The 57,671-nt window shown below is 69.3% G+C and carries 50 protein-coding genes and 1 riboswitch (2 of these 51 running past the window's edge); of the genes, 17 read left to right on the forward strand and 33 right to left on the reverse strand.

The annotated features are described in order from the left end of the window. The 3 genes in view from BR07_RS0107600 to BR07_RS0107610 are tightly spaced (at most 30 nt apart) and all read right to left on the reverse strand, a layout consistent with a single transcriptional unit that may run on beyond the window. Window positions 1-84 carry the beginning of a hypothetical protein gene (locus tag BR07_RS0107600; protein WP_027504915.1) on the reverse strand. It extends 162 nt beyond the left edge of the window, so the window shows 84 of its 246 coding nt (coding positions 1-84); its start codon is at window positions 82-84; the stop codon falls past the left edge of the window. Window positions 85-114: 30 nt separating this feature from the next. After that, window positions 115-1,131, reverse strand: coding sequence for an agmatine deiminase family protein (locus BR07_RS0107605; RefSeq protein ID WP_027504916.1), 1,017 nt, complete (start codon window positions 1,129-1,131; stop codon window positions 115-117). Next, window positions 1,128-2,069 (reverse strand): nitrilase-related carbon-nitrogen hydrolase, encoded by a 942-nt coding sequence (locus BR07_RS0107610; protein ID WP_027504917.1) that lies wholly within the window; start codon window positions 2,067-2,069, stop codon window positions 1,128-1,130. The genes BR07_RS0107605 and BR07_RS0107610 overlap by 4 nt, the downstream gene beginning before the upstream one ends. Window positions 2,070-2,151: 82 nt before the next feature. Here BR07_RS0107610 and BR07_RS0107615 point away from each other — a divergent pair, with 82 nt between their 5' ends. Further along, complete coding sequence (locus tag BR07_RS0107615; protein ID WP_027504918.1) at window positions 2,152-2,754, forward strand: TetR/AcrR family transcriptional regulator C-terminal domain-containing protein; 603 nt, start codon at window positions 2,152-2,154, stop codon at window positions 2,752-2,754. Between the two features lie 40 nt (window positions 2,755-2,794). On the opposite strand, the gene BR07_RS0107620 is transcribed toward BR07_RS0107615, so the two are convergent. The 5 genes from BR07_RS0107620 to BR07_RS0107640 are packed head-to-tail and all read right to left on the reverse strand — an operon-like array spanning window position 2,795 to window position 9,510. Further along, window positions 2,795-4,318 carry an APC family permease gene (locus BR07_RS0107620; RefSeq protein WP_027504919.1) on the reverse strand — a complete coding sequence of 508 codons (1,524 nt, stop codon included), beginning with the start codon at window positions 4,316-4,318 and terminating at the stop codon, window positions 2,795-2,797. Next, complete coding sequence (locus BR07_RS0107625) at window positions 4,315-5,220, reverse strand: universal stress protein (RefSeq protein ID WP_027504920.1); 906 nt, start codon at window positions 5,218-5,220, stop codon at window positions 4,315-4,317. The genes BR07_RS0107620 and BR07_RS0107625 overlap by 4 nt, the downstream gene beginning before the upstream one ends. A gap of 36 nt (window positions 5,221-5,256) precedes the next feature. After that, window positions 5,257-6,711 (reverse strand): NAD-dependent succinate-semialdehyde dehydrogenase, encoded by a 1,455-nt coding sequence (locus BR07_RS0107630; protein WP_027504921.1) that lies wholly within the window; start codon window positions 6,709-6,711, stop codon window positions 5,257-5,259. Next, window positions 6,708-8,051 carry a 4-aminobutyrate--2-oxoglutarate transaminase gene (gene gabT, locus BR07_RS0107635; RefSeq protein WP_027504922.1) on the reverse strand — a complete coding sequence of 448 codons (1,344 nt, stop codon included), beginning with the start codon at window positions 8,049-8,051 and terminating at the stop codon, window positions 6,708-6,710. The genes BR07_RS0107630 and gabT overlap by 4 nt, the downstream gene beginning before the upstream one ends. Window positions 8,052-8,079: 28 nt before the next feature. Continuing rightward, window positions 8,080-9,510 carry a gamma-aminobutyraldehyde dehydrogenase gene (locus tag BR07_RS0107640; RefSeq protein WP_027504923.1) on the reverse strand — a complete coding sequence of 477 codons (1,431 nt, stop codon included), beginning with the start codon at window positions 9,508-9,510 and terminating at the stop codon, window positions 8,080-8,082. Window positions 9,511-9,683: 173 nt separating this feature from the next. On the opposite strand from BR07_RS0107640, the gene BR07_RS0107645 reads away from it, so the two are divergent. Then, window positions 9,684-11,204, forward strand: coding sequence for a PucR family transcriptional regulator (locus BR07_RS0107645; protein ID WP_037184909.1), 1,521 nt, complete (start codon window positions 9,684-9,686; stop codon window positions 11,202-11,204). A gap of 3 nt (window positions 11,205-11,207) precedes the next feature. Here BR07_RS0107645 and BR07_RS0107650 read toward each other — a convergent pair whose 3' ends face one another. Next, window positions 11,208-12,569 carry a flavin monoamine oxidase family protein gene (locus BR07_RS0107650; protein ID WP_027504925.1) on the reverse strand — a complete coding sequence of 454 codons (1,362 nt, stop codon included), beginning with the start codon at window positions 12,567-12,569 and terminating at the stop codon, window positions 11,208-11,210. Window positions 12,570-12,764: 195 nt separating this feature from the next. Between BR07_RS0107650 and BR07_RS0107655 the strand changes: the two genes are divergently transcribed. Together BR07_RS0107655 and BR07_RS0107660 are read left to right on the forward strand one after the other, a co-directional pair. Then, window positions 12,765-13,238 (forward strand): OsmC family protein, encoded by a 474-nt coding sequence (locus BR07_RS0107655; protein WP_027504926.1) that lies wholly within the window; start codon window positions 12,765-12,767, stop codon window positions 13,236-13,238. A 136-nt stretch (window positions 13,239-13,374) separates the two neighbouring features. After that, entirely contained in the window at window positions 13,375-13,785 is a 411-nt protein-coding gene (locus BR07_RS0107660) for an SRPBCC family protein (protein ID WP_027504927.1), read from the forward strand. On the opposite strand, the gene BR07_RS23785 is transcribed toward BR07_RS0107660, so the two are convergent. Then, window positions 13,778-14,488: an alpha/beta fold hydrolase gene (locus tag BR07_RS23785; protein WP_037184915.1), complete on the reverse strand. Its 711-nt coding sequence runs from the start codon at window positions 14,486-14,488 to the stop codon at window positions 13,778-13,780. The two genes, BR07_RS0107660 and BR07_RS23785, sit on opposite strands and share 8 nt — an antisense overlap. 161 nt (window positions 14,489-14,649) lie before the next feature. Here BR07_RS23785 and BR07_RS0107670 point away from each other — a divergent pair, with 161 nt between their 5' ends. Then, entirely contained in the window at window positions 14,650-14,856 is a 207-nt protein-coding gene (locus BR07_RS0107670; RefSeq protein WP_027504928.1) for a hypothetical protein, read from the forward strand. A 17-nt stretch (window positions 14,857-14,873) separates the two neighbouring features. On the opposite strand, the gene BR07_RS0107675 is transcribed toward BR07_RS0107670, so the two are convergent. Genes BR07_RS0107675 through BR07_RS23790 form a run of 3 tightly spaced genes read right to left on the reverse strand, consistent with a single transcriptional unit; the run spans window position 14,874 to window position 18,888 of the window. After that, the gene (locus BR07_RS0107675) at window positions 14,874-15,524 is read right to left on the reverse strand and encodes a DedA family protein (RefSeq protein WP_027504929.1); all 651 of its coding nucleotides are present in this window, start codon (window positions 15,522-15,524) and stop codon (window positions 14,874-14,876) included. A 20-nt stretch (window positions 15,525-15,544) separates the two neighbouring features. Next, window positions 15,545-17,818 carry an ATP-binding cassette domain-containing protein gene (locus tag BR07_RS0107680; RefSeq protein ID WP_027504930.1) on the reverse strand — a complete coding sequence of 758 codons (2,274 nt, stop codon included), beginning with the start codon at window positions 17,816-17,818 and terminating at the stop codon, window positions 15,545-15,547. 32 nt (window positions 17,819-17,850) lie between these two features. Further along, window positions 17,851-18,888: a GTP pyrophosphokinase gene (locus tag BR07_RS23790; protein WP_051613150.1), complete on the reverse strand. Its 1,038-nt coding sequence runs from the start codon at window positions 18,886-18,888 to the stop codon at window positions 17,851-17,853. Between the two features lie 87 nt (window positions 18,889-18,975). Between BR07_RS23790 and BR07_RS0107690 the strand changes: the two genes are divergently transcribed. Next, entirely contained in the window at window positions 18,976-19,404 is a 429-nt protein-coding gene (locus tag BR07_RS0107690; protein WP_027504931.1) for a hypothetical protein, read from the forward strand. Here BR07_RS0107690 and BR07_RS0107695 read toward each other — a convergent pair. From BR07_RS0107695 to BR07_RS0107705, 3 genes are all read right to left on the reverse strand, one after another. Then, window positions 19,401-20,762, reverse strand: coding sequence for a dicarboxylate/amino acid:cation symporter (locus BR07_RS0107695; protein ID WP_027504932.1), 1,362 nt, complete (start codon window positions 20,760-20,762; stop codon window positions 19,401-19,403). The two genes, BR07_RS0107690 and BR07_RS0107695, sit on opposite strands and share 4 nt — an antisense overlap. Before the next feature lie 187 nt (window positions 20,763-20,949). Beyond that, window positions 20,950-21,261 (reverse strand): AzlD domain-containing protein, encoded by a 312-nt coding sequence (locus tag BR07_RS0107700; protein ID WP_027504933.1) that lies wholly within the window; start codon window positions 21,259-21,261, stop codon window positions 20,950-20,952. Next, window positions 21,258-21,980, reverse strand: a complete 723-nt coding sequence (locus BR07_RS0107705; RefSeq protein ID WP_231476245.1) for an AzlC family ABC transporter permease — start codon at window positions 21,978-21,980, stop codon at window positions 21,258-21,260. Before BR07_RS0107705 ends, BR07_RS0107700 begins: the two co-directional genes overlap by 4 nt. Window positions 21,981-22,054: 74 nt before the next feature. Between BR07_RS0107705 and BR07_RS0107710 the strand changes: the two genes are divergently transcribed. Next, window positions 22,055-22,609 (forward strand): helix-turn-helix domain-containing protein, encoded by a 555-nt coding sequence (locus BR07_RS0107710; RefSeq protein ID WP_027504935.1) that lies wholly within the window; start codon window positions 22,055-22,057, stop codon window positions 22,607-22,609. On the opposite strand, the gene BR07_RS0107715 is transcribed toward BR07_RS0107710, so the two are convergent. From BR07_RS0107715 to BR07_RS0107725, 3 genes are read right to left on the reverse strand one after another with little or no spacing between them, the layout of a single operon-like run. Further along, window positions 22,593-23,543, reverse strand: a complete 951-nt coding sequence (locus BR07_RS0107715) for an asparaginase (RefSeq protein ID WP_027504936.1) — start codon at window positions 23,541-23,543, stop codon at window positions 22,593-22,595. The genes BR07_RS0107710 and BR07_RS0107715 overlap by 17 nt on opposite strands. After that, window positions 23,540-25,003, reverse strand: coding sequence for an amino acid permease (locus BR07_RS0107720; protein ID WP_027504937.1), 1,464 nt, complete (start codon window positions 25,001-25,003; stop codon window positions 23,540-23,542). The genes BR07_RS0107715 and BR07_RS0107720 overlap by 4 nt, the downstream gene beginning before the upstream one ends. A 7-nt stretch (window positions 25,004-25,010) precedes the next feature. Next, window positions 25,011-26,408 (reverse strand): aspartate ammonia-lyase, encoded by a 1,398-nt coding sequence (locus tag BR07_RS0107725; RefSeq protein ID WP_027504938.1) that lies wholly within the window; start codon window positions 26,406-26,408, stop codon window positions 25,011-25,013. 157 nt (window positions 26,409-26,565) lie between these two features. On the opposite strand from BR07_RS0107725, the gene recC reads away from it, so the two are divergent. The 5 genes from recC to BR07_RS0107750 all read left to right on the forward strand — a co-directional run bounded on the left by recC (window position 26,566) and on the right by BR07_RS0107750 (window position 37,749). Next, complete coding sequence (gene recC / locus BR07_RS0107730; protein WP_027504939.1) at window positions 26,566-29,901, forward strand: exodeoxyribonuclease V subunit gamma; 3,336 nt, start codon at window positions 26,566-26,568, stop codon at window positions 29,899-29,901. Window positions 29,902-29,926: 25 nt separating this feature from the next. Continuing rightward, window positions 29,927-33,241, forward strand: coding sequence for a UvrD-helicase domain-containing protein (locus BR07_RS0107735; protein WP_027504940.1), 3,315 nt, complete (start codon window positions 29,927-29,929; stop codon window positions 33,239-33,241). 5 nt (window positions 33,242-33,246) lie between these two features. Beyond that, complete coding sequence (gene recD / locus BR07_RS0107740; RefSeq protein WP_037185192.1) at window positions 33,247-35,115, forward strand: exodeoxyribonuclease V subunit alpha; 1,869 nt, start codon at window positions 33,247-33,249, stop codon at window positions 35,113-35,115. A 203-nt stretch (window positions 35,116-35,318) separates the two neighbouring features. Continuing rightward, window positions 35,319-36,764: a hypothetical protein gene (locus BR07_RS0107745; RefSeq protein ID WP_027504942.1), complete on the forward strand. Its 1,446-nt coding sequence runs from the start codon at window positions 35,319-35,321 to the stop codon at window positions 36,762-36,764. A gap of 46 nt (window positions 36,765-36,810) precedes the next feature. Beyond that, the gene (locus tag BR07_RS0107750; protein ID WP_155956964.1) at window positions 36,811-37,749 is read left to right on the forward strand and encodes a hypothetical protein; all 939 of its coding nucleotides are present in this window, start codon (window positions 36,811-36,813) and stop codon (window positions 37,747-37,749) included. Window positions 37,750-37,753: 4 nt separating this feature from the next. Here BR07_RS0107750 and BR07_RS23795 read toward each other — a convergent pair whose 3' ends face one another. The 3 genes from BR07_RS23795 to BR07_RS0107765 form a co-directional block, all read right to left on the reverse strand. Beyond that, window positions 37,754-39,211, reverse strand: coding sequence for a DUF2079 domain-containing protein (locus tag BR07_RS23795; protein WP_051613151.1), 1,458 nt, complete (start codon window positions 39,209-39,211; stop codon window positions 37,754-37,756). Between the two features lie 73 nt (window positions 39,212-39,284). After that, window positions 39,285-40,088, reverse strand: a complete 804-nt coding sequence (locus BR07_RS0107760; protein WP_027504944.1) for an ABC transporter permease — start codon at window positions 40,086-40,088, stop codon at window positions 39,285-39,287. Next, a complete protein-coding gene (locus BR07_RS0107765; RefSeq protein ID WP_027504945.1) occupies window positions 40,085-41,092 on the reverse strand; it encodes a daunorubicin resistance protein DrrA family ABC transporter ATP-binding protein in 1,008 nt (335 codons plus the stop codon). Before BR07_RS0107765 ends, BR07_RS0107760 begins: the two co-directional genes overlap by 4 nt. Window positions 41,093-41,281: 189 nt before the next feature. On the opposite strand from BR07_RS0107765, the gene BR07_RS0107770 reads away from it, so the two are divergent. Beyond that, window positions 41,282-42,463, forward strand: coding sequence for an NAD(P)/FAD-dependent oxidoreductase (locus BR07_RS0107770; RefSeq protein ID WP_027504946.1), 1,182 nt, complete (start codon window positions 41,282-41,284; stop codon window positions 42,461-42,463). Between the two features lie 41 nt (window positions 42,464-42,504). On the opposite strand, the gene malQ is transcribed toward BR07_RS0107770, so the two are convergent. After that, entirely contained in the window at window positions 42,505-44,604 is a 2,100-nt protein-coding gene (gene malQ, locus BR07_RS0107775; protein WP_027504947.1) for a 4-alpha-glucanotransferase, read from the reverse strand. A 109-nt stretch (window positions 44,605-44,713) separates the two neighbouring features. Between malQ and BR07_RS23800 the strand changes: the two genes are divergently transcribed. The 4 genes from BR07_RS23800 to BR07_RS0107795 all read left to right on the forward strand — a co-directional run bounded on the left by BR07_RS23800 (window position 44,714) and on the right by BR07_RS0107795 (window position 48,188). Further along, window positions 44,714-45,814, forward strand: a complete 1,101-nt coding sequence (locus BR07_RS23800; protein WP_155956965.1) for a hypothetical protein — start codon at window positions 44,714-44,716, stop codon at window positions 45,812-45,814. 106 nt (window positions 45,815-45,920) lie between these two features. Then, window positions 45,921-47,309, forward strand: a complete 1,389-nt coding sequence (locus tag BR07_RS23805; protein WP_051613185.1) for an OFA family MFS transporter — start codon at window positions 45,921-45,923, stop codon at window positions 47,307-47,309. Next, window positions 47,306-47,431, forward strand: a complete 126-nt coding sequence (locus BR07_RS27775) for an MFS transporter small subunit (protein ID WP_261770158.1) — start codon at window positions 47,306-47,308, stop codon at window positions 47,429-47,431. The genes BR07_RS23805 and BR07_RS27775 overlap by 4 nt, the downstream gene beginning before the upstream one ends. Window positions 47,432-47,483: 52 nt before the next feature. Continuing rightward, window positions 47,484-48,188, forward strand: coding sequence for a YqjF family protein (locus BR07_RS0107795; protein WP_027504948.1), 705 nt, complete (start codon window positions 47,484-47,486; stop codon window positions 48,186-48,188). Here BR07_RS0107795 and BR07_RS0107800 read toward each other — a convergent pair. From BR07_RS0107800 to BR07_RS0107845, 10 genes are all read right to left on the reverse strand, one after another. Then, on the reverse strand, window positions 48,185-49,408 hold the full coding sequence (locus BR07_RS0107800; RefSeq protein WP_051613153.1) for an SfnB family sulfur acquisition oxidoreductase: 1,224 nt from the start codon (window positions 49,406-49,408) through the stop codon (window positions 48,185-48,187). The genes BR07_RS0107795 and BR07_RS0107800 overlap by 4 nt on opposite strands. Beyond that, the gene (locus BR07_RS0107805) at window positions 49,405-50,586 is read right to left on the reverse strand and encodes an LLM class flavin-dependent oxidoreductase (protein ID WP_027504950.1); all 1,182 of its coding nucleotides are present in this window, start codon (window positions 50,584-50,586) and stop codon (window positions 49,405-49,407) included. The genes BR07_RS0107800 and BR07_RS0107805 overlap by 4 nt, the downstream gene beginning before the upstream one ends. Window positions 50,587-50,651: 65 nt before the next feature. After that, the gene (locus tag BR07_RS0107810) at window positions 50,652-51,797 is read right to left on the reverse strand and encodes an alkaline phosphatase family protein (protein ID WP_027504951.1); all 1,146 of its coding nucleotides are present in this window, start codon (window positions 51,795-51,797) and stop codon (window positions 50,652-50,654) included. A gap of 31 nt (window positions 51,798-51,828) precedes the next feature. Beyond that, the gene (locus BR07_RS27580) at window positions 51,829-53,202 is read right to left on the reverse strand and encodes a T3SS (YopN, CesT) and YbjN peptide-binding chaperone 1 (protein WP_027504952.1); all 1,374 of its coding nucleotides are present in this window, start codon (window positions 53,200-53,202) and stop codon (window positions 51,829-51,831) included. Window positions 53,203-53,249: 47 nt separating this feature from the next. Then, window positions 53,250-53,543 (reverse strand): GNAT family N-acetyltransferase, encoded by a 294-nt coding sequence (locus BR07_RS0107820; RefSeq protein WP_027504953.1) that lies wholly within the window; start codon window positions 53,541-53,543, stop codon window positions 53,250-53,252. A gap of 9 nt (window positions 53,544-53,552) precedes the next feature. Next, window positions 53,553-54,299, reverse strand: coding sequence for an ABC transporter ATP-binding protein (locus BR07_RS0107825; RefSeq protein WP_027504954.1), 747 nt, complete (start codon window positions 54,297-54,299; stop codon window positions 53,553-53,555). Beyond that, window positions 54,296-55,090: an ABC transporter permease gene (locus BR07_RS0107830; RefSeq protein ID WP_027504955.1), complete on the reverse strand. Its 795-nt coding sequence runs from the start codon at window positions 55,088-55,090 to the stop codon at window positions 54,296-54,298. Before BR07_RS0107830 ends, BR07_RS0107825 begins: the two co-directional genes overlap by 4 nt. Beyond that, entirely contained in the window at window positions 55,068-56,102 is a 1,035-nt protein-coding gene (locus BR07_RS0107835; RefSeq protein ID WP_027504956.1) for an ABC transporter substrate-binding protein, read from the reverse strand. The genes BR07_RS0107830 and BR07_RS0107835 overlap by 23 nt, the downstream gene beginning before the upstream one ends. Continuing rightward, the gene (locus BR07_RS0107840) at window positions 56,099-56,851 is read right to left on the reverse strand and encodes a TenA family protein (RefSeq protein WP_027504957.1); all 753 of its coding nucleotides are present in this window, start codon (window positions 56,849-56,851) and stop codon (window positions 56,099-56,101) included. Before BR07_RS0107840 ends, BR07_RS0107835 begins: the two co-directional genes overlap by 4 nt. Continuing rightward, window positions 56,845-56,940: riboswitch (TPP riboswitch) on the reverse strand. Its footprint overlaps the gene before it by 7 nt. A gap of 29 nt (window positions 56,941-56,969) precedes the next feature. Further along, on the reverse strand, window positions 56,970-57,671 hold the 3' portion of the coding sequence (locus BR07_RS0107845) for a sugar porter family MFS transporter (RefSeq protein ID WP_027504958.1). The gene runs 696 nt beyond the window's last position; the window shows 702 of its 1,398 coding nt (coding positions 697-1,398); the start codon falls outside the window, past its right edge; it ends in the stop codon at window positions 56,970-56,972.

The following is a 57,671-nucleotide window of genomic DNA, read 5'->3' on the forward strand; positions in this document are numbered from 1 at the left end:
CCCCGGCTCCGCGACGAGTGCGGCGACCTCGCGCACCGTCCTCTGCTCGCTGCGTCTGCGCTGCCCCCGGCGATGTCCGCCCATGTCCGTCCCCCCGTTGTCGGTGGCGTCACGCTAGGGGAGGGGTACGACAGGCGCCGGCTGATGTTGAGTGATGCAGTGGATGCCGCCGCCGCGGGCGAACAGCGGCCGGGCGTCGACGCTCACGACGCGTCGGCCGGGATAGGCCTCGGACAGGATGCGCACCGCCTCGTCGTCGTTCGGATCGTCGAAGCGGCAGGCGATGACCCCGCCATTGACCACGTAGTGGTTGATGTAGCTGTAGTCGACGACGCCCTCGTCGTCCCGCAGCACGGTCGGTGCGGGAACCGGAACGACACGGAGTCCCTCCCGGGTGAGGAGATCCATGACGTCGCGGCTGATCTCGTGGTCCGGATGCGTGGGGTCGCGCTGGTCGTGCACGAGGGCGACGCCCGGCGTCGGCATCGCGGCGACGATGTCCACGTGGCCGCGGGTGCCGTAGGTCTCCGAGTCCCGAGTCAGGCCGCGCGGCAACCAGATCGCGCGATCGACACCGAGAGTGCGGGACAGCTCCGCCTCGACGTCCTGCTTCGACCAGGTGGGGTTGCGTCCGCTGTCGAGCTGCACCGTGTCGGTGAGGAGGACGGTTCCGGCGCCGTCGGCCTGGATGCCGCCGCCCTCGTTGACCATGTCGGACGCGACGACCGGAACGCCGGCCGCCCGCGCCACCAGTGCACCGATCCGGGCGTCGTTCTCCCACGTCGCCCACTCCTGCGCGCCCCACCCGTTGAAGACCCAGTCCACCGCGCCGACGGTTCCGTCGTCCGAGACCACGAAGGTCGGCCCGATGTCGCGCATCCACGCGTCGTCGAGAGGTGCCTCGAGGATCGTGATGCCCGATCCCAGGTACTCCGCGGCGACGCGGGCCTCACGGGGATCCACCAGGACGGTCACCGGCTCGAACTCGGCCACGGCGCGGGCGACGGCGGCCCACGTCGTGCGAGCCTCGTGGCGCTCCTCCTCGGTGTCGCCGAGCGAGTAACCAGGGCTGGGGAACGCCATCCAGGTGCGCTCGTGCGGTTCGCCCTCGGCGGGCATGCGCCACGTCACCGGGTACCCGCCACGGGCTGGGTGAGGGTGCCGTACGTGTCCGGACGTCGGGTGTCGAGGAACGGGAACAGCGTCAGCCAGTCGCCACGCTGGTCGAGGTCGAGATCGGCGACCAGGACGGCCGAGCGGTCGCGGGGAGCCGACACGAGAACGCGGCCGTACGGGTCGGAGATGAACGAGGAACCGTAGAACGTGATGGCGCCCTCGTCACCGTGGCGGTTGGGTACCACCATGAACGTGCCGTTGGCGATGCCGTTGCCGACGATGACCTGCTGCCAGAGAGGTTGGGTGTCGAAGTCGGGATGATCCGGCTCCGAGCCGATGGCCGTCGGATAGACCAGGACCTCCGCGCCGGCCACCGAGTAGGCCCGCGCGACCTCGGGGAACCACTCGTCCCAGCACGTCGGCATTCCCAGTGCGAGGTCCGCCGCACGGTGCACGGGGTACGGGTCGTCGGCAGGTCCGGGGCGGAAGTACGTGTCCTCGTGGTAGCCGGCGGTGACGGGAATGTGCAGTTTCCGAGTCCGGGCCGTCACCTCGCCGTCGGGCGAGACCAGGACGGCGGTGTTGTACCCGAGGCCGTCGCCGACGGTGTCGTCGCGTTCGTACAGCGACGCGTGCACGACGATGCCGTGACGCGCGGCGACCTCGGCGGCGAAGGTGACCGTCGGCCCGGTGGCCAGGTCCTCCGCGCTGCGGGCGGGGTTCTCGCCGCCCGGCACGAACGCCGGATAGCGGCTGAGGGTCAGCTCCGGGAGGAAGACGATGCGAGCGCCTTCACCTGCCGCAGTGGCGATCCCGTCCTCCAGTTCGGCGCGCACCACGCTCGGATCCTCGTGCCACCGATGCTGCACCAGCGCCACTCGTACCGGTGGGCGGCCGGTCTCGCGCGTGCGGGCGGGCGACGGCGGAGGGGTGGTGGCGGTGATGGTCAGCATCGGGTGTCCTCGTCCGTAAAACGAATGTGATTCGTTAAGTATGGTGTGACGACGGCCCGAACGCAAGAGGAAGGAGCCGGCGATGCCGCGTCCGTCGACACGGTTGCTGTCCACCGACCTGATCACCGATGCCGCACTCGCGCTGGTCGATCGGCACGGCGACTTCACGATGCCGGGACTCGCCGAGCGGCTGGCGGTGCGGCCGTCGTCGTTGTACAACCACGTGGCGGGGCGGGCCGAGATCGTGGAATTGATGCGTACGCGCATGATGGCGGGCATCGAGATCCCGGCCGACTCCCGCGACTGGAGTGAGGCGGTCTCCCGCATCGCGCAGGAGTACCGCCGCCACTACGCCCGACATCCGCGCGCCATCCCGCTGTTCACGGCGCACACGGTGCGCTCCGCCGTGGCGTTCGACATGTACAACGCGTTGGCGACGGCCCTGTCCGACGGCGGCTTCGCGCCCGCCGAGGTGCTGCACGCGATCACCGCCGTCGACAGTTTCGTCCTGGGGTCAGCGCTCGATCTCGCAGCGCCCGAACAGGTCTGGGCCTCGGCCGACGAAGCGAACGACGCCATGCGCGCGGCGCTGGAGACCTCGGGCGCCGGCCGCGCGGACGCGGCGTTCGAGTTCGGGCTCGCAGCGCTCATCGCGGGGCTGCAGGCACGCTCGCCCCGCAGCTGACGAGCCCCGCAGCTGACGAGCCTCTCAGCTGAAGAGCCTCTCAGCCCACCAGGTCGGCTTCGTCCTTCAAAGCCTCGGTGTCGACGGTGAGCGTCTCGCCGCGGAAGAACGCCGGCGTCACGAAGCGCATGACCATCATGAGAACTGCACCCACGATGAGGATGCCGAAGCCCAGGAAGAACACCAGTCCGATGCCGCCGATCTCGGCGCCGCTGCCGTTCTCCGGGTCCATGCTCTCCTCGACCGAGACGACGAACACCGCCAACAGGACCAGGCCACCGAGCAACGGGAAGATCAACCGGAACACCGTGTTCCGAACGCTGGCGAACAGGGTTCGGCGGAAGTGCCACACACAGGCGAATGCGGTGATGCCGTAGTACCAGCAGATCATGATGCCCAGTGCCGCGATGGTGTCGATCAAGGTGTTCTCCGACAGGAAGGTCACCGCTGTGTAGAAGACCGCGGTGATCACACCGGCCGCGACGGTGGCGGCGGAGGGGACGAGGAACCGCGGGCTCACCTCGGCGAGCTTCTTGGGGAAGGCGCCGTAAGCCGCCATCGCGAGCGACGTCCGCGCCGCCGGCAGGAACGTGGTCTGCAGGCTGGCGATCGAGGAGACGAAGACCGCGAGGTAGAGCAGCATGCCGCCCCAGCTGCCGAGTACCGGATCGGCCAGGGCACCGAAGACGTTCTCCGCGTTGTCGGGATTGCCGAGCCCCAGGCCCTCCTCGCCGACACCGGCGTACATCATCGCCGCGACCGCGACGAGCAGGTAGGTCAGCAGGATGGTCGCGACGCACAGCAGCCCCGCGCGCCCCGGTGTCTTCGTGGGGTTCTTGGACTCCTCGCCCAGCGTCAGGCACGTGTCCCATCCCCAGAACGCGAAGATCGAGCCGGTGACGCCGATGACGAAGGCGCCCATGGTGAGTCCGCTGAACGGATCGAACCAGCCGACGTCGAACGACAACCCGGCCGGTGCGTCCCCCGCGCCGACGTGGACCAGCGCGACGACGGCGAACGCGATCAACAGCACCATCTGGAAGCCGACGAGCGCGAACTGGAGCTTCTCGCTCGTCGTGATCCCCCGGCTGGCCACCCACGTGGCGAGAGCGATGAACACGACCGTCGTACCGACGTTGACCAGTTTGTTGCCCGGCAGGTCGGCGATGGAGGGAGTGTCGAACAGCTTCGCGATGAACAAATAGAAGAACTGCACGGCGATGGCCGCGAGGTTGGAGAGCACGATGATGGTCGCGATGACCATGCCCCAGCCGCACATCCAGCCCACGTAGGGCCCGAAGGCCTTGGTGGACCAGGTGAACGAGGCGCCGCAGTCGGGTGAGTCGGAGTTCAACTCCCGGTACGCGTAGGCGGTGAGGAACATGGGGATGAACCCGGCGATGAAGATGGCCGGCATCTTCAGGCCCACCGCGGCGACGATCAACCCGATGCTGGCGGTGAGCGTGTATCCGGGTGCGACGGACGAGATGCCGAGAACGGCGCCGGACAACGTGCCGATCCGTCCGACGGCCAGTCCCTTGGACGACGTGAGTTCACTGCTCATCGGGAAGCCTCCGTCGGATCGGTGCTGCTGGGCATGTCGGAACGGAACTCGGTGCTGGGCACCACCACCATGGGAACGGGCAGTGCCCGCAACATCTTCGACGCGGTCGAGCCGAGGAACAGGCGGCGCGGTTGTGCCAGTCGGCTGGACCCGACGACGACCACGTCGCCGTCCTCCCACGTCAGACCGGACACCGCGGCCTCGACCGTCGAGCCGTCGGCAACCGAGGACGTCACCGTCAGACTCTCGGGCAGACCGGACCGGGCGGCGTCGAGCATCTGCTGTGCGTGGTCGATGGCGCGCGCCTCTCGGTCCGGGTCGCGCAGGGACTCGACGTCGGAGGTGTCGTCGAGCGGAACGAGCGAGAGCAGTCGCAGCGACGTGTGCATCCGCTCGCACGACCGGACCGCGGTGCGTAGCACGAGGTCGGCGCCCGTGCGGGTGCCCATGGCACACGTCACGTCGCGGATCCGGTCGGCTGTCGACGTGCGATACCCGAACGGCGCCAGGGCCAACGGGATCGGGGCGGAGTGCAGCAGCTCGGTCGACACGGTGCCCAGAGTGTGGCGTCCGAGCAGGCCGTCCTTGGCGCCACCGACGACGATGGCGTCCGACCCGAGCCGCGCCGCCTCGTCCATGAGGCCGGACGAGAACGACTCCGAGAAGCTCAGATGCACCGCGGTCTCGATGTCGTCGGGCACCGACGCGGCTGCCTGGTCGAGCCACGCCCGGCCGCGCTGGGCGAGCAGTTCGGCGAACCTGGCCTCGGCCGGGACGGCGCGGTCGGGCGGCACCACCATGCAGATGTCCAACGCCGCACCCAGACTGCGGGCCAGCTGCACACCCAGGACGAGCCCGTCCTCTCCTGTGGGAGTGGCGAGATAACCGACGATCAACCGCATGGTGCGTCCCTTCGGGAAGCTTCGGTGGAACCGGACCTACTGGAAAGCCACGTACTTCGTGTCGAGGTACTCGTCGATGCCCTCGGTGCCACCCTCACTGCCGAGACCGGACTGCTTGACTCCGCCGAACGGGGCTGCGACATCGGACACGACGCCCCGGTTCACACCGACCATGCCGCTCGCGATCCTGTCCGAGACACGCAGTGCCCGATCGAGATCGCGGGTGTAGATGTATGCGGCGAGTCCGAACTCGGTGTCGTTGGCGGCATCGACGGCGTCCTGCTCGTCCACGAAACTCGTGATGGCCGCGACGGGTCCGAAGATCTCCTCGCGCACGATGCGTGCGGACGGCGGAACCTCGTCGAGCACGGTGGGTTCGAAGAACCACCCCGGGCCGTCGATGACGTGACCACCCGTGCGCACGCGGGCACCGGCGGCGACCGCATCGTCGACGAGGGATCGGACGTTGGTGCGCTGCTTCTCGTTCACCAGCGGCCCCACGTTCGTCCCGTCGCTCGAGCCGGGCCCGACGGTGAGCGCCGCGATCCGTGCGGTGAGCTTCTCCGTGAACTCCTCGCGGACGCTCTCGGCGACGATGAGGCGGTTGGCAGCCGTGCAGGCCTCTCCGCCGTTGCGCATCTTCGCCGCCATGGCGCCGTCGACGGCGGCATCGATGTCGGCATCGTCGAAGACTACGAACGGTGCGTTACCACCGAGTTCCATCGACGTACGCAGAACGTTGCGCGCCGACTGCTCGATGAGGATCTTGCCCACCCGCGTGGAACCGGTGAAGGTGACCTTGCGGAGTCGCTCGTCGGCGAGCAGGGGCTCGGTGACCGCGGGAGCGTTCGACGCGGGAAGTACCGACAGGACCCCGGCCGGCAACCCGGCGCCCGCCATGATCTCGGCGAGCAGCAGCATCGTCAGCGGCGTGTCCTCGGCCGGCTTCACCAGTACCGTGCACCCGGCCGCCAGGGCGGGGCCGATCTTGCGGGTTCCCATGGCCAGCGGGAAGTTCCACGGAGTCACCGCGAGAACGGGACCCACCGGAACCTTCGTGACGAGGATGCGGCCCGCGCCGGACGGAGATTGTGTGTAGCGGCCCTGGATGCGCACCGCCTCCTCGCTGAACCAGCGGAGGAACTCGGCGCCGTACGTCACCTCGCCGCGGCTCTCGGGGAGGGCCTTGCCCATCTCGAGAGTCATGAGGAGCGCGAGATCCTCCGTGCGCTCGATCACCGCTTCCCACGCTGCGCGCAGGATCGTCGACCGTGTCCGAGGTGCGGTCGCCGCCCACTCGTCCTGCACGGCGACGGCGCTGTCGAGCGCCCGCAGTGCGTCCTTCTCACCGGCATCGGCGACGCGGGCCAGCACGTCACCGGTGGCGGGATCGTGCACCGCGAACGTGCCGCCGTCCGCGGCGTCGACGAACGCGCCGTCGATCCACAGACCGGTGGGGACGGAGGCGAGCAGGGCAGCAGAGTCGGTCACTGTGCCGCCAGCGTTCGAACCGTGTTCTCCAGCACCGTCATCGCGTCGTCGAGAAGCTCGTCGCTGATCACGAGGGGAGGCAGCAACCGGATGACGTTGCCGTACGTCCCGCAGGTGAGCAGTACGACGCCCTCCGCGAGAGCATGCGCCGCGATGGCCTTGGTGATGACGGGATCCGGGATGTCGGTGCCCGGCTGGACGAGCTCGATGGCGAGCATCGCACCGCGTCCGCGGACGTCGCCGATCACCGAGGTCTCCTCGGCGAGGGCGCGTAGGCGCGGCATGGCGAGGGACTCGATGTGGCGGGCGCGTCCGGACAGGTCGAGAGCGGTCATGGTCTCGATGGCAGCGAGGGCAGCCGCGCAGGCCACCGGGTTGCCTCCGTACGTTCCGCCGAGCCCGCCCGCGTGGACGAGGTCGAGGAGATCCGCGCGACCGGTGATGGCCGACAACGGCATTCCGCCTGCCATTCCCTTCGCCATCGTGATGATGTCGGGGACGATTCCCTCGTCGTCGCTCGCGAACCACAACCCGGTTCGACAGAACCCGGTCTGTACCTCGTCGGCGATGAACACGACGCCGTTCTCTCGCGCCCAGGCTTGCAGAGTCGGCAGGAATCCGGGTGCGGGAACGATGAACCCGCCCTCGCCCTGAATGGGCTCGATGATGACGGCGGCCACCGCGTCGGCGCCGATCTGCTTCTCGATGCGGTCGATCGACGCCAGCGCGGCCTGCTCACCGGTCAGCCCCGGCTGGTCGCGGTAGGGGTACGACATCGGCATCCGGTAGATCTCCGGTGCGAAGGGCCCGAAGTTCGTCTTGTACGGCATGGTCTTCGCCGTCAGTGCCATCGTGAGGTTCGTCCGGCCGTGGTACGCGTGGTCGAAGGCCACGACGGCGTCGCGGCCGGTCGCCAGTCGCGCGACCTTGATCGCGTTCTCGACAGCTTCTGCGCCCGAGTTGAACAGGACGCTGCGCTTCTCGTGGTCACCCGGGGTCAGCTCGGCGAGCTTCTCCGCGACGGCGATGTAGCCCTCGTACGGCGTCACCATGAAACAGGTGTGCGTGAAGTGGCCGACCTGCTCCCGGACGGCCTCCGCGACAGCGGGATCGGAGGCGCCGACACTCGTGACGGCGATGCCGGCGCCGAGGTCGATCATCGAGTTGCCGTCGACGTCGACGATCACGCCGCCATCGGCATCGGCCGCGTAGACGGGAACGCTGGAACCGACGCCGGCGGCGACGGTGGCGCGTCGTCGGGCCGTCAGTTCCTGTGAACGCGGTCCGGGAAGTTCGGTGAGGAGAGCGCGCTTCTGAGGAAGGCGGTAGCTGATGTCCATGGTGAAGTCCTTCGCAGAGCAGGGAATGTCAGTCGTGGGAGCTCATGACGTGCTTGAGGCGGGTGTAGTCCTCGACGCCGTAGGCCGAGAGGTCCTTGCCGTAGCCGGAGTACTTGAAGCCGCCGTGCGGCATCTCGGCGACGAGTGGGATGTGGCAGTTGATCCAGACGGCGCCGAAGTCCAGCGCCGCACTGACGCGTTGGGTGACGCCGTGGTCCTTGGTCCAGATGCTCGAGGCCAGCCCGAACCGAACGTCGTTGGCCTTCTCGATCGCCTCGGCCTCGTCGGCGAACGGTTGCACCGTCAGCACCGGTCCGAACGTCTCCTCCTGGACGATGTCGTCCCGCTGGTCGACTCCGGTGATCACGGTGGGCTCGAGGTAGAAGCCCTTGTCTCCTACTCGGTTGCCGCCGGTGACGATTGTCGCGGAGGCCGGGAGGTTCGCGAGCTTGTCGGTGACGGTCGCGTAGTGACGACTGTTGTTGAGCGGTCCGTAGAACGCGTCCGCGTCGTCCGGGCTGCCCGGTGTCAGCTCGCGGGCCTTGGCCGCGAGCGCGTCGACGAGTTGATCGTGAATCGACTCGTGTACCAGCACGCGGGTCGCCGCGGTGCAGTCCTGACCGGCGTTGAAGAAGGCCGCCTCGGCGATACCGCTCGCGGCCGAGGCGATGTCGACGTCGCCGAAGACGATGGCCGGAGCCTTGCCGCCGAGCTCGAGATGGGCGCGCTTGAGCTGGCGGGCGGCGGCGACGGCGACCTCGATGCCTGCACGAACGGACCCGGTGATGGACACCAGGCCCAGCGACCGATGCCCGACGAGTGTCGCGCCGGTCCCGCCGTCACCGAGCACCACGTTGAGCACTCCGTCGGGAAGGATTCCCTTGGACAGCTTTGCGAGCACCAGAGTGCTCTCGGGCGTGGTGTCGCTCGGCTTGAGGACGATCGTGTTGCCGGCCGCGAGCGCCGGCCCGATCTTCCAGATGGCCATCATGAGTGGGTAGTTCCAGGGCGTCACCTGGCCGACGACACCGATGGGCTCGCGGCGGACGTAGGAGGTGAAACCCTCCATGTACTCGCCGGCGGACTTCCCCTCGAGCATCCGGGCTGCACCCGCGAAGAACCGCAGCTGGTCGGCTCCGACGGTCACCTCCTCGTCGGCGATGACCTGCTTCAGCTGGCCGGTGTTGCGGCTCTGCGCCTCGACGAGCTCGTCCGAGTGGGCCTCGAGGGCGTCGGCGAGCTTCAGCAGGGCGGTCTGCCGGGTCTTCGGAGTCGTCTTGCCCCACGTGGCGAAGGCGCGCTCCGCGGCGGCCACGGCGTCGTTCACGTCGGCCTCGGTGGAGATGGGGGAGACGCCCACGATCTCCTCGGTGACCGGACTGATCAGGTCGAGAGTCAGGGTGGACGAACTGGCGACGAACTCGCCGTCGATGTAGTTGCGGAGCACGTCGTGCGACACGAGGTACCTCTCCGTCGGGGCGGCTGGGTGGTTCGATCAGTGTGCGCCTGACGCTGCGAAACGGCAGCGGACAAAACGATGATCGTCCGGGGGTGGGGCACTCCGACTTGTCCAGTGCGGTAGCGGGGGTGTTCCCTTGCGTCGGGAGCTTCCCGACCGGAAAGGGGTACGTCGTGACGGTGTCGGTGCGCTGGGTTCTGGCGCAGAAGGCGCTCGCCCTCGAACTGCGAGCCGGCGCGGGCGGGCTGGACCGCGAGGTGTCGTTCGTGCACACCACGGAACTGTCGGAACCGTTCCGGTGGCTCTCCGGCGGAGAACTGCTGCTCACCACGGGGTTGAGGCTGCCGGTGACGACACCGGAGCGGGTGGCATACCTCGAGGGACTGCACGACGCCGGTGTCGCGGCGGTGGGATTCGGCACGGGCCTGTCGTTCGCCGAGGTGCCGTCCGACCTCGTCGAGGCCGCTGATCGGCTGGGTCTGCCCGTCCTCGAGGTCCCCCTGCCCACGCCGTTCGCGGCGGTGGTGACTCTCGTGATGAACCGATTGGCGGAGCAGCAGTACGACGCCGTCGTGCGTGCGTCCCGTGCGCAGCCGCGGATGACCCGCGCCGTGGTCGCCGGGGGCGCCGCCGCGATCGTCCGGGAGCTGGCGACGGCCACGTCGTCCGCGGTGGTGCTCCTCGACGACACCGGACGGGTGCTCGAACAGCATCCGCGCGGTGGCGGTTCCGGTGTGCTGGACGAGATCCGCACCCTCGCAGCCGAACGCGGAACCGTGTCCAGCCGGGTCTCGGTGACCCCGGCGGGCATCTCGATCAGTGTGCAGCGCATCGCCATCGGCTCGGCGACGCACGGCCACGTGGCGGTGGTGGGGCCGGTGCTGGGGAACGTCGACCACATTCTCGTGGGCCACGCGGCGTCACTCCTGGCGCTCGACTTCGAGAAGCCGGCGCGGGTGCAGTCGGCGCAGGACAAGCTCAACTCCGTGGCACTGAGCCTCGTGCTGTCCGATCTCGACGGCCTGGCACCCGTGTGGGCGCAGATCGATCTGGCCGCGGGGGCCGACGGCACCGTGCGCGCCGTGACCGTCGATGCCGACACGCCCTCGCGAGCCCAGCGTGTCGAGGCCGCGATGGCGACCCACAGCGCTGCGGCGGGCCGTCAGCTGTTCGCTCGGCGCTGGTCGTCGCGGGTGACCCTGGTGACGCGCGGAACCGACGATTCGACGTTCGCGGCATCGACGATGGCCGGTCTGGAGAACTCGGAACGTCGGCGGCTCCGGGTGGGAATCAGTGCGCCGCATCCTGTTCCGCAGCTCGCGCAGGCGGTGGAGGAGAGTCGGCTGGCGGCGTCGTCCGCCGCGGCCGGCGCCCATCCCGTGGAGTTCGGCTCGTTGGTGGGCGGCGTCCTGCTGGCGCACGCCTCGACGCGTCAGGCCCTCGCGACCGTCGGTGACGCGACCATCGCGCCCCTCGAGAAGTACGACGCCGCCAACGGGACCGACCTGGTGGCGTCCCTGCGTGCGTTCCTCGAGGCGAACGGCCACTGGGAGTCGGCGGCCTCGGCCCTCGGGGTGCATCGACACACGTTGCGCAGCAGGGTCTCGCGCATCGAGGCGACGGTGCCGTGCTCCCTCGACGATGCCCGCGTGCGCGCCGAGCTGCTGCTCGCCCTCATCGCACGCGGGACCTGACGGTCAGCCTCGAAGCGCGCTCGCGATCACCTCGGCGGTGCGGTGGCCCATGCGCACGGCTCCGTCGACGTGCTGATACCCCTCGGCCGCGATGTCGGAGCAGGAGAAGTGGATCGGGCCGACCGGGGTGCGGACGTCGCGTCCGTAGCGGTGCAGACCGCCGAGATCGAAGCTGGCCGCGTACGCGCCGCGCGTCCATTCCTCGGTGCCCCAGTCGGACTCGTAGTAGACGACCGGATCGAGCGCCTTCGGTCCGAGATACGTGGCGATCGACTCGAGGATCGTGCGCTTGCGCTCCGCGGCGCCGAGTTCGAACATCGCGTCCGCCTTCTCGTCCGACACGAAGGCGACGAGGGTGCCACGGGAGTCCTCGTGGTTGGTGTTGTCGTACACCTCCTGGGCGATCTGGGTGGCGCCGAAACCGGTGCCCGACAACCCTTCCTCCCGCCAGAACGGACTGTCGTACACCGCATGCACCTTGATGACGAGACCGAGGGACTGGTGCTGATGCATCTGGTGCTGACGGCGAGGGAGGGGCGGGTCGTACGAGATCCGCGTGTACAGATTCGGCGGCACGGCGACGATCACCCGGCGCGCCGTCACCTCGAGCTCCCTGTCCGCGAGAACGGTGACGCCGTCGTCGGTCCAGCGGATCGTCCGCACCGGCGCGTTCAGGTGCACGTCGTCACCGAGGCGCTCGGCCATGGCGACCGACACCTGCTGCATGCCCTGCACGACGCGCTTGTCGAGAATGAAGCTGTCGTCGACGAGGTTGGAGAATGAGCCTGCCGACGCAGCCATGAGCACGGCCTGCAGCGCAGAGAATGCATGGGCGGGCTTGGTGAGCATCCCGCCCGCGATGAACATGCCGATGTTCGCGGTGGCTTCGGCGTCGTCGGACTGCTGCGCGAGCCATCCCTCGAAGGACACCGTGTCGAGCTCGCGGGCCAGCGGGTGCGCCCAGGGCTCCTCGGGCCCGATCTCCGCGGCGAGTTTGTCGAGCATCGCGATGAGACGGTCGATCTCCTTCACCGTCGACTCGGCGACGGGGAAGTCCTCGCCGGTGTAGCGCGTGGCGACACCCGCGGTGTCGACGTAGACGGACTCGCCCTCGCGGTACCGGTCGAACGTCTCGAGCCCCAACTCGCCGAGCAGGTCGATCAAGGCCGTCTGGTCGGGCGAGACCCACTGGCCGCCCAGCTCGAGCACGGCGCCGTCGATCTCCTTGGTCCAGGTCCGGCCACCCACCCGGTCGCGTGCCTCCAGGACGGCCACGGTGAGGCCGGCCTTCCGCAGCGCGGTAGCGGCGGCGAGACCCGAGGGCCCGGCTCCGACGATGGCGACGTCCCGGTCGACTGAGGGCACGGTGTGGCTCCTGTTCAGGTGGGGTTGTGGTCATCCCAGTCTGCCCGGTCCGGTGCAGGCACGCGCAACGCCGAAATGTCGCACACCTGTCGCGTCACCTGGACGCCTCGGCGTGGGGGTCGCGGACGGACGGCCCGAGAATCTGCGTGATCGCAACCCTGGCCCGAGGATGGACAGTGCTCGACCGTGGGGTGCATGACTTCCACCATTCGCACCTCCGTCGTTCCCTTCGTCGTGGAGGCGTCCGGTACCGGCGTCGCCCAGCACCTCGTCGTCGAGGGCACGGCCGGGCACGAGTTCGACGCCGACGCGTACCCGGCCTTCGGCGGCAGGGACGAGGCACCGAGCCCGCTCTTCTACGCACTCGGTGCGCTGACCTCGTGCAACCAGGTCACGGCCTCACTCGTCGCCAAGGATTTGGGCATCACGCTGGGGAAGTTCAGCTTTCGCGTGCAGGGTGACCTGGACACCGCCGTCCTGGTGACCGGCGCCGACGGCAACTCGAACTTCGACACCGTCACCGTCGAGGCGACGGTGGAGACCGACGCGACCGGTGATGCGTTCGATCACTTCGTCGCGGAGGTCGAGCGTCGCTGCCCCGTGACGCAGCTGTTCGTGCGCAGCGGAGTGGGCTTCGTGAACACCTGGACGCGCGCCGAGCCGGCCTGACGAGCCATCCCGCGCCTCCAGGGCTTCGCGGGCTTTCCTGGCCTCGCGAGTACGTCCGAAGTGTCGTCGCATCGCCGCTGATCACGACACTGTGGACGTACTCGCGGAGAGCCTGCTGCGTGGCTACGCTCCTACGATGATCAGTCGACACGTGAGTGCAGTGATACCCGCGCCGCCCGAGGCCGTGTACGACTTTCTGGCCGACGTCGACAACCTCACTGCCTGGGCCGCAGGACTCGCATCGGGCTTCACCCGCGACGGTGACGACTTGCTGGCGGAGTCACCGATGGGCACGGTCCGGGTGCGGTTCGTCCCGCGCAACGCTTTCGGGGTGCTTGACCACGACGTGACGCTGCCCGACGGCACCGTCGTGAACAACCCGCTGCGGGTGCTCGCCCATCCGGACGGCGCCGAGGTGGTGTTCACGGTCCGGCAACTGAGCATGACCGACGACGAGTTCGAGCGGGACTGCGCCGCCGTCGCTGCTGATCTGGAGTCCGTGCGGGCGGTCTTCGGCCGACCTCGCTCCGGCACATCTATCACCTGAGCACCTGGATGACGGCAGCGGGATCGTCCGCCATCATCACGTGCCCGGCGTTCGGTATCTCGACGACCTCGACACCGGCCTGACGAAGCCGGCCGGTGTGCGTTGGTTCTCCCGTCCTCGATCCGTACAGCAGTGTTCTCGGCACGTGGGACACGAGCAGGATGTCGAGAACGGTGGTGTCCGGCGGGCCCACACAGAGGCCGACAGCACTGCGGTGGAGCGCGACCGGATCGGCCAGCCGAAGCGTCTCCGCCCACGCGGCGTCGGCCCGGGCGATGAGTGACGTCACTCCCTGTGTTGCGAAGTCCTCTTCCGACTGTCCCGCGATCTCGACACTCGCCTCGCCGTCGAAGGGGAGAAGGTTCGGCTCGAGGACGGTCAGTCGTCGTACGAGGTCGGGTCGTGCCCGCGACAGGACGATGGCGATGGATCCACCCATACTGTGTCCGACGACGTCGAGTCCGACGAGTTCGTGCTGATCCAGCATCCGGGCGACGGCGAGCGCGTGATCGTCCAGGGTGTAGCCGTCGGTCGCCACGTCGGCGCTGTCGGCGAATCCGAGCAGATCCGGGAGCAACCGCAGGCGGTCGTCCAGTCCTGCGGCCACGGTCCCGAAGGCAGCGACACCCGCCGACCCGAGACCATGAAGGAACACGGTGGCTCGACGACGTTCGCCCGGCAATACCGCCGTGTGGAGGGTCATGGCGCCGAACCTACCGGGTCTCGCTCACTCGGCGGAACGCCCGATTCGTCGTAAATGATGGTGCGGCCGGTGTTTTCAGCGCACTCTCAGGTCACGAGCCGTCGAGAAACGTACTGTCGACCGGGGTGCGCAGAGCGTGCATCGGTCGTCAGGAGGACGTTATGGCAGGCATCGCCGACAAGTTCGACAAGGCATACGCGGACAAGACGATCGAGGAACTGGCCGACGCGCCGGTCGCGGCCCTCAAGGGCGTCAGCGACGGCGATGCGGAGAAGTTGAAGGCTGCCTTCAACATCACCACGGTGCGCGATCTCGGCACCAACAAGTACTTCCTGTGGGCTCAGGCTGCGGCCACGCTCGCGCAGTAGGACCGTGCAGGGTGCGGTCAGGCGTCCGACCGTCGGCGTCGCCGGATGCGCTTGGTCACCAGCACCACCACCGCCACCGCGATGAGCCCGATGACGACGTACTGGAACACCGAGGCGTAATCCTCGACGTAGTGCCAGTTCTCCCCGAGGAAGTAGCCCGCGAGCACGAAGATCGTGTTCCACAGGAGGCTGCCGAGCGTCGTGTAGAGCAGGAACTGCAGGACCGGCATCCCGGACACGCCTGCGGGCACCGAGATGCCGGATCGCACGAGCGGAATCATCCGACCGAAGAACACGGCGGAGCGGCCGTGGCGCACGAACCATTCGTCGGCCTTGGTCAGATCGTCCGTGCTGACGAACGGCATCCTGTCCACGGCGGCGTACATCCGGTCGCGGCCCAGCTTCTTGCCCAGCCAGTAGAGGCCGAGAGCGCCGAGCACCGATCCGAGCGTGGTCCAGAACAGTGCGCTCGCGAGGGAGAAGCCACCCTGTGACGCGGTGAACCCGGCCAGCGGGAGGATGATCTCGCTGGGCAGCGGTGGGAAGAAGTTCTCGGCGGCCACGGCGATGCCGGCGCCCGGCCCGCCGATGCTCTCCATCAGGCTGACGGCCCAGCCTGCGATTCCACCCAGTTCCGTACTGGCGGCAGCGGTGACGGTGTCGCTCATGCCCGCACTTTACCGGGGGTTTACTCCGCGAGAGCCCGCGCGAGGTGGGTGCCGGTGTGCGTCCGGGCCAGAACGAGCTCGTCGACGGTGCCCGTGAACACCACCTCGCCGCCGTCGTGACCCCCGTCGGGACCGAGGTCCACGACCCAGTCGGCGGCCGCGACGACGTCCATGTTGTGCTCGATCACGATGACCGACCGACCCTCGTCGACCATGCCGGACAGCAGTCCGACCAGGTTGTCCACGTCGGACGAGTGCAGTCCGGTGGTGGGCTCGTCGAGCACCAGGACCGGGGAGTTGCCCACCAGTTCCGTCGCCAGCTTGAGGCGCTGACGCTCGCCGCCGGACAGGGACGTCAGGTTCTGGCCCAGGGACAGATAACCGAGACCGACATCACTGCACCGCCGGAGTACGTCGCGCACCTTCTTCACGGTGAAGAACTCGCGGGCCTCGTCGACGGACATGTCGAAGACGTCGGCGATCGAGACGCCGTCGACGGTGTGCTTGATCGCGCCGGATCGGAAGCGTCGACCCTGGCAGGTCTCGCACGTACTCGACACCGGGTCGGTGAAGCCGAGGTCGGTGAAGATCATGCCGGTGCCCTGACAGTCGGGGCAGGCTCCGTCAGAGTTCGGCGAGAACAGCGCTGCGGGTTGTCCCGTTCGCTTGGCGAAGTGTGCACGGATCGGATCGAGCAGTCCGGTGTAGGTGGCGGGTGAGGAGCGGCGCGAACCGCGGATGGGTGCCTGGTCGATGACCACCGCGTCGGGCCGGACGTCGCGGAGGTGGCCGTGGATCAGACTCGACTTGCCCGAGCCCGCGACACCGGTGACCGCCACGAGAACGCCGAGCGGGATGTCCACCGACACGTTCTTCAGATTGTGGCTGTCGGCGTTCTCGATGCGCATCCACCCGTTCGGAGTGCGCGGGGTGCGCCGCGATCGACCGTCTCGACGCAGCGCCGTCCCGGTACGCGTCTCGGACTGCCGCAGTTCGGGCCAGGTGCCCTCGAAGACCACCGTGCCGCCGTGCTTTCCGGCGCCTGGGCCGATCTCGACGATGCGGTCGGCGATGGCCATCACCTCCGCGTCGTGTTCGACGACGAGCACGGTGTTCCCCTTGTCGCGCAACGCGATCAGCATGTCGTTCAGCCGGTGCACGTCGCGCGGGTGCAGCCCGGTGGTGGGCTCGTCGAAGACGTACAGCATGTCGTTGAGCGTGGCGCCGAGGTGGCGCACCATCTTGATGCGCTGGGACTCGCCGCCCGACAGCGAGGACGTCGCACGATCGAGGCTCAGGTACCCGAGTCCGAGATCGACCAGTCGACGGAGCTGTGTCACCACCTCGCGGCGTGGGCCGTCCAGGTCGCCGAGCGCCCACGTGTCCATGACGTCGGCGAGGTCGGAGACCTGCATCGCGAACGCGTCGGGGATCGAGAGTCCCTCGAGCGTCGCGGCGTGCACCGTCTCGTTGAGTCGAGTTCCCCTGCAGGACGGGCACACTCCCCGCGTGACGATACGGTCGTACGCCTCCTTCGACTTGCCCTTCAACGCGTCGGCATCCTTGGAGAGATAGCTTCGACGGAACCGGGAGAGCAGCCCCTCGTACGTCTTGAACACGGCGTCCGGGTTGACCATCTCGACCTCGCCGGGCGACGCGTCGAAGAACAGGTGCCGCTCGCGCGGGGAGTACTGCTCGAGGGGAACGTCGAGATCGAACAGTCCCGAGTCCGCGTACAGCCGGTAGGGCCACTTGCCGGGCAGGAAGTCCGGGTGCTTCACGGGGCCCTCACGCAACGACTTCGACTGATCCACCAACTCGTCGATGTCGATGACCTTCGCCTCGCCCAACCCCTCGCACTCGGGACACATGCCGGCAGGATCGTTGAACGAGAACGCGTTGGCATAGCCGATGGACGGGGTGACTCCGCGCGACCACAGCATGCGGAGCCAGTCGCCGATGTCGGTGATGGTGCCGACGGTGGAGCGAGGGCTGCCGAAGAGGCGCTTCTGGTCGACGATGACGACGGCCGACAGGTTGGCGATGAGATCGGCGTCCGGCCGACCGTAGGACGGCAGGAAGGTCTGGGCGAACGCGCTGAACGTGGAGTTGATCTGCCGCTGCGCCTCCGCGGCGATCGTGTCGAACACGAGCGAGCTCTTCCCGGACCCCGAGACCCCGGCGAACACGATCAGCCACCGTTTGGGGAGATCGATGTCGATGTCACGCAGATTGTTCTCCCGCGCGCCGCGCACGGTGATGGTGGACAGAGCGTCGTTCGGTGGCGTCGTCACGCCGTAGGGATACCAGACCGAGCGGACACCCGTCAGCCGGACTGGCCCTGCAACTTGCTCAGTCGGTAGCGCAGCTTGCCCGGACGGTCACGCTCGGTGGTGAGCGAGGAGGTGCGCGCGATGTGGGCCTCGCCGAAGCGGTCCAGCAGGAGGTCGTCCACCATCCGCACCTGACCGGGGCGGTACTGGTAGTCCATGGCCGCCGTCACGTACTCGACTCGTGCGGGGTCGAGGGCCTCCTCGAGTTCCGCGCCCGTCGTGATCCCGTTCGCGTTGACGAGAGTCAGCAGCCACTCGTAGTGACCGCTCCGACTGGGGGTGTAATCGGGAAGGAGGTCGGTGACGATGGTGCGCAGCTGATCGGCGGTGAGCTGGAGATCCATCCCGCGTGCGGCATCGGCCGCGCGCAGTTCCGTGATCTTCTCCTTGTGGTGCCGATCGGCGAGTTCGAACTGGGCGTCCGCAAGTTCGATCAGCCCCGCCGCGAGCGTGAACGCTCGGTCGATGGTCGGCGAACCCTGCGTGCGGGAGTTCTTGAACCGGATGTCGTGCTCGATCTCCGCCCAGGCGTGCTGCAGCACGGTGCGGATCTGCACCTCGAAGCCGAGGCCGGTGAACTGCTCGCATCCCGCCGGGACGCGGTCGCCGTCCGCACTGAGGATGAGGTGCCGTCCGGCATAGCCGAACACGCCGGACTCCTGGGCGAGGGACGACTTGTCGATGGTCTTGAGCAGCACGAAGTGCTTCGAGATGGCGTCCGCGACGCGGTCGATGTCCGACGTCAGATACGTGATGACACGGATCCCGACGAGATCGGTGACCTCGGCGAGCGGATCGGTGAACTCGAGCGACCCGTCCTCGCGGAGGCGGGCGAACTTGCCGGCAGCGGACTCCACGGACTTGGTACGTGCCTCGACGGCGTCGATGTCGATGTCCGCCTCGGAGACGAACGTCTCGACGGCGGCCGACAGCGCTGCCGTGGCCGCGGCGAAGTGATCCCACCGCGAGCGGTACTCCTCGACGGAGCTGTGCAGCCCTGACGGTGAGGGTGGGGACGACGTGGGGCGCATGGTGGAGATTCTGCCCCACCATGGTCCAATGCTCGCGTGACGCTCCGTAGCGGTCCGACCCGACCGGCCTCCGGCCTTCCCGCACGCGTGGTCGACTGGGACGCGACGCTCCTGATCCTGGCGTCCGCACTGATCCTGTTGGCCGCGTTGATCCTCGGCGTATGGAAATTCCGCCAGATGTCGACGTCCGAGAACGGGCAGGCGCATCCGTACGTGGACATCGCTCACCGGGCGGCGTTGATGTACTCGTTCGCGACCCTGGTCCTGGTGCCGCTGGTGCACTTCGGTGCCTGGCCGACGTGGGTGAATCTGGTCGCGTCGGGGGCTGTCGTCTTCTTCTTCGTCGCTGCGATCGTCAGCTACGTGGTGCACGGATTCCTGCGCGACACCGACAACCAGTTCGTCCGCCCGGTGCCGGGAACGCATGCGTTCATGTATGCGCTCGCGGCCACCGAGATCGGCGGACTACTGGTGTTGATCGTGGGTTTCGTGCGCGGGCCGCTGTTCGTGAGTTAGCGCGCGAGCTCCACGTCGTCGACGAACGGGTCGCCGTTGCGCGGGGCGTCGAACCGCTCCTGGTCCAGGATGCCTTCGCGCTTGGCGACGATGGCCGGGATCAGCGCCTGGCCGGTGACGTTGACGGCGGTGCGACCCATGTCGACGATTGGCTCGACGGCGAGCAGCAGGCCGACACCGGCGAGCGGCAGGCCGAGCGTGGACAGCGTCAGGGTCAGCATGACCGTGGCACCGGTGGTGCCCGCCGTCGCCGCGGAGCCGATCACGGAGACGACCACGATGAGCAGGTAGTCGGTGATCGTGAGGTCGACGCCGTAGAACTGGGCGACGAAGATCGCGGCGATGGCCGGGTAGATGGCCGCGCAACCGTCCATCTTGGTGGTGGCGCCGAGCGGAACCGCGAACGACGCGTACTCGCGGGGCACACCGAGATTGCGCTCGGTGACGCGCTGGGTCAGCGGCAGGGTGCCGATGGACGAGCGGGAGACGAAGCCGAGCTGCGTTGCGGGCCACACGCCCGAGTAGAAGTTGCGGATCGAGAGGCCGTGCGCCCGAACGATGATCGGGTAGACGACGAAGAACACGATGGCGAGTCCGACGTACACCGAGACCGTGAAGACACCCAGTGAGCCGATCGCGTCCCATCCGTACGTGGCGACGGCGTTGGCGATGAGCGCCGTCGTACCGATGGGGGCCAACCGGATGATCCACCACAGCACCTTCTGCACGATCGCGAGCAGAGAGGCGTTGAACGTCAGGAACGGCTCGGCCGCCTTGCCCACCTTCAGCGCGGCGATACCGATCGCCGCGGCGACGACGAGCAGCTGCAGGATGTTGAAGTTCAGTGTGGTGCTCAGTGCACCCTCGGTCTCGCTGGTGCGGGCGCCGAGCGCCAGGAAGTTGTTGGGGACGAGGCCGGTGAGGAACGACCACCACGACCCTGTGCTCGACGGTTCCTTCCCGAGATCTGGCGAGACGCCGGTGCGCGAACCCGGTTGCGCGACAAGCCCGATGATGATGCCGACGATCACGGCGATGAATGCGGTGATGGCGAACCACAGCAGGGTCTGGCCTGCCAGGCGTGCCGCGTTGGTGACGGCGCGCAGATTGGCGATGGAACTGACGATGGCCGTGAACACGAGGGGCACCACGGCGACGGTGAGCAGTTTGACGTAGCTCGATCCGATGGTCGACACCGTCTCGACGAGCCAGTTGGGGTTGCCGTCGGCGGCGTCGGGCATGGATCGGGCGATCAGTCCGACGATGACGCCGAGGATCAACCCGGCGACGATCTGGGGCCCGAACGACGTGAGCCAGTGCGGCAGTCGACGGGTGGGGGCAGCGCTGGGCGCGGACATGGTGGTGCCTTCCGAGAATGCTGGGGCGGCCGAGAACAACGGCCGAGAAAAAGGGTGCGCGGTGGACGAGTGGACCGGGGAGGAACACGGTCTATCGACAGATGGCGCTGGCCTGCAGGCGAAGGTCGACGTAGCGACGCGAGGTCAGGAGCAAGGGCACTCGGACGATGCTACGCCCGTGCCCGGGTCAGCTGACGCCGAGCCGGCGCAGGCCCGCGGTGACTGCCGCTGCGGCGACGACCACGAGCACGAAAGGCGCTCTGCGCCAGGCGAGAACAGCGGCGACGAGGACCCCGGCGGGGAGTGCGAGGCCCGCGTCACGGGGAAACGTCGAGGTCGCGACGAGGGCGACGAACACGACGGCGACCGCCGTGGTCATCGACTTCTCGGCCGACACGGACAGTTCCCGGCGCCCGCGCAGCGCGATCCCGATCAGGCGGAACGCGAACGTGCCGACGGCGAGTGCGGCGACACCCGCGAGAATGGCCCCGGTGCTCACGAGGCGCCGTTCCTACGCCCGTGTCGGAGCACGAACGGCATGACGGCGATCAGGGCGAGCACCACGGAGACGCCGGCGGGCACCACGACCCCAGCGGCGACGGCGACCACGGCGCCGACACCCGCGGCGATGCGTGTCACGCGATCGCGCAGGGAGGGCATCACGAGTGCGAGCAGGACGGCAGGAAAGGCCGCGTCGAGTCCGAGCGACTCCGCGCTCTCCACGCCGGCGCCGAGGCCCACACCGGCCAGCACGCCCAGATTCCACGCGAGGAAGAGGAACGCGCCGCAGAACCAGAACGAGAGGGTCCTGCCCCGCCTGGTGGTCGAGGCCATCGAGAAGGCGACCGACTCGTCGGTGACCAGATGGGCCCCGAGCAGTCGTGCGGCGGGTCGTTCCCCGAGCAGCGGTGCCACCGAGAAGCTGAGCGGAAGCAGTCTGACGTTGATGAGGAGTGCGCTGGACACCGCGGCCAGAACGCTGCCGCCGCCGGTGAGTACTCCGACGAAGACGAACTGCGAGGCGCCCGCGAAGACCGCGATCGACAGGAGGCAGGGGAGCCACCACGGCAGATCGGAGGCGACGGCGATCGCACCGAGCGAGGCACCGACCAGGGCGTCGGCCAGGCACACCACGGCAATGTCCCGCACCGCCACGTCGGGGTCGTCCCGGAGCGTGAGCCACAGGGGTGTTCGCCATATCGAACGCATGGTGCTCATGGTGAACGGTCGCGGTGCCGTTCGTCAAGGCGAACGAAGGGAGTGTGAGACGAACACTGTGGCATCATGCAGTCATGTCCGACAGCGCACCCATCGCCGCGATCGCCGCGTCGCTCGTCCGGGAGCGTCGACGTACGGGCCTGTCTCTCGCCGAGGTGGCCCGGCGCGCGGGTATCGCGAAGTCGACCCTCTCCCAGCTCGAGTCGGGAACGGGCAATCCCAGCGTCGAGACGCTGTGGGCTCTGAGCGTGACGCTGAACGTGCCCTTCGCGCGCCTGGTGGAACCGCCGCGGCAGGAGGTCCGCCTGGTACGACGCGGTGAGGGTCCGTCGATCGCCGCGGAGTCGTCGGACTACACCGCGACACTGCTGTCGTCCTGCCCACCGACCGCCCGCCGCGACCTGTACCTGCTCGCCGCCGAGGTGGGGACGCCCCGGCTGTCCGATCCGCACATGCACGGGGTGATCGAACACGTGGTGGTGTCGTCCGGCCGGGCGGTGTGCGGGCCGGTGAACGCGACCGAGGAGCTGGGGCCGGGGGACTACCTGTCGTACCCCGGCGACGTGCCCCACGTGTTCGAGGCACTCGAGAACGGGACGACTGCGGTGATGGTCACCGAGCAGTACTGATCGAGGCCAGATCCGCTGTGATCGGCAGGCGATTGCTCAGCAACGCGCACAGCAGGATTCGCGCCTGGGCGGGACTGAGGTCGCCCGCGGACACCGCACCGGCACGTACCAGGTCGGCGCCCCCTCCGCCGCCGCCGTAAGTGGTGACGACACCGCCGGACGGCACCCGCGTCGACAACATCACCGGGACACCGGCATCGGTACACCGGCGCACAGCGTCGACGACGGCGGCGTTCGCATTGCCCGCGCCCATCGCCTGCAGCACGATCCCGTCGGTGCGGGCGGACCGCAGGGCGTCGATGACGAGTCCGTCGACACCCGGGTAGAGCGCGACCAAGTCGACCCGGATCCCGTCGATCGAACTGTCCGGCAGCGTCTCCCGCGGAACCGGGTCCACCGCCGGCGTTCCGGAGTAGGCATCGAGCGCGGTCGTGTGCGATTTCCGTACCCCGCGGGCCCGGAGAACGCGCGGGCCGAAGGCGACGAGTACACCGTGGCCCCGTCGCTCGGGATCGGCGGCCACGCGGAGCGCCGACTCGACGTTGTGCGGGCCGTCGCTCTCGACGTGGTCCGCGGTGCGTTGGGCGCCGGTGATCACGACGGGGCGAACGTCGGTGTGGGAGAGATCGATCAGCATCGCCGTCTCCTCGAGGGAGTCGGTGCCGTGCAGGACGACGACACCGCTCACCGCGTCGTCACGCAGCGCCTCGGTGACGGCGCCGCGGACGGTGTCCATGTCGAGGAGCGACATCGCGGCACTGTCGACGCACAGGACGTCGGTGACTCGGACCCGGACTCCCACGCGGAGTCCGGCATCCACCAGGACGTCGTGGGCGTGACGGCCCGTGGTGCTGACACCGTCGGGGCCTACGCGGCTGGCGATGGTTCCGCCGGTGGTCAGGACGACGACCGTCGGCAGTGCGGGTGAACTCATCGGGCGACCGTTCCCCCTCCCGCACGGGCGCGCTCGCGGGCGAGCCGCTCGATGCCCGGGCGCGCTGCGCGCCAGCCGATGACCAGCGCGGGAACGATGACCAGGAGGGAGGCGAGCGTCCAGGTGCCGATCGGGTAGTCGAAGCCCATCAGGACCAGGACGACCACCAGGAAGACGAGGGTGGCGATGCCGGTGTACGGGGCGCCGAACAACCGGAAGGACGGCCGCGTCACCACGCCCTCCTTCGACAGGTGCCAGAGCTTGAGCTGGCACAACACGATCATGGCCCAGGCGCTGACGATGCCGAGCGCGGCGAGATTGAGCACGATCTCGAACGCCTGCTCGGGCACCACCGCGTTCAGCACCACTCCGAGCAGGGTAACCGCTGCCGTGAGCAGGATCCCGCCGTAGGGCACGCCGGCCTTGCTCATCTTCATCGCGAAGCGCGGCGCGCTGCCCGCCGCGGCCATCGATCGGAGGATACGACCGGTCGAGTAGAGCCCGGCATTGAGCGAGGACAGCGCCGCCGTCAGGACGATGAGGTTCATGGCGGTGTCCGCGCCCTCGACTCCGATCGAGCCGAAGAACGTGACGAACGGGCTCTCACCCGCGCGGTAGGCGGAGTAGGGCAGCAGGAGCGACAGCAGCAGCACGGACCCGACGTAGAAGACCGCGATGCGGATGATGACGGTGTTGATCGCCTTCGGGATGACCTTCTCGGGGTTCGGCGTCTCGCCCGCGGCGGTACCGACCAGCTCGATGGAGGCGTAGGCGAACACGACGCCCTGGATGATGACGACGGCGGGCAGCAGACCGTTGGGGATCAGCCCGCCGTTGTCGGCGATCATCGACAGGCCCTGCTCCTGGTTCGGTGTCCCCGTGACGAGGAGGTAGAGGCCGATGCACAGAAACGCCACCAGGGCGAGCACCTTGATCAGGGCGAACCAGAACTCCAGCTCGCCGAAGACTTTGACCGACACCAGGTTCAGGGACAGAACCAGCAGCAGTGCAGCGAGGGCGAAGACCCACTGCGGTACCGACGCGATCGGGTCCCAGTAGCGGCCGAAGAAGTTCATGTAGAGCGCCACGGCGGTCACGTCGACGACGGCGGTCATCGACCAGTTGAGCCAGTACAGCCACCCGGAGACGAAGGCGGCCTTCTCCCCGAAGAACTCGCGAGCGTAGGACACGAAGGACCCGGACGTGGGCCGGTGCAGCACCAGTTCGCCGAGCGCCCGAAGGATGAGGAAAGCGAAGAACCCGCATACCGCGTACGCGATGACGAGTGCCGGGCCGGCCTGCGCCAGACGTCCGCCTGCACCCATGAAGAGGCCGGTTCCGATGGCGCCGCCGATGGCGATCATCTGGACCTGCCGCGTTTTCAGGCCTTTGTGATAGCCGTCGTTCTCGGCGGCGTGGAGGGCGTCGTCGGCGCCGTGCTGATCGGTGGTCGTGGTCATCGGGTCCTCAGTTCTGGAGGTTCGCGAGATGTTCGGGGCGGAGCAGTTCTTCGAGACGTGTCGCTGTCAGGAGGCCGCGTTCGAGCACCAGCTCCGCGACTCCTCGTCCGCTCTCGAGTGCCTCCTTGGCGATCTCGGTGGCGGCCTGGTATCCGATGTGCGGGTTGAGTGCCGTGACCAGTCCGATGGAGTGTTCGACGCTGTCTCGCAGGTGGGCCTCGTGCGCGGTGATCCCCACGACGCACTTGTCCGCGAGCGTCCGGCAGGCCGCACCCAGGTGCGTCATGCCGGAGGTGAGCGACTCCATGATGATGGGCTCGAAGGCGTTGAGCTGCAGCTGACCTGCCTCGGCCGCCATCGTGATGGTGACGTCCTGGCCGATGACCTGGAAGGCCACCTGGTTGAGCACCTCGGGGATGACGGGGTTGACCTTGCCGGGCATGATCGACGAGCCCGCCTGTACTGCGGGCAGGTCGATCTCGCCGAACCCTGCACGCGGTCCCGAGGAGAGGAGGCGGAGGTCGTTGCACACCTTCGACAGCTTCACGGCGCACCGCTTGAGTACTCCCGAGAGATGCACGAACTGACCGACGTCCTGCGTGGCCTCGACGAGATCCGTCGCGCTGACGAGGGGGAGTGCGGTGATCTCGCGGAGGTGCCGGACCGCTGCCTCGCGGTAGCCGGGGGCGGCGTTGAGTCCGGTACCGATCGCGGTGGCGCCGATGTTGATCTCGTGCACCAACAGTGACGCCTCCTCGAGGCGGGCGCGGTCCTCGTCGATCATGACGGCGAACGTGCCGAACTCCTGGCCCAGTGTCATCGGCACGGCGTCCTGCAACTGGGTCCTGCCCATCTTGACGATGGCGCGGAACTCCTCTGCCTTCGCGCGGAAGGCGTCCTGCAGGATGCGCATCGACTCGGACAGGTCGGCCACCGCGAGGATCGTCGCGATGTTGCAGGCGGTGGGGTAGACGTCGTTGGTCGACTGGCCGAGGTTGACGTGCTCGTTGGGGTGCAGGTGCGCGTACTCGCCGGGACGGTGGCCGAGCAGCACCAGCGCGCGGTTGGCGATGACCTCGTTGGCGTTCATGTTGGTCGACGTGCCGGCGCCGCCCTGGATCACGTCGACGACGAACTGGTCGTGCCACCGGCCGTCCAGGATCTCGCGGGCGGCCTGCAGGATCGCGTCGCCGCGCACCTCGTCGAGAAGACCCAGTTCGATGTTGGCCGCCGCGGCCGCGTACTTCACGGCGGCGAGCGCGCGGATCAGCTTGGTGTTCGACGAGATCGGTCGTCCGGTGATGGGGAAGTTCTCGGTGGCGCGCAGAGTGTGGATGCCCCACAGCACGTCGGCGGGCACCTCGCGCTCTCCCAGCAGGTCGTGCTCGGTACGGGTGGCGGCCACGGCGTTCTCCTTCGCTTGCTGTCAGGCTGTCTGACAGGTTGAGTGTGAACCACGGCACAGTGGATGTCAACGGTGATCTGTCGGAGCCGGGCGCTACGGTCGGGTCGACACCGGACCTCACGGTCGGTGGGACACCACGACGTTCCAGGAGGGCCACGTGCTCGAGCTCCACCGCGCCGAACGCGCGAGCACGTTGGCCACCGGTCTCGCGACGCTGCTCGCCGAGCCCCTCGCGGACGCCTTCGCCGCAGACGTCGTCGCGGTCCCGGCGAAGGGCGTGGAGCGGTGGCTCCGACAACGGCTCTCCCTCTCGTTGGGGGCGGCAGGAGTGTCGGACGGCATCGCGGCGAACATCGACTTCCCGTCGCCCGGCCGCCTGGTCGACGACGTCCTGGCCGTGGTGACGGGCGTGGACGCCGACTCGGATCCGTGGGCCGCGGGCCCGTTGCTGTGGACTGTCCTACGCGTGATCGACGAGTGTTCGACCGAACCCTGGTGCTCGGTTCTCTCCCGGAGCATCGGCGGTGCGGCGGCGGCGCCCGACGATCACCGCCGTGGTCGACGCTGGTCCACCGCGTCCCACGTGTCCGGGCTCTTCCGTTCGTATGCTGCACAACGGCCCTCGATGATCGTCGACTGGGCGGCCGGTGCCGACACGGACGGCGCCGGTGCCCCGCTCGCGCCGGATCTCCTGTGGCAGGCGGAGCTGTGGCGCCGGGTGCGGGAGCGCATCGGAGTGCCCGGCCCCGCGGAGAAACTGGACCCGGTCTGCGACGCCCTCGCCGAGGACGGGTCGATGCTCGATCTTCCGTCGCGCCTGTCCCTGTTCGGGGCGACCCGTCTCACCACCCTGCAGCGACGCGTGCTGCGGGCGGTGGCCGATCACCGCGACGTCCATCTGTGGCTGCCACACCCCAGCCCGGTCTCGTGGGCTGCGACGTCCCGGCGTGCGGGCGCCGGGTCGGTGCGGCGTGTCGACGCGCCGCCGGTGTCGACGGCGGGTCATCCCCTGCTGGTGAGCCTCGGCCGCGACGTGCGCGAGTTGCAACCGCTTCTCGAACCGACGGCCGATGCGGACCGCCATCTCCCCGATCCGGAGCGGTCCGACGCGCGACGTGTCGAGGCGTCGACGACGGTCCTGAGGCGGATGCAGAACGACATCGTGGCCGACCGCGCCCCGGCCGCGCCCGACGTCCCGGGGATGGACGACAGCGTGCAGATCCACGCCTGCCACGGCCCCGCCCGGCAGGTCGACGTGCTGCGCGACACCTTGCTGCACCTCTTCCAGGACGATCCGACGCTCGAACCGCGCGACGTCCTGATCATGTGCCCGGACGTGGACACCTTCGCTCCGCTCGTGCGAGCGGCCTTCGGGAACGAGGGCGCGGTGGGCGATCCCTCGGCGCACCCGGCGCACGGACTCCGCGTGCGGCTGGCGGATCGGGGGCTCCGGCGCACCAATCCCGTGCTCGACGTGATCGCGGCGATGATCGAGATGGCAGGGGACCGCGTCACCGCGTCGCAGATGCTCGATCTCGCTGCGTCCGAGGCTGTGCGGACCCGGTTCCGCTTCTCCGACGACGATCTCGAACGGCTCGCCGAGTGGACACGGGTGTCCGGTGCGCGTTGGGGCATCGACTCTGTGCAGCGAGAGTTGTTCGGTCTGGGCGACTTTCGTCAGAACACGTTCACCGCGGCCATGGACCGACTGCTGCTCGGCGCCGCTGCCGACGAGACCACGGGGGACTGGCTGGGCCTGGCTCTTCCCGTAGACGACGTCGACGGGAACGACATCGATCTCGCCGGTCGGTACGCAGAACTGGTCGACCGGGTCTCTGTCGTGTTGCGCGGTATGCGGGGCGAGCATCCGGTCCGGACGTGGCGCGCGAGCCTGATCCGAGCGATCGACCTGCTCACCGAGGTCGGGCCGGCAGACGTCCGACATCGGGTCGACGCGCTGCGGGAACTGTCCGCCGCGCTGGAACACGGTGACGACATCTCCCTGCAGCTCGCCGACATCCGGTCGATGTTGCGCGATCGCCTGGCCGGGCGCCCGACGCGATCGAACTTCCGCACCGGAGAACTGACGGTGTGCACCATGGTCCCGATGCGGTCGGTGCCGCACCGGGTGGTGGTGTTGCTCGGGCTCGACGACGACGTCTTCCCGCGCGCCGGCCACCTCGACGGCGACGACGTCCTCGCACGCGGTGCGCTGATCGGCGAGCGTGACATCCGCAGCGAGGACCGTCAGCTGCTGCTCGACGCCCTCATGTCGGCCGGCGAGAAACTGGTTCTCTTCCACACCGGGGCGAATCCGGTGTCGGGTGCCCACGAACCTCCCGCCATCCCGTTGTCCGAGGTCATCGAGGTCGTGGCGGCCACGGCGGGGGTCGAGAACAACCGCGCGGTCACGCGGCACCCGCTGCAGCCGTTCGATCCGTCGATCTTCGACGGCAGCGCTCCCGCCGGGTTCGACAGTGCCGCGCTCGCGGGCGCGGTGGCGGCGAGCGCTCCCTTCGTGCCGCGGCAGCCGTTCCTCGATGGTCCGCTTCCAGCGCGAGACTCCGCGGACGTGGCGTTGGCGGAGCTGGTGGCGTTCGTGCAGAGCCCCGTCACCGCGTTCGTGCGGCAGCGACTGAAGGTGGGTCTGTCGGGGCGGGACGACGACGTCGTCGACGCCCTCGCCGTGGAGCTGGACGCGCTGTCGGCCTGGGACATCGGAGAGCGCATGCTGTCGGCGCTCCTGACCGGTGTGGAACTGGCCGACTTCCGGGCCGCGGAGTGGCGCCGCGGAACGCTGCCGCCCTTCGCGCAGGGTGCGCGCCTGCTCGAGCAGATCGAGAACGACGTGGTGCCCATCGCCGACGCGGCGGCCGAGATCCACGTCGGGCCGCCGGAGAGTGTGGACGTCGTCGTGGATCTGAACGGGGGGCGGCGGCTCACGGGCACCGTTCCCGGGGTGCACGGCACCACCGTGGCGCGCACGTCCTATTCGAGGATGGCCCCGAAGCGGCGACTGGAGGCCTGGATCCACCTGCTGGCGGTCGCGGCGCAGAGTGGCTCGGACGGGTGGACGGCGGTCACCACCGCGCGGGGTCGGTCCTCACGGCCCGTGTCGCGGTCGACCCTCACGACACCCGAGGACGCCCGCGCGGTTCTGGCAGAGCTGGCGGACCTGCGCGACCGCGGTCTGCGCGAGCCACTGCCCCTGGCGCTGAAGTCCGGGGAGGCATACGCCGCCAGAGTCGTTCGGGGAAGCAGCGAGGAGATGGCCCTCGCGGCGGCAGCTCAGCAGTTCTCGGATCGGTTCGGCGACGTCACGGAGCCGGCGGTACTTCTGGTGCACGGAAGCGGAGTCGACTTCGGGCAGTGGACAGCGATTCCTCCGGCCGCCGACGAGGCGAAGTGGTCGGCCGACGGCACGCGCTTCGGTGTGCTCGCGCGACGAGTGTGGCAGCCGTTGCTCACCCACGAGAGCATGGAGCAGCGATGAGCGCTCCCGAAGGTATGGAGCAGCGATGAGCACGTTCGATCTGACCGGGCCGCTCCCGCTGGGCACTACCGTGCTCGAGGCGAGCGCCGGCACGGGCAAGACCTACGCCATCGTGGGCCTCGCCGCCCGCTACGTCGCCGAGGGCGTCACCGACATCGCGGGCGTACTGCTGGTGACGTTCAGCAAGGGCGCGACGCGCGAGCTTCGCGAACGCACGCGTGCACGCTTCGCCGAGGTCGCGGCCGCCCTGGCGGATCCGTCGGCGGCCCGTACGGGCGGTGACGAGCTGATCGCACTGCTCGCCGACGTCGACGACGACGAGGTGGTGCTGCGGCGCACTCGGCTGCTGACGGCGCTGTCGGAGTTCGACGCCGGGACGATCGCCACGACGCACAGCTTCTGCCAACGCATGCTCGACGGACTCGGGATCGCGGGCGAGCGGGAACCGGACGCGACCTTCGTCGAGTCCGTGGACGATCTCGTCGACGACGTGGTCGACGACCTGTATCTGCGTCGCTACAGCGCAGAGGTCGGTTCGCCGCCCCTGACCGTCGCGCAGGCGCGCACGGTGGCCCGGGCCGCGGTCTCGGACCGGCGGGCCGTGCTCAGTCCGGACGCTCCCGACGACACGGCGGCCGGTCAGCGGGTCGCGGTGGCCCGCGAGGCGCGGGAGGAGACCGAGCGCCGGAAGCGGAGGCTCGGCGTCCGTGATTTCGACGACCTCCTCGAACTCCTGCACGGCGTGCTGTCGGACGAGACGCACGGCCCGGCCGCGTGCGCGCGTGTCCGCGAGAAGTTCACGGTGGTGCTCGTCGACGAGTTCCAGGACACCGACCCGCTGCAGTGGTCCATCCTGCGGAGGGCGTTCCACGGGCACTGCACCCTGGTTCTCGTCGGTGATCCCAAGCAGGCCATCTATGCGTTCCGCGGCGCCGAGGTGCTCAGCTACCTCGACGCGGTCGCGGTGGCGGACCGGCATCTGGCACTCACCACCAACTGGCGGAGCGACGCGGCCGTGATCGGCTCGCTCGCGCACCTGTACGAGGGTGCCGCACTGGGACATCCCGACATCGTCGTCACTCCGGTGACGGCATCGCACCGGGAACCTCGGCTGCTGGCCGCCACGACGCGGGACCCGCTGCCTCCAGTGCGCCTGCGCGTGTTCGGTCGAACGGGCTCCGGTCCGCTGAACAACAAGGGCCTCCCGGCCACCGAGAAGGTCCGACTGCGTATCGCCGACGACGTCGCGCAGGACATCGTCGCGCTTCTCGACGGCGACGCGATGCTGACGGTCGACGGCGCGTCGCCGCGGCCTGTCGCTCCCGGAGACATCGCCGTGCTCGTCCGGTCGGGCAGACAGGCCGAGCAGGTGCGGTCCGCTCTCGAGCGCGCCGGCGTGCCGTCCGTGCTGTACGGCGGCTCGTCGGTGTTCGCCACCGAGTCCGCGGCGCACTGGCTGCTGCTCCTGCAGGCACTGGAGCAACCGCACCGTGCCGACGTCGTGCGGCGCGCCGCGCTCACACCGTTGCTCGGATGGTCTGCTCGCAGCCTCGACGAGGGTGGCGACGCCGCGACCTCCGCACTGAGTGCGCGCTGCCGCGAGTGGTCCGCGCTCGTCACGGGGGTGGGCTTCGCGGCGATGGTCGAGAATCTCACCGGATCCACCGAGCTCCAGAAACGTCTGCTGGCAACCGAATCCGGTGAACGCGATCTGACGGACCTGCGGCACGTCGCGCAACTCGTCCAGCGCGAGTCGCTCGAGGGCGGACACGGGGTGACCTCGTTGACCCGCTGGCTGGCCGACCGGATCCAGGACCCCACGAGCGGCGCTGTGGCCGACCGCAGCCGACGGCTCGACAGCGATGCCGAGGCCGTGCAGGTGGCCACGGTGCACGCGATGAAGGGGTTGGAGTTCCCGATCGTGTACGTCCCGTTCGCGTGGGGTGCCGCCGGATCGTTCGATCCGGACACCCTGCTCTTCCACGATGACGAGGGTGCGCGTGTGCGCGACGTCGGTGGGTCCTCCACTCCGGGGTACCGCGAACGCAAGCAGCGCCACGACGAGGAGGCGGCGGGCGAGGAGATGCGCCTCCTCTACGTCGCCCTGACCCGCGCGCAGTGCCGTCTGGTGCTGTGGTGGGCACCGACGGCGATCACGGCGGCGTCCCCGTTGCATCGACTGCTCTTCGGCAGAGTGCCCGGCATCGCGGAACCGGAGTCGACGGTGCGCCTGCAGGACGATGCCTCCGCGGCGACGACCCTGCAGTCGCGCTGCGGCAGCGCGATCGTCGTCGAGGCGGTGCAGGACGTGACGGTGGTGGCCCGGCCCGCGCGGACGTCCGAGAGAAGCGGTGGCGCACTGGCCGTCGCGCACTTCGACCGGAGGCTGGACACCGCGTGGCGGCGAACGTCCTACTCTGCGCTGACCGCGGGCGCGCACGATCAGCCGGTCGAGGTCGTCGAGTCCGAGGACCCGATACTCGGCGACGAACCGGTGGAGGACCCGTTCGCGGCAGGTGTGGGCGCGGGGGCCCCCTCGCTCATGAACGGTCTGCCCGCGGGAGCCGCGTTCGGCACCCTGGTGCACGAGATTCTCGAGTACGTCGACACCTCCGTCGACGATCTGCCTGCAGAGGTGCAGCGCCGGTGTGTCGAGGCCGTCTCGGCACACGGTGCCGACATCGACGCGGATCATCTCTCTCGAGCGCTGACGGCCGTCCTGCGCACGCCCCTGGACTTCGGCGCGGCGGGCACCGGCACGCTCGCCGAGGTCCACCCGTCGAACAGGCTCGCCGAGATGGACTTCGAGATCCCGTTGTCGGGCGGTGACCACGCCGCGACGGCGCACGTGACCGTGCACGCCGTCGCCGATCTCGTGGCGCACCACCTCGCTTCGGACGACGTGCTCGCGGCCTATCCGCAGCGGATGCGCCGACTCGACGACCGGACGCTCCGGGGCTACCTCACCGGCAGTGTCGACACGGTCCTGCGTGTCGGGTCGTCCGACGATTCCCGCTACGTGGTGGTGGACTACAAGACCAATCGCATCAGAAGTGGCGACCTCACCGTCGACGACTTCACGGTCGAGGACATGGCCGGCGAGATGATGGAGTCGCACTATCCGCTGCAGGCACTGCTCTATTCCGTTGCGCTGCATCGCTATCTGCGGTGGCGTCGACCGGGATACGACCCCCGGGTACACCTCGGAGGAGTGCAGTACCATTTCGTCCGAGGCATGATCGGCCCGGACACTCCGCCCGGGCGCGGGGTCTTCTCCTGGGCGCCGTCCCCCGATCTCGTGACGGCGCTGTCCGATCTGCTCGCAGGAGTCCGGTCGTGACCGCGGTGTACCCGGGCGCTGTCGCGCAGCGCGGCAAGGGAGTGCTGCGCGCGTTCAACGACGTCGGCGTCCTCACCGCGGCCGACGTGCACGTCGCCCTCCGACTCGGCGCGCTCGGCGGGGAACGGGACGAACTGGCGCTGTTCGCCGTGGCACTCGCCGTGCGCGCGGTGCGCGTCGGGTCGGTGTGCCTGGACCTGACCCGCCTGCGCGACGTCACGGCCGACGACGGTGTCGACACGGACGCTCTGCCGTGGCCGGACGACGCGGCGGTCGTGGCCGCCCTCCGGGCGAGCCCACTCGTCCTGGGCGGGGAGAGCGGTCCGCTGCGACCGGTGCTCGTGGTGGACACCGCGGACGGCCCGTTGCTCTACCTGCAGCGGTACTACCTGCAGGAGAAGGTGATCCGGGACGTGCTGGCGGCGCGCGCACTCGACGCGCCGGCCGTCGACGTGGAGGCGGTGCGGCAGGGACTGGCCACCTACTTCCCGAGCACCGAGGTGCCCGACAGGCAGCGCATCGCGGCGGCACTCGCGGTGACCGGGTGGACCACCGTCATCGCGGGCGGCCCCGGAACGGGCAAGACGCACACGGTCGCGCGCATTCTCGCTCTGCTCACCGCCGTGCACGGCCCCGGTCTACGGATCGGGCTCGCCGCGCCGACCGGGAAAGCGGCTGCGCGACTGCAGGAGTCGGTGGCCGAGCAGGCACCGGAACTCGGACTGCGAGACGACATCCCGGCGATGACGGTGCATCGGCTGCTGGGCTGGCAGCCCGGCAGCCGCAGTCGGTTCCGCCACGACGCACACAACAGGCTCCCATACGACGTGGTCGTCGTCGACGAGACGTCCATGGTGTCGTCCACGCTGATGAGCCGACTCATGGAGGCGGTCCGCGCCGACACCAGGCTCGTACTGGTCGGCGATCCCGACCAGCTGACCTCGGTGGACGCGGGCGCGGTGTTGGCCGATCTGGTCGCGCGGCCGGTGACGGCGGCGTTGCCGGAGGTGGTCACCGCCCTGGTGGGCGCCGACCTCGGGTCCGTCCCGGCGGCGGGGGACTCGTCGGAGAAGAGTCTCTCGACGGGCGAGGTGCGCCGACTCGCCGCGGGAACCGTGCGACTGAGCCGCGGGCGTCGGTTCGGCGGTGTCATCGCCGATCTCGCCGTCGCTGTGCGTGACGGCGACGAGGACGAGGTGGTGCGCCTGCTGAACTCGGGCGATCCCGCCCTCGAGTTCGGTCCGCGGTCCGACGTGTCGTCGCTCGAACGCGATGTGGTCTCGACCGCCCGGGCCGTGACCGCGGCCGCCGCGTCCGGTGATGCGGCCGCGGCCCTCGCCGCTCTCGAGCGGCACCGCCTGTTGTGCGCGCACCGTGAGGGCCCCTCCGGTGTGGATCACTGGGCACGGTGGGCGATGGACCGCGTGGGCGCCGACACCTCGACCTTCCTCGACGCCGCACAGTGGTATCTCGGGCAACCGCTCCTGGTGACGACGAACGACCACGACAACCGTATCTACAACGGCGACACCGGCGTGGTCGTCGACGACGGACACGGCGGCGTGGTCGCCGCGTTCGCGCGCGGGTCGACTCCGTTCCTCGTTCATCCCAGCAGGCTGTCGGCCGTGCAGACGGTGTACGCCATGACGATTCACCGCAGTCAGGGAAGCCAGTACGACACCGTCTCGGTGGTCATCCCGGACGAAACGTCGTCGCTGTTGACGAGGGAACTGCTGTACACGGCCATCACGCGCGCCCGCCGCACCGTGCGCATCATCGGCAGCGAGGAGTCGGTGCGCGCCGGTGTCCGTCGCCGGGTGCTGCGGGCCAGCGGACTACGTCGCGACTCGCCGGTGCCCTTCGGTCACTCCTGATCCACCGCGCGCGCGGCGTCTCGTGGCAGTCGGTTGTCCGAGCACTGCCCGCATGTCGTGCGTGTGCGCTATATTCTCCTCGACTGCGGTCGGGGGGACCGTTACAGGCGGTGAAAACAGGACGGGGGACAGGGTATGAGGAGTCGTCACCACCTGCCCGACGTCCGGTCCACCTCGGCACCGAGCCGCGACGAGCTCGCCTAGTGTCCACATTCCTCACCCCGGGCGTCGAACACGAACCGCGACCGCATCGCCGCGGGTTGTTCGGATCGCACCCCGGGACCACCGAGAGCGAGGATCGGCGGGTCCTGTCCGGCGCTCTCCCCGTCCGACACCGCATCGTGATCGCCGACATCGGTCTCGGCGAGGATCTCGGCACCGATGCGTTGGCCGGGATGTCCGCAGCGGTCGGCGAGCGTCGGCCAGGTGGCGTGATCGCCTGGGATCTGGCCGGTGAGGCCACCAGGCACGGTGCCGCCGCGCAGATCGCCGAGGACGTCGAGGCCCTGGTGGCGCCCGAGTGTGATCCGCGAGCACTGTCCCACTACGTCGACACCCGGCCCGAAGGGCACGATGCTCTCGGAGCGGATGCGTCGCTGCAGGACCCGCACGCCATCGAGGACGTTCTGACCGTCCTGACACACCACCGGCAGACGGTCGTCGTGCACGCCCGCAGCGACGAGCCGTACTTCGCCGCGATGATCGACGACGCGGACTCGATCGTCGTCCCGATTCCCCATTCCGAGGCTGCCGCACTCCGCGTCGTGGCGCTGATGGACTCGCTCCGCGGCAGCGGCCGCGACACCTGGTCGGACCGCATCGTCGTCGTCAAACACGATGCTATACGTGCCGGTTCGCGATCCGGCTCCACGGATCTGCGACGCGTGCTCGGGGATGCGGGAGTCCGCACCGTGCTGGACGTGCCGTCCACGTCGGACTCCGATGCGGACGTTCGCCGCGCCTGGTCGCACGTCGCCGCCGTCGTGATGCGGACGCGCGGGCCGGTACGCCCGATCGTTCCCGACGCGCACCCGGGTCTGCACGCCGACGACCACACACCCTCCTTCGACAGCACGACGGCGACACTGCGCGCGCGCTCTGCCGACACCCGGCCGAGTCGTCGCAACGGGCGACTTCCCGCCCTCGCCGCCCTCGGTGCCCTTCTCGTCGCGGGAGGACTCGGCACCGCCGTCATGATGCAGCGCGCCCCCGCGGATTCCGCACCGGTCCCGGTCGCCACCGCGGGTGTCGGTGCGGACGCGGCCGATCAGACCGCGTCGGCGGCGCCGCCGCCGATCGATGCGGCCCGCGCGAGTGGTCCCGCCGTGATCGTGCGCTACGACGATCTGTACTACCGAGATCGCGACGCCGGAGCGGCCGCAGCGCTCTGGGATCTGTCCGACACGGCCGGTGTGGACGCCACGGTGGCCGATCTGCAGCGATCCATCGACGCGGTGGACCCGGCGATACGGCACCGCATCGACGTGGCGCCCACCTCCGACCCGCTCGTCTTCGACGCCGTCCTGACACTCACGGTTCCGGACGGCCGGGAGTTCCGGTACGACCAGCAGTTCACGGTGCGGGAGGACGACGACGGCTTCGCCATCGTCCGCAAGATCGACTGCACCGGCGTCTGTCCCGCTCCGTGATCCGTCTTCCGGCCCTCCTCCCGCCACGACTCGAGAGAGACACACGATGACGCACCGCGCGCCCGTACGCCGCCGACACACAGTGGGATCCGGTCTCGCCGCGACTGCGATGGCCGTGGGTGCCTGGGGGCTGGTGACCTGCGCGTCCGTCCTCGTCGCTCCCGCGGCGTCCGCTGCCCCGACATCGGTGAACGACGAACCGAACACGGCGGCGGAGAAGGTCGCCGAGAGCAGGCGTCGCGACGAACTGTCGCAGAAGGAGCGCGCGGCAGAGGACGCGGAACGCGAACGCCAGGAGAAGGAAGCGAAGCAGGCAGCCGACGACCTCGCGGCGCAGGAAGCCGACGAGCGGAGGGAGCGGCGAGAGGACCAGGCCGCAGCCGTGCAGAACGGCACCGCGCCGGCGCCGGCACCGTTCGTCTTCCAGCTTCCGCCGCTCCCGTTCGAGATCCCCGGCGTCACGCCGCCCGCCCCGACGGTCACGGCACCCGAGCCGGTCGCGCCGCCGGTCGACACGGCACCGCCGCCCCCCGCGCCGCCCCCGGCTCCGGTGGTGGACGACGTCGCCGACGTCGTCGAGGTCGAGGAGGCTCCCGAGCCGACGCCGGCCGTCACGGCACCTGCCGCACCGGCACCGGTTCCCGAGCCGGACCCCGCACCGTCGCGCCCCGACCCGGCACCGGGTCCCGGCCCCGCGCCGCTCCCCGCCACTCCCCAGGTGCAGTCCGGTGGTCATGGGCCGCACACCGGCCCCGATCCGGATCGCGACCCGATCGATCCTCCGTCGCCGCCTCCCGGTGACGACGACGAGCCCCGTCAGCCGTCGCCGAGAGCTGCGACGATGAGCAACCCGGCTCCGCCGTCGGTGAGCAACCCGGCTCCGCCGTCGGCGAGCGACACCGCGCCGCAGTCGGTGCAGCCGTCCGGAGAAGGTCGGCACGCGGCACCCGACCCGGGCTGGACGAATCCCGTTCCCGGACGCTGACCCGTCACCGACGAAGTACGAGAATGCCGTTCACGTCGGAGACGACCGAGTAACCGTCCGCGAGAGCTGCACTGATCGCCGTGTTGTCGCCCGACTCGTCCTTGGGCCACCCGGCGGGCCGGCCGATGTTCACGACGATCCAGTCCGGTGTCGTGGAATCGGTCTCCCGCTGCGGGAACACCGAGACGGGGTGGTCGGACACGAACTGCGGGACCAGGTTGTTGGAGGCCGACACGCGGTCCCCTGGCGGTATGGATGCCGACACGGCTCTCGCGGTGGTCACCTGCGGGTCGACGCGCCACCCGTCGGCGTCGGCGAGCCGAGCCAGCGGCTGGAAGGGCAGCGCGACCAGAGCGACGGCGGCGACGGCGGCGAGCACCACTCTCTGGGCACGCGGTGACAGGTGCATGTCACGCCGACCGCGGATGAGTGCATCGATCAACGCGGCGAACAGGATCGGCATCAGGATCGCGTTGTAATGGAAGATCGGCCTCCAGAAATTGGTGTTGTCGCTGAGGAACCGCCATGCGACGGTGGGTACTGCCACCAGCGTCAACGGTGACCGCAGTGCTGCGAAGCCGGTGACGGCCAACAGCAGCAGCACGGTCGCGGCGCGCGAGTCCCCGCTGACGAGACCGTGTGTGGTGTCGGCGATGCCCTCACCGAGGGGCGGAAGTTTCGAGCCCTGACCGTAGGCGTCGTCGGCGCTCAGCAGCGGTATGACCACCGTGATGGCCAGCACGATCCACGCCGCGCCCCACGCGGCCGTCGCCAGGCCCAGAATCCGTGTGCGGCCCGTGGTCCACCAGGCGATCAGGGCGCCGATCACGATGACGGTCAGCCCCATGTCCTCCTTGACGAAGACGAGCGGGAGCGTCCACGCCACCGCGGCACGCCAGTGCCCCTGGCCGAGCGCTGCCATGGCGAAGGCCAGCATCGGGACGCCGAAGGCGATCTCGTGGAAGTCGAAGTTCAGTGCCGACTGCAGGCCCCACGACAGTCCGTAGCCGAGGGCCACCACGATGCCCGCGACGGTGCCGAGGCTGCGGCACGCCCACCGGGAGAGGGGCACGACACCCACGGCGAACAGGACGCCCTGGGCGATCAGCAGGGTCTCGGGGACAGGGGCGAGTCGGTAGAAGGGCGCGAGCAGTGCGGTGATCGGAGAGAAGTGATCACCGAGCGTGTTGTAGCCCGTGCCCAGCAGATCCGACGTCGGCGCGTCGAGGCGTGCGTACGAGGCGATCTGTTGCACGAAGATGCCGAGGTCGAAACCGGAGGTGCGCAGCTGGTGCTGACCGACGACGGACAGTGCGCTGTAGAGCGGGGCGAGAAGGAGGAAGGCGATCGCCGGGACCGCGATGTCCGCGCGGCGGGCGCGACGCAGCATCTCCTGCGGTCGGCGCGCCCCGCCGGACGGGGCGGCCGCTGCAGTCTCCGCAGAAGGTCTGGTTGCCGTCACAGGAGATAATTTCTACACGAACTTCGTGTGATCAGGCTGTGAACGCGAGGTGCGGCCGCCCCGGCTCAGCACGTCAGCGGCTCACCGCCTTGGTGTAGCGGTGGATGGCGAACGGTACGAAGACGATCAGGATGAGGATCGACCATCCCACCGTCGCGAGCACCGGGTGCTGGAGTGGCCACGCGTCCGGAGGCGGCATCGTCGGGTTCGTGTTCCCGAACAGCACCCGGCTCGCCTGCGTGATGGCGGAGACAGGATTCCACTCGGCGATGGGTTGCAGGATCCCGGGCAGATCCTGACTCTGCACGAACGTGTTGGCGATGAACGTCAGCGGGAAGATGACGATGAAGCTGGCGTTGTTGAACACCTCGGGCGTCCGGATCCACAGTCCGATCACCGCCATCACCCAGGACAGTGCGTAGGCGAAGAGCAGCAGCAGCCCGAATCCCGCCGCGGCCTCCCAGAACGACGACCGGATGCGCCAGCCGACCAGCAGACCGGTCAGGGACATCACGACCAGGCTGATGACGTTGATGACGATGTCGCTGCTGGTCCGTCCGACGAGCACCGCGGACGGAGCCATGGGCAGGGAGCGGAAGCGGTCGATGATGCCCTTCTGCATGTCCTCCGCGAGCCCGAGGCCGGTCCACGTGGACCCGAAGATGACGGTCTGCGCGAAGATGCCGGCGATGAGGAACTCGCGGTAGGACATGCCGGGGATCTCGATGGCCGACCCGAAGATGTACGCGAAGACCAGGACGAACATGATCGGCGACAGCAGCGTGAAGACGATGAGGTCGGGGACGCGCTTGATCTTGATGAGGTTGCGTCGGGCGATGGTCGCGCCGTCGCTCAGCGCCGTGGTGGGTGAGTTCATCGGGCCGTCTCCTGTCCGCTGGGCTGCTGATCGGCCGCGTCGGGCCGGGTCGACGTCTGGCCGGTGAGAGTGAGGAAGACATCGTCGAGGCTGGGCTTGCCCAGCGAGGCGTCGGCAGGGGTGACGCCGTTCTCGCGGAGCAGGACCAGCGCGTCGACGAACGTGGTGGTCCCGTCGTCCGCACCGACCGTGAGCCGCCGGGACGCGGCATCGGAGGTGACCTGACCCGGTGCGAAACGCTCCATGACGCCCTGCGCCGTCGTCAGATCGCCGTCCGTGTCGAAGGCGAACTCCAGCCTGGCTCCGCCCACTCGCGACTTCAGTTCGTCGGCGGTGCCGCGCTCGATGACGCGACCACGATCGATCACCGCGATCTCGTCGGCCAGCTGATCCGCTTCCTCGAGGTACTGGGTGGTGAGGAGCAGGGTCGTCCCGCCCTGCACCAGTTCCTCGATCACCGACCACAGCTCGAGGCGGGCACGAGGATCGAGCCCGGTGGTGGGCTCGTCGAGGAAGAGGACCGGTGGATCGGCGACGAGGGCGCCCGCCAGGTCCAGGCGTCGGCGCATCCCACCCGAGTAGCCCTTGACCGGCCGGTCGGCCGCCTCGACGAGGTCGAACCGTTCGAGCAGTTCACGTGCCCGATCACGGCTGCGCTTCTTCCCGAGGTGGTACAGCCGGCCGACCATGTCGAGGTTCTCGAAGCCCGTCAGATACTCGTCCACCGCGGAGTACTGCCCCGAGACGCCGATGCGTGAGCGGAGTTCCGCCGCGTCGGCGACGACGTCGAGGCCCGCCACCCGTGCGGTGCCGGCGTCGGCCCGCAGCAGTGTGGTGAGCACGCGGATGGTGGTGGTCTTCCCGGCTCCGTTGGGCCCGAGCAGTGCCATGACCGTGCCCTCGGGCACCTCGAGATCGAGACCGTCGAGTGCGTCGACGCCCCCGTACCGTTTGACGAGGCCGACCGCGCTGATGGCGGTGGCACCCGAACTGCGTGAGGCCATGAGACTTCCCTTCCGGACGTGACACGACGATGCGCCCGTCGGATGTGACTCGGCCGAGCGTCGGAACTCATCACAGCACGCAGGTACGACACGGTCGGGTTTCCGCGGAGTCCGCATCGGCTACTCCCTGTGCAGGTGACGCGCGGCCCGACTCGGTCGGCGCGCACGGCTCATGAAGAGGGGTACAACGTGTCCGAGTACGACTACGTCATCGTCGGTGGAGGAATGGTGGCCGACAACGCCGCCAAGGGGATCCGCGAGCACGACGAGAACGGCACCATCCTCGTCGTCGGCTCCGACGTCGACGGTCCCTACACCCGCCCCGCGCTGAGCAAGAAGTTGTGGACCGACGCGGAGTTCACCACCGACGAGGTGCCGTTGGGCACCGAGGAGACGGGTGCGACGCTGGTGCTGTCGACGACGGTCACGTCGATCGATCGCGACGCCCGCACGGTGACCACCGACAAGGGGGACACCCACCACTACGGATCGCTGTTGCTGGCGACCGGGGCGACCCCGACGACGCTGGACCTGCGTCCGTCCGAGCGGGTCGTCTACTTCCGCACCTTCGCGGACTACCGGCGCCTGCGGGCGTTGGCGACGGAGGGCACCCACATCGTCGTGGTGGGCGGTGGTTACATCGGCACCGAGATCGCCGCGGCGCTCGCGCAGAACAAGGTCACCGTCACCCTGGTGAGCAGTGACGACGTGGTGGGCGGCCACATGTTCCCCGCGGACCTCGCGTCGGTGTTCCAGCAGGACTTCGAGGACCACGGCGTCACGGTCCGCACGGGTGTGAAGGTCGACTCCGGTGCGCAGCATGGCAATGCGGTGTCGCTGACCCTCAGCGACGGTTCCACGATCGATGCCGACGCGGTGGTCTTCGGGCTCGGCGTGACGCCGAACACCGACCTCGCGGAGCAGTCGGGGCTCGACGTCGACAACGGCATCGTGGTCGACGAGTTCCTGCGCACGGCGGACGAGCACGTCTACGCCGCGGGCGACGTCGCCAACTACCCCGACGCGATCCTGGGCCGTCGTCGCATCGAGCACGTGGACAACGCCAACAGCATGGGAAAGACGGTCGGCAAGATCATGGCCGGCTCCACCGAGCCGTACACGTACACGCCGTACTTCTACTCCGACGTGTTCGACAACGGTTACCAGGCGGTGGGCACGATGAGCACCGACCTCAGAACGGTCGAGGACTGGAAGACGCCCGGCAAGGAGGGTGTCGTGTACTACCTCGACGACGACTCCGTGCTGCGCGGTGTGCTGATGTGGAACGTGTGGGAAGGACTCGACACCGCGCGCGAGATGCTGAAGAGCGGCGAGAAGCGCGACGACGAGTCCCTGCTCGGCGCGATCTGACGACCACCCTCACCCCGCCGCGTCGGCGGGGTGAGGGCGTCTCAGTACTGCACCAACGGGTCCGCGCGCCGCAGGTCCTCCACCGAGACCGCGCGGCCCGCGGCGTCGGCGAGGGGAACGCGCCAGTTCCGATACTGGGTCTCGTCGGTTCCCGGCTGGTTCTGGATGCGGTGCTCGCCGACCATGTCCACCAGTGCCACTCCGATGAGCAGGGACGGGCTGCACTGGATCAGCCGGTACAGCGCCGCGACCGTCTCCCCGGTGGACGCACCGTCCGCGAGCAGGCCACGCTCGCGCGCGAGGTCCAGTACGGACTCACGCTGTTTCTCGTCCTGCGCACGCTCCTCGTCGACGGCTCTCTCGAGGAGGCCGAGCCGCGATCGCAGATCGATGTGCTCACCCGCCAGGTACCCGGCGGTGGGCGGCAGGTCGTGGGTGGTCACCGAGGTCAGGCACAGCTCGCGGTACTTTTCCGGGGCGATGGGGCCGTCGTCGTCCCGCTCGAACCACAGGATGGACGTGCCCAGCACGCCCCGCTCGGCCAGGTAGTCCTGAACGACGGGTTCGAAGACGCCGAGGTCCTCACCGATGACCACGGCGCCGGCCAGTTCCGCCTCGAGCGCGAGGATGCCGATGAGCGCCTCGTGGTCGTACGTGACATAGGTGCCGCCCGCGGGAGTCTCGGCATCGGTGGGGATCCACCAGAGCCGGAACAGTCCGAGGATGTGGTCGACCCGCAGCCCGCCCGCGTGCTTGAGCACGGTGCGCAGCATGTCGCGATACGGTGCGTACCCGAGTTCGGCCAGCCGGTCGGGCCGCCAGGGTGGCTGGTTCCACTGCTGCCCTTGCTGATTGAAGTCGTCCGGGGGAGCGCCGACGGTCACGCCCTCGGCCAGTGCGGAACCCAGGGACCAGGCGTCGGCACCCGAGAGCTGCACTCCCACAGCCAGATCGTGCACGACACCGATGGCCATTCCGGCCCGGTGCGCGGTGGCCTGGGCCTCGGCCAGTTGCTCGTCGCAGATCCACTGGAGCCAGCTGTGGAACTCGATGCGATGCGCGAGTTTCGCCTGCTGCCGCTGGACCCACGGCGTGCCGGGGGCGGCGGCCTTCGTCTGCCATCGCGTGTCGTCCGGCGACAGCTTCTCCGTCAGTGCGCACCACGTGGCGAAGTTGTGCAGGCCCACGCCCTCCGCGGCGCGGAACTCGTCGAACGCGGCCTGGCGGGACGCGCTCCGCGGAACGAGGAAGATCGCTTCGAGCGCACGGAGTTTCGCGCGCAGAGACTTGTCCCTGTCCAGATCGTCCGTGCGACCGTCGGCGCGGTGCAGTCGGCGTGCGGTGTCGCGGATGCGGGCATACCTGTCGCGCGGCAGCATCGCTGTCTCACGGATGTTCTCGACGCGGATGTAGAGCGGATTGAAGAATCGACGGGTGGTCGGCAGATAGGGCGAGGCCTCGATCGGTGGCCGCGGCGCCGCGGCGTGCAACGGATTGACCAGGACGTAGTCCGCTCCGTGCTCGCCGCCCAGGATCGCCGCCATGTCGGCCAGATCGGCCAGATCGCCGATGCCCCACGACTGTGCGGACCGGATGGAGTAGAGCTGCGCCAGCACGCCCCATCGTTGACGATCGGACAGTGCCTCGGCGGTGGACAGACGGGCCGGCGTGACGACCAGCGTGCACGACGCCTCGAGACCGTCGTCCCCCTCCGCGCGCAGCGTGTGCCATCCGAGCGGGAGATCGACCGGGACGGCGAACGTGGCTCGGCCGACGAGGGCGCCGTCGATCTCGCGGGGGTCGACCCAGACGTCCTGCTGAGCCGCCTCGCGCGTGCCGCCGTCCTCGAGCTCGACGGTGACCGTCACGGACGTCCCGTGCGGCACGTGGACGGGAACGTGGTGGTCCTTGCCGGACGTGACCACGACGACCGCTGGCACGGTGCGCCGCCAGGGTGCCTCGTCGTGATCCACGATCGCGGTCTCGATGTCGTCGTCGCTGTCGACGGGCACGTCGAGCGCCGTCAGGACCGAGCGGAGGGTGGATTCACCGACGTCGCGGCGGGCCTTGTCCCACCCCTCGTACGACGTGGCGACGCCGTGGAGCCCGGCGAGGTGGCGTAGTCGTTCGATGTTCGTCACGCTTCGATGGTAGTGCCGCGCGGGGGTGGCCGCGGACGTGAGAACCGTGTCCCGACTCGATCTGGAACACTGGTGGCACCTGCAGAATCGGTGGGGGAGGTGGAGAACGGTGACGAGTGACCCCGCGGACAACCGTGCCCGTCGAGCGGACACCGTGCGGACCATCGCCGAGTCGACGCGCATCGAGTCGGACCGGTCCGGACGCGCTCACGAGCCGCTGTCCGACCGCGCCGCGCTGCTCGTCGCACTGGGTCGTCTCGACGAGGAGACGCGCGGCATCGCGCTCGCGCGCCTGCGCGCCGGCCGGAAGTTCCCCGCACTGGGCGGATTCGGCACCCTGCGGCTGATCACGGAGGAGCTGCACTGGATCGACGGTCGCACGGCCGTACTGCGCACCGGGCCCACGCGCCTGGCTCTGCTGCAACGGCACGTGCTGCTCGAACGTCGACTGGGGTCGTACCGCACGCGGTTCGTGATGAGTTCCGGTCACTACGCGTCGGGGGTCCGCGCGATCCGCCGGGAGCGGCGCGAGGGCATCCACCTCGACGTCGACCAGCGCACCGCCCTCTTCGAGGCGTTGCGGCACACGCCGACTCCGCTCGGTGTCGGACCGGGTCCACTCTCGCGAGCCCGAGGGATCCTCGGCGGCGCCGCGGCGGAGCGCCTCGACACGCTGCACGCGCGGGGCGCCGACGTCGTCCGCACCCTCGCGGGCACAGACGCGGATCGGTTCGCCGATCGCTACGACACCCTGCTGTTCCTCGCCGGGATGTACCACGACCGGATCCTCTCCTCGCGGATCTGGCGCTCGGACCTGTTCGCGGTGGCCCGGGCGCAGCTCGACCCGGGAACCGAACTGGTGCAGATCGCGGTGGACGTGGTCGCACTCGCCCAGTTGGACGCGGAACTCACCGCGGCCTTCGAGGCGCAGGGGGACACGGTGGACGAGGAGGGTCGACGCGAGGTGCTCGTGCGCCGAGCCGATCTCATCCCGGTGTGGGATCAGGTGATCGACCGGGTCGCAGCGTTGTCACGCGTGGTCGACGAGATCGCGGTGGCGGAGATCGAGCACCGGAGCCTGGACGCCGTGCAGCGCACCGTGGGCCTCGACCAGCGCATCGACGATCTCATCTCCCGGTCCGGTACGCGGGAGATCTCGGCCGACAACACCCATTCGGTGTCCGATCAGATCTCGCGGGACACGCTCTGACGTGCGCCCGTGCCTTCGTCCTGTTTGGAACGAGTCGGATCGGTGAAAGCACGGTAGTACGCGATCGACCTCTGAGCGCGTGACCCGCGCCGGAAGGACGACCTCCATGCCAGCAGTACTCGAACGCGCCCGTATCGTCGCGCCACCGGGATGGAGCCGCTGGCTCATTCCGCCGGCCGCCCTCGCGATTCATCTCGCGATCGGCCAGGCTTACGCGTGGAGCGTGTTCAAGGCCGCCATCTCCTCCGACACCGCCATGGGACTGAGCGGGACGATGACCGCGATCCCGTTCCAGCTGGCCATCGTCATGCTCGGCCTCTCCGCAGCCGTGCTCGGGACGAAGGTGGAGACGCACGGTCCGCGGTGGGCCATGACGATGTCGCTCCTCTTCTTCTGCTCCGGGCTGCTCATCTCCGCCCTCGGCATGAGCCTCGACCAGTTCTGGTTGGTGATCGTCGGATACGGACTCGTCGGCGGCATCGGCCTCGGCATCGGGTACATCTCCCCGGTCTCCACGCTGATCAAGTGGTTCCCCGATCGCCCGGGCATGGCGACGGGTATCGCGATCATGGGATTCGGCGGCGGCGCCCTGGTGGCCTCGCCCCTGACCACCAAACTCCTGTCCGCGTACGGCGGCAACACCGATGCCTCGATCGCCACGACGTTCCTCACGCTCGGCCTCGGCTACGCCGTCTTCATGGCGCTCGGCGTCGTGCTGATCCGGGTTCCCGCCGACGACTGGAAGCCGGCCGGGTGGACGCCACCGCAGACCCCGGCGGGTCAGCACACCGCACGCGTGTCCGCGGCGAACGCCGTCAAGACCCCGCAGTTCTGGTTGCTGTGGATCGTGTTGTGCTTCAACGTCACCGCCGGCATCGGTATCCTCGAGCGCGCCGCGGGCATCTACACCGACTTCTTTCCCGACCCCACCGCCCCGGAATCCGTGGTGGCAGCGGCCGCGGGCTTCGTCGCGTTCCTCTCGCTGACGAACATGCTCGGCCGGTTCGTGTGGTCGTCGGTGTCCGACCTGGTGGGTCGCAAGAACATCTATCGTCTCTACCTCGGTGTGGGCGCGCTTCTCTATCTGTACATCTCGCTCTTCACGAACACGAACAAGGTCCTGTTCCTCGTCAGCGCGATGGTCATCCTGTCGTTCTACGGTGCAGGCTTCGCCACGGCGCCCGCCTACCTGCGTGACCTGTTCGGCACCTATCAGGTCGGTGCCATCCACGGACGACTGTTGACGGCCTGGTCGGTCGCGGGCGTGCTCGGACCACTGATCGTCAACGCAATCGCCGACCTCGGCGAGGAGGGAACCACCGGACGGTACGTTCCCGCGTTCGTGACGATGATCGTCCTGCTCTCCATCGGCTTCGTCGCGAACGAACTGATCAAGCCCGTGGATCCGAAGTACTCGGAGCCGGACCCGGAGGCGACGACGCCGGGCACTGCGACCGACGAGGGTACGAACGACAAGAACGAGGCGACGGTATGAGCGAGACGAAGCAGGGCGCGCGTGTGCCCGTCGTGGTGGTGTCCTGGCTGTGGGTCGGGGTTCCCTTCGCCTGGGGTGTCTACGAGCTGATCCTCAAGGCCAAGAACCTCTTCGGTGCGTGATCGGAGCGTCGATCTCTGGCCTCGCCCGCCTGTGCTTCCGCGCCCCGTGATCATGGACCAGCGGTGGGAACGCCTCGTGTTCCTGCACTGGCGTGTCGCCCCGGACGTCGTCGCGCCGTTGCTGCCTCGCGGCATCGTCCCCGACACGATGAACGGGTACACCTATGTCGGACTGATCGGCTTCGAGATGGTGGGGGCCGGGTTGGGGTACGGCCGACCGGTACCGCGACTCGGAACCTTCGGCGAGATCAACGTGCGGCTCTACAGCCGCGACGGTGACGGTCGCCGAGGGGTCGTGTTCCGTTCTCTCGACGCCACCCGTGCCGCAGTGGTGCTGGCCACGAACGCGGTGGGGGTGCCGTATCGCTGGTCGCACATCGACATCGTCGACGACGGTGATCCTCGGAACCGGGTCGTCGGCTACCGCTCTCGGCGACTGGCACCGCCGCACCGTGGTGCGACGACCGACTTCACCGTGTCCCCCGGCGACACCGACATGTCCGACGATCCGATGTCGGTGTTCCTCACCGCTCGGTGGGGGATGCACACGTCCGTCGCGGGCCGACCCGTCTTCGTCCCCAACACCCACCGCCGGTGGCCGCTGCGCGCGGCGACCCTGGTGCGCTGCGACGACCAGCTCATGGCCGCGGCGGGCGTGGGGGACCTGGCCGCCCGCCCGCCGGACTCCGTGCTGTATTCCGACGGTGTGCGAACGCAGTTCGGGCGTCCCTACGCCGCGACACCGGTACGCGACTAGATCAGTCCGTGGCGCGGCGGGTGCGCCCCGGTGAGCGCGTACCGGCCGACGTGCTGAGTCTTCCATCGCACGGGGTCGTGGAGCGTGTGGGTCCTCGCGTCGCGCCACAGCCTGTCCAGTCGTAGAGAGGCTGCGGCACTGCGAGTTCCGCCCGCGTCGAACAGTGCCGTGGTGGCGTCGAGGGACGCACGCGCCGAGGCGACCTTGGCCGCTGCCGTCGCGATGGAGGCCGCGGCGGCGCTGTCCGTTGTGAGCTCGCGCTCGGCCACGTCGATCGCCTCGCCGGCCTCGCGCACGAGCGCCTCGGCCCCGCGCACCCCGATCTCCACCTCGCCGAACTGCTGCAGCAGCAACGGATCCCGGTCGGCCGTCGCCACGTCGGCGTCCACCGGAGGGCGAGCGACGACCACGACGTCGCGAGCGGTGTCGACGGCGGCGCGGGCGATGCCGGCATCGATGGCGGCGTGCAGCAGCTGAGCGCGCGCCCCGTAGGTGGTCGCGTCGTCGAAGAGGGCGGAGTACGGCACGAGGGAGTCGGCGGGCACCACGACGTCCGTCAGGGTCACGGTGCCGCTGGCCGTCGTGCGCTGCCCGAGCCCGTCCCAGTCGTCCTCGACGAGCACTCCGGGCGCGTCCGCCGGGATGTAGGCCAGCACCTTTCGGCTCTGATCACCCTGCTCGCCGGGGCCCGCCTGCACGCCGCGGACCACCAACCAGTGTGCGAAGAGCGCGCCCGTCGAGTAGTACTTGGTGCCGTTCAGCGACGAGGTGCCGTCCGGACGGGACGTCACCGTGGTCCGGTCGACCGCGATGGAGGGTGTGCCGCGCTCGCTCTGGGCGTTGGCGAAGCGGCGACCGGCGAGGGCCTCGGCGAAGAAGCGTCGCTGTTGCTCCGTCGATCCCTGTCGCCGCAGCGCGTCGAGGAAGGTCATGTGGCTCTGCGGTATCTGCGCGATGCTGGCGTCCCCGCGAGCGAGCGAGAGGAACACCGAGGCGAGGGTGCGCGCCGAGACCGGCCTGCCGCCGAACTCCGCGGGCACGGTGATGCCCAGCAGCCCCGACGCGGACAGCAGGTCCAGTTCCGGGCCGGGCAGCCGTCGATCGCGGTCACGTTCGATCGCGGACGGGGCGATCTTCGCCCCGAGCGCGGCGGCGACGGCCAGCGCAGCGTCGTCGTCGAGCACTGGCGGCAGGGTCTTCGGGCCGGGTTCGGTGGTCATCGGGCGGGGAGGAACGGGGTGTGGCCCGTGGCGCGTGCCGCGGCGCCGCCGGAGAACAGTCCGCGGCTGCGCAGCTGGGGGATGACACCCTCGCCGAACCAGTACAGCTCCTCGAGGTGTGGATAACCGGAGAGAACGAACTCGTCGATGCCGACGGCCGCGTACTCCGCGATGCGATCGGCCACCTCGGTGTGGCTCCCGACGAGGGCCGTTCCGGCTCCGCCGCGCACCAGGCCGACACCAGCCCACAGGTTGGGGGAGATCTCGAGTGCGCGCGGGTCCTTCCAGGACCCGGTCCTGCGGCTCTCCTCGTGCAGGGCGAGCATCGCGCGCTGGCCCACCGACTCGCTCCGCGCCAGGTTGGACTGCGCCGTCGCGACGGCGTCCTCGCCGAGCGCCTCGACGAGCGCGCCAGCCTGCTTCCAGGCCTCCTCGGACGTGTCGCGGGTGATCACATGCAGGCGGATGCCGAAGCGCACGGTGCGTCCGCGCTCGGCCGCGAGTCCGCGGATCCACTCGATCTTCTTCGCCACGGCCGTGGTCGGCTCACCCCACGTGAGATAGACGTCGGAGTGGTCCGCCGCCACCGGGCCCGCAGCGGGAGAGGAGCCGCCGAAGTACAGCGGAGGCGTGGGGTCGGGGAGGAACGGCAGCGACGCGTCCTCGACCTGGATGTGCGTGCCCTGGTGCGTCACCGACTCGCCGCGCCAGAGGCCGCGGACGATGGTGAGGAACTCGTCCGTGCGGGCGTACCGCTCGTCCTTGGACAGGTGATCGCCGTACTGACGCTGCTCGTGAGCCTCGCCCCCGGTGACGACGTTGAGCAGGAGTCGGCCCGGCGCATGGTTGCTGAACGTCGCCGACATCTGCGCCGCGAGGGTCGGGCTGATCAGACCCGGTCGGAAGGCGATGAGGAATGCGAGCTTCTCGGTCTCGCGGGCGAGCATCGCCGTGGTGAGCCACGCGTCCTCGCACCACGCGCCGGCCGGGGTGAGTGCACCGGTAAAGCCGAACTCCTCGGCCGCGCGGCCGATGGACGACAGGTACCCGATGCTCGCGCGACGATCTCCGCCCGCGGCGCCGACTCGCGTGCCGTGTCCGCCGCCGACGATCGACCTGCTGTCGCCGTAGGTGGGAAGGAACCAGTGCAGTGCGAGAGAAGAGTTGTCGAGGGTCACTCATCCCACCGTAGGACCGTCGCGGCGCCCCGAGAAGCGTTGGAATCAGGGCGATTCTTGGCGTGTCAGCCCCGTGCCACGAGGAGGGGAACGGTCATCTCGACGTCGGTCAGGGAGCCGTGATGGCCGGGCAGCGCCGACTGGTTCGGTTCGGCCCCGCGGCGGATCAGGGCGCCGTCGCCGAGGGCCAGAGCCAGGACGTCACCGATGCACGCCGCGACGTCGGGGCGCACCGACGGCCCGAACCAGCCCCGGGAGACCGCATCGTCGCGGCCCACCACCAGGTGGTCCGGACCCAGGGTCTCCCGCCAGGCATCGAGCACCGTGGCAGCGGCGCCGGCGTCGGCGAAGACGTGGCGCGCGCGGGGTTCGCCGCAGATCATCCGGACGTCGGCGGTGAGCGCGGGCGTCGCGTCGATGTCCACGCGGGTGCCGATCTGCACCATCCCGTGATCGGCGGTGACGATCAGCGCTGCGTCGAAGGGCAACTCGCCGAGGATGCCGGCGACGATGGTGTCGACCTGAGTCAGCTCGTGGCGCCACGCGTCGGAGTCCGGCCCGCGCACGTGGCCGGTGAGGTCGAGTTCGGACCAGTACGAGTAGACGAGTGACCGCTGGCCGCGCCGCAGCGCGCGCGAGGTCTCGGCGACGAGATCGCCCGCGGACACCGACGCGGAGAAGTCCCCGCCGCGCAGCACGGCGCGGGTGAGCCCGGACTCGCGCTGGTAGGACGGCGCGATGCGAGTGACGGACACCCCGTCCGCCGCGGCGCGCTCGAACACGGTGTCGCGAGGTTGGAACTGTTCCGGAACGAGCTCGGCGAGCAGATCGACGCGGGGTCCCTGACCGTGCAGACGCCAGTGCAGCGGATTCATCGGACGGTCGAAGCCGGGCACGGCGGTGAGGTAGCCGACGATGCCGTGCTCACCGGGCGTGCGTCCGGTGCCCAGTGACGCCAACGACGTCGCGGTGGTGGACGGGAACGTGGCGGTGACGACCCGCTCGGTGAGCGAGGAGAGTGTCGGCGCTGCCGAGGCGTGCGCCGCCAACTGTCGAGCTCCGAGGCCGTCGACCAGTAGTACGCAGACCCGCCGGACCCCGGACAACCCCAGCCCGACGGTGTCGGACTCACCGGGGACGCCGAGTGCGCCGAGCACCGACGGCAGAAGATCGGACAGGCTGTCGCCGCCGTAGCGCGGAGTGGTCACCACACATCGAAGGCTATCGGCAGCACCCTTCTCGTCAGTCGAAGAGGCTGTCACCGGTTCCGCCGGCGAGGTCGGTCCCGAACAGGTCGAGCTGGGAGCCGGACGACCGCGTCGGGCCGTCGACGCGGTCGGCGGCCAGACGCCGGTGGGCGGAGGTGAGGAGCGCGGAGGTGGTGCGCCAGACCCGCGCATCGAGACCGGCCGACGCGGCGACTCGCGGATCGGTGTCGTCGAGCGTGCGATCGAGGGCGGAGAGCTCGCACTCGCGCGCCACGTCCAGGAAGCGGACGACGCGCGTGCGATCGTGTCCGCACGCGTTCAGCACCTCCTCGACGTCGATGTCGGCGCCGCGCTCCCACACCGCCTCGGCGATCGCGCGCAGTGCCTCGGGAATCACCGGACCGCCGTGCTCGTCCGTCCCGTCACCCGCGTCGTACTCGGGCGTCGGTTCACCGAACGCGTCGAGGTAGGGCCGCGCCCCGAGCCCGGCCCGGAGATGCTCGGCGGCCTCGCCGGCGAACTTCTCCATGACGGCCAGCATGTCGGCCACGTGCTGCGGGACGAACGGCACCACCGTGACGTCGATGGTGGCGACGATGCGATCCTCGTCCAGCAGCACCTTGACGTGCGGCCACCGGCGATTGACGTCGTTGACGACCGACAGTGCTCGCCCCTCGTCGGTGACGCCGGCCGCGAGCGGCGCGAGGATCTGTACGAACGGCGCCTCCGGGGTGGGGCACAGGTAGAGCCAGGCCGGCCCGAGACGGAAAGGGTAGTCGCCGTCCTCGTCGGGGTGCGGCACGAACCCGAGGATGTGCAGGAGCGTCTGCTCGATGATCTCGAGACGGGCCTCGGGACCGGACGTGCGGACCGGCCGCAGCGGGTCGAACGGGACAGGGTCGGACGGCGGCGCGTCCTCGGGGTCCGTGGACGACGCGCCGAACCGGTCCTCGATCACGGGGCCGCACAGGTCGCCGTCCAGCTCGAGGAACGACGGGTGCGGGACACCCCACACCGAGTGCAGGACGCGGACAGCGGCGTCGGCGAGTTGGTCGGCGTAGCGCCGCGGGCGATCGACGAACCAGTTCACCGGCTCGTCGTCGCGGCGCGTGGTGTGAGGGAGCGACGGCGGCGGGGCGAACCCGAACTGCTCCAGCAGTGCGCGCCCTTCGGACGTCCACCGGCGGTGCTCGGCGAGGTACTCGTCCGCGAGCACCTCGCACCGGACCGTCTCGTCGTCCCATCCGTAGAACTGCAGGCAGGGCGGAACCGGATCGGAGCCGGCGTGCGGGCACGCGAGCACCAGTGAGTGTCCCGCCGGCATCCCGTCGAGGTGATCGGCGAGCAGGGTGCGGAACCGGCTCCAGGCGGCCTCGGGCGAGAGGTCGACACTGTTCAGGTCGTTCATGGGGCGACCGTAACGCGGCCCACCGACACGGTGTCGCGAGTCCCGGCTCACACGGTCAGATCGGCGTACTCCTCGTGCGTCTCGACGAAGTGGTGCACGTAGGAGCACGACGGGACGATCTTCAGCCCCGCGGCGCGTGTGTCGTCGAGTGCGTGACGCACCAGGACGGCCGCGAGTCCGCGTCCGCGGAACTCGGGAAGCGTCACGGTGTGGTCGAAGTCCCGGACAGTCGGATCGGTCTGCCGATACTCGGCGTAGCCGGCGACCTCCTCACCGACGAGGATCTCGAAACGCTGACGGTCGGGATGGTGCTCCACGCGGGTGTCGTCTGTGTCTGCCATGGACCGAACCTACTCGCCCGCGCCGGGACGAGGGCCCGTGCTTCCGAGGGCGTCCAGCAGCGCGCGTTCGTAGGTCGCGAACTCCCGCGTGGTGGCGGTCTCGGCGCGTCGCGGCCGCGGCAGATCGATGCTCACGTCGGCGACCACCCGCGCGGGCCGCGGCGACAGCACGACGACCCGGTCCGACACCTGCACGGCCTCCCGGATGTCGTGGGTGATCATCAGGACCGTCCAGCGGTACCGCTGCCACACCTCCTGCATCCAGTCCTGCATGGCCGTCCTGGTCAGCGAGTCGAGAGCGCCGAACGGCTCGTCCAGCAGCAGGACGTCGCGTCCCTGCACGACGGTCCGGAGCAGTGCGGCCCGCTGCCGCATCCCGCCGGACAGCGACGAGGGGCGTGCGTCCTCGAAGCCGTCGAGGCCGAAGACCGGGAACAGGTCGCGGGCCCGGCTCCGCGCCTGCGCCCTCGGAACCCCCTGCACCTCCAGCCCGAGTGCGGTGTTCGCGAGAACCGAACGCCACGGGAACAACAGATCCTTCTGCGGCATGTACGCGCAGCGCGGTGTCACCACGGTGCCGCTGTCCGCGTCGTCGAGACCGGCGAGGAGGGTGAACAGCGTGCTCTTGCCGCAGCCGCTCGGGCCGACGATCGACACGAACTGTCCTCCCTCGACGGCGAGGTCGACCCCGTCCAGTACCGGTGTCCCCGGGTAGGACTTGCGCACCGAGGTCAGCTCCAGAACAGGATCCGTCATCGCGTTTCCTCCTTCGCCGCGAGCGCCCACGGCGCGAGAAGCCGCTCGGCCACGAACGTGAGGAGGAAGAGTGCGATGCTGCACACCGCCGTGACCACGACCGCGGCCAGCACGAGATCCGTGCGGAACGCGTTCTTCTGCTGCGCCATGTAGATGCCCAGACCCGACGTGGCGCCGACGTACTCGGAGAAGACGGCACCGACGACGGCGTAGGTGATCCCGATGCGGAGCGCGGTGAAGAAGCGCGGCAGCGCGGACGGGAGCCGGACGTACCGGAACTGTTGTCGCCGTGACGCTCCCATGCTGCGCAGCAGTGCGTCGGACTCCTTGTCCGCGGAGGCGAATCCCTCGATCAGGCCGAGGGTCATCGGGAAGAACGTCACCAGCGCGATCACCAGGAGCTTGGGGAGGATGCCGAATCCGAACCAGATGATCATCAGGGGAGCGACGGCGATGACCGGCAGTGTCTGCGACACCACGAGCAGGGGAACGATGGCGCGGCGCAGCCACGGCGAGAAGTCCACGGCCGTGGCGATGATCCACGAGATCGTCAGGGAGACGGCGAAACCGAGCAGAGTGACCTGAATGGTGGACGATGCGTGACCCGCGATGACGGCACGGTTCGTCCAGCCCTGATCGACGACGCGGGCGGGGGAGGGGAGTACGCGCGGCGAGATGCCGCTGACGACCACGTACACCTGCCAGGCCGCCACGAGGCCCGCCGCGAGCAGCAGCGCCGGCGCGTACCGCCCCACCCGTCCGCCGCGCTCAGCCCTCAGCGAGGTACTCATCGGTGAAGTAGGTCGACCAGTCGGGCTCGGTGGTCAGCGGTGCGCCGTCGGGCCCGGCCAGGACACCGGCGTCGAACAGGAACTTCGAGTACCCGGACCATCGCTCCAGGGTCTGCGTCCCGACGCGGCCGTTCTCGTCGAGCATGTAGTCCTTCGCCAGCATGCGCTGACTCTCGACGACCAGGTCTTCGTCGGGAAATGCTCCCGGGTTGGCGTCGATCAGATCGCGCGCGCCTGCGTCGGGATCGTCGGCGGCCTTCTGGTAACCCTTCTGCAAGGCCTGCACGAACTGTCGCGCCTGTTCGGGGTGCTCGGCCATCCACTCGTCACCGCCGTCGACGACGATCGCGTACGAGTCGGGGAAGCCGAAGTCGGTGTAGTCGAAGTACGTCATCGGGGTTCCGGCCCGCTCGGCCTCGAGACCCTCCCACGCGAAGTAGGAGACGGTGAAGTCCGCGGTACCGGAGTAGACCGCCTCGTACGCGGACGTCCCGAGCACCACGGTCTCGAAATCGCCGGTGCCACCGTCGTTCTCGATCACCTTGCGGAGGGTGGCCTCCTCGCCCGCATCGCCGAACCCGGCGTAGGTCCGCCCGTCCAGGTCGCGGGGGCTCCGGAGGTCCTGCCGGTCGGCGCGGACGCCGATGCCGGTGGCCCAGTGCTGGAGCGGCGCCATCACCGAGGTCACCTTCGCACCGGCGGCGCGGGCGTAGGTGGCGGAGCTGTGGAAGCTGATCCCGAACTCGGCGTTACCGGAGTCGATCAGCGTGTCGGGGGACGTCGAGTTGTACGGCAGGATCTCGACGTTCAGTCCGGCGTCCGCGAAGTAGCCCTCCTGTTGGGCGACGAACAGGCCCGTGTGGTTCGTGTTGGGTGTCCAGTCGAGCGCGAAGCGGATCGTGTTCGCGTCGGAGGCATCGGACGTGGCGCAGCCCGCGAGACCCGCGGCGGCGACGAGCGACACGGTGAGCAGAGCCGCGACGCGCTCGACCCTCGTGTGCCGCGCCCTCATGCGTCCGACCCCGAAGCAGGCCAGGGCACGGTGTTCAGGGCGGTGTCCCAGAACAGCAGTTCGTAGCGCATCGCCACGACGAACGCGTCACTCATCCGCTGTCGTTCGGCCGGGCCGGCCACCTCGGCAGCCGCGTCGACGAGCTCGCGGGCGCGCGCGGCGGAGGTCTGGAAGTCCTCGGCGTCGTACGTCGTCACCCACCGGGCGTACGGGTGGTGCGGATCAGCGTCGAGCACGGCGCGGGCCGAGGCCGCGAGTCCGCGGCCGACCTCGGCGTAGATCCAGAAACAGGGGAGCGCGGCCGCGGCGCCGACGGCGTAGGTGTCGGTCGCCGCCGTCGCCGTGAGGAACGAGACGTACCCGAGGCACGCCTGGCTGTGCTCGACCGGCTTCTCCGACGGACCGCCGAGAGCGACGTCGGCGAGAAGGCTGGTGTGCAACGACTTCTCGACCGTCGCGGCCGTCGCCGCCGACGTGGCCCAGAACGCTCCGGCCTCCGGATCGACTGCGCGCGAGGACAGGAGGGCCAAGGCCTTCGCGTATCCCTCGAGGTAGAGGCCGTCCTGCTCGATGTACGTCCGGAACGACGTGATCGGCAGGGTGCCGTCGCCGAGTCGGGTGAGGAACTCGAGATCGCCGATCCGGGCCCGCAGGCCTGCCGTGCGGTCCCAGAGGAGGTCGGTGAAGCGTGTGAGGTCGGCTGCATCCGTGGTGGAGGCAGCGTCGACCGCATGGTCGTACGGCGTCATGGCCGTGACATCCCTTCGTCAGAATTACCTGCATCAGGTTCTCGGGTGTGGTCTCAGCCTCGCGACGCGAAGCACCCCGTGTCAGAACTCGCCGACCATAGCACCGGCGGTCGTGCGGCTACTTCATGTCCTCCAGTTCCATGCCCTTCGTCTCGGGGATCTTGGACTTCACGAAGAAGAACGACAGGGCGGCGAAGAGTGCGAAGCCGCCGTAGACGATGGAGAGTCCGACCATCTCGGTGAGCGACGGGAACAGCAGCGAGATGACGAAGTTAGCCACCCAGTTCGCGGCCGTACCGATGCCGAGAGCCATGGCGCGCATACGGTTCGGGAACATCTCGCCGAGCAGGACCCACATGATCGGTCCCCACGTCGACGCGAAGAAGATCACGAACAGGTTTGCGCCGATCAGCGCCACGACGCCCCAGGGATCGGGCAGGGAGACCTCGTCGCCGGTGCCGATCTGCTGGGAGAACGCGATCGCCGCCATGAGGAGACCGACGAACATACCGATGGAGCCGGCCATGAGCAGGTTGCGCCGACCCACCCGGTCGACGAAGAGAATGGCCACGAACGTCATGGCCACGTTGATCACGGAGGTGATGACCGACGTGGTGAAGGACTGACTCTCGGTGAAGCCCACCGACTTCCACAGTGTGGTGGAGTAGTAGAAGATCGCGTTGATACCGACGAACTGCTGCAGGACGGCCATGATGATGCCGACCCACACCAGCGGCTGCAGACCGAAGCGCGGACCGCGGATGTCGGCGAACGACGAGCGCTGCTCCTTGCGCAGAGTCAGGCGGATCTCGTGGATGCG

This window comes from Rhodococcus sp. UNC23MFCrub1.1 (assembly GCF_000686025.1).
In the GTDB taxonomy this organism is placed as follows: Bacteria; Actinomycetota; Actinomycetes; order Mycobacteriales; family Mycobacteriaceae; genus Rhodococcoides.

Excerpts from the sequence above, each read along its gene's own strand:
- BR07_RS0107620 (WP_027504919.1), bottom strand. The coding sequence starts at position 4,318 with ATGAGCAGTGAACTCACGTCGTCCAAGGGACTGGCCGTCGGACGGATC.
- BR07_RS0107655 (WP_027504926.1), top strand. The coding sequence starts at position 12,765 with ATGACTTCCACCATTCGCACCTCCGTCGTTCCCTTCGTCGTGGAGGCG.
- BR07_RS27580 (WP_027504952.1), bottom strand. The coding sequence starts at position 53,202 with ATGAACGACCTGAACAGTGTCGACCTCTCGCCCGAGGCCGCCTGGAGC.
- BR07_RS0107830 (WP_027504955.1), bottom strand. The coding sequence starts at position 55,090 with ATGAGTACCTCGCTGAGGGCTGAGCGCGGCGGACGGGTGGGGCGGTAC.
- BR07_RS0107750 (WP_155956964.1), top strand. The coding sequence starts at position 36,811 with ATGACGCACCGCGCGCCCGTACGCCGCCGACACACAGTGGGATCCGGT.
- gabT (WP_027504922.1), bottom strand. The coding sequence starts at position 8,051 with ATGGACATCAGCTACCGCCTTCCTCAGAAGCGCGCTCTCCTCACCGAA.
- BR07_RS0107670 (WP_027504928.1), top strand. The coding sequence starts at position 14,650 with ATGGCAGGCATCGCCGACAAGTTCGACAAGGCATACGCGGACAAGACG.
- BR07_RS0107795 (WP_027504948.1), top strand. The coding sequence starts at position 47,484 with ATGGACCAGCGGTGGGAACGCCTCGTGTTCCTGCACTGGCGTGTCGCC.
- BR07_RS0107800 (WP_051613153.1), bottom strand. The coding sequence starts at position 49,408 with ATGACCACCGAACCCGGCCCGAAGACCCTGCCGCCAGTGCTCGACGAC.
- BR07_RS27775 (WP_261770158.1), top strand. The coding sequence starts at position 47,306 with ATGAGCGAGACGAAGCAGGGCGCGCGTGTGCCCGTCGTGGTGGTGTCC.
- BR07_RS23790 (WP_051613150.1), bottom strand. The coding sequence starts at position 18,888 with ATGCGCCCCACGTCGTCCCCACCCTCACCGTCAGGGCTGCACAGCTCC.
- BR07_RS0107825 (WP_027504954.1), bottom strand. The coding sequence starts at position 54,299 with ATGACGGATCCTGTTCTGGAGCTGACCTCGGTGCGCAAGTCCTACCCG.
- BR07_RS0107735 (WP_027504940.1), top strand. The coding sequence starts at position 29,927 with ATGAGCACGTTCGATCTGACCGGGCCGCTCCCGCTGGGCACTACCGTG.
- BR07_RS0107660 (WP_027504927.1), top strand. The coding sequence starts at position 13,375 with ATGATCAGTCGACACGTGAGTGCAGTGATACCCGCGCCGCCCGAGGCC.
- BR07_RS0107835 (WP_027504956.1), bottom strand. The coding sequence starts at position 56,102 with ATGAGGGCGCGGCACACGAGGGTCGAGCGCGTCGCGGCTCTGCTCACC.
- BR07_RS23785 (WP_037184915.1), bottom strand. The coding sequence starts at position 14,488 with ATGACCCTCCACACGGCGGTATTGCCGGGCGAACGTCGTCGAGCCACC.
- BR07_RS0107760 (WP_027504944.1), bottom strand. The coding sequence starts at position 40,088 with ATGAACTCACCCACCACGGCGCTGAGCGACGGCGCGACCATCGCCCGA.
- BR07_RS0107820 (WP_027504953.1), bottom strand. The coding sequence starts at position 53,543 with ATGGCAGACACAGACGACACCCGCGTGGAGCACCATCCCGACCGTCAG.
- BR07_RS0107615 (WP_027504918.1), top strand. The coding sequence starts at position 2,152 with ATGCCGCGTCCGTCGACACGGTTGCTGTCCACCGACCTGATCACCGAT.
- BR07_RS0107695 (WP_027504932.1), bottom strand. The coding sequence starts at position 20,762 with ATGTCCGCGCCCAGCGCTGCCCCCACCCGTCGACTGCCGCACTGGCTC.
- BR07_RS0107705 (WP_231476245.1), bottom strand. The coding sequence starts at position 21,980 with ATGAGCACCATGCGTTCGATATGGCGAACACCCCTGTGGCTCACGCTC.
- BR07_RS0107765 (WP_027504945.1), bottom strand. The coding sequence starts at position 41,092 with ATGGCCTCACGCAGTTCGGGTGCCACCGCCATCAGCGCGGTCGGCCTC.
- BR07_RS0107625 (WP_027504920.1), bottom strand. The coding sequence starts at position 5,220 with ATGCGGTTGATCGTCGGTTATCTCGCCACTCCCACAGGAGAGGACGGG.
- BR07_RS0107710 (WP_027504935.1), top strand. The coding sequence starts at position 22,055 with ATGTCCGACAGCGCACCCATCGCCGCGATCGCCGCGTCGCTCGTCCGG.
- BR07_RS0107610 (WP_027504917.1), bottom strand. The coding sequence starts at position 2,069 with ATGCTGACCATCACCGCCACCACCCCTCCGCCGTCGCCCGCCCGCACG.
- BR07_RS0107675 (WP_027504929.1), bottom strand. The coding sequence starts at position 15,524 with ATGAGCGACACCGTCACCGCTGCCGCCAGTACGGAACTGGGTGGAATC.
- BR07_RS23805 (WP_051613185.1), top strand. The coding sequence starts at position 45,921 with ATGCCAGCAGTACTCGAACGCGCCCGTATCGTCGCGCCACCGGGATGG.
- BR07_RS0107840 (WP_027504957.1), bottom strand. The coding sequence starts at position 56,851 with ATGACGCCGTACGACCATGCGGTCGACGCTGCCTCCACCACGGATGCA.
- BR07_RS0107715 (WP_027504936.1), bottom strand. The coding sequence starts at position 23,543 with ATGAGTTCACCCGCACTGCCGACGGTCGTCGTCCTGACCACCGGCGGA.
- BR07_RS0107720 (WP_027504937.1), bottom strand. The coding sequence starts at position 25,003 with ATGACCACGACCACCGATCAGCACGGCGCCGACGACGCCCTCCACGCC.